General features: G+C 75.9%; 46 protein-coding genes, 1 tRNA gene, 1 other RNA gene and 1 pseudogene. 27 read left to right on the forward strand and 22 right to left on the reverse strand.

The window, feature by feature from the left end; genetic code table 11:
* Positions 1-43 precede the first annotated feature (43 nt).
* The 5 genes from ACRYM2_RS08630 to ACRYM2_RS08650 all read right to left on the reverse strand — a co-directional run bounded on the left by ACRYM2_RS08630 (position 44) and on the right by ACRYM2_RS08650 (position 5,260).
* The gene (locus tag ACRYM2_RS08630) at positions 44-1,306 is read right to left on the reverse strand and encodes a beta-ketoacyl-[acyl-carrier-protein] synthase family protein (protein ID WP_432521489.1); all 1,263 of its coding nucleotides are present in this window, start codon (positions 1,304-1,306) and stop codon (positions 44-46) included.
* A 103-nt stretch (positions 1,307-1,409) separates the two neighbouring features.
* Positions 1,410-1,655: an acyl carrier protein gene (locus ACRYM2_RS08635; protein ID WP_166611561.1), complete on the reverse strand. Its 246-nt coding sequence runs from the start codon at positions 1,653-1,655 to the stop codon at positions 1,410-1,412.
* Positions 1,656-1,744: 89 nt separating this feature from the next.
* Positions 1,745-2,827 (reverse strand): beta-ketoacyl-ACP synthase III, encoded by a 1,083-nt coding sequence (locus ACRYM2_RS08640; protein WP_432521490.1) that lies wholly within the window; start codon positions 2,825-2,827, stop codon positions 1,745-1,747.
* A complete protein-coding gene (locus ACRYM2_RS08645) occupies positions 2,824-3,840 on the reverse strand; it encodes an ACP S-malonyltransferase (RefSeq protein WP_432521491.1) in 1,017 nt (338 codons plus the stop codon). The genes ACRYM2_RS08640 and ACRYM2_RS08645 overlap by 4 nt, the downstream gene beginning before the upstream one ends.
* Positions 3,841-3,985: 145 nt before the next feature.
* Positions 3,986-5,260 carry a PucR family transcriptional regulator gene (locus tag ACRYM2_RS08650; protein ID WP_432521492.1) on the reverse strand — a complete coding sequence of 425 codons (1,275 nt, stop codon included), beginning with the start codon at positions 5,258-5,260 and terminating at the stop codon, positions 3,986-3,988.
* A gap of 137 nt (positions 5,261-5,397) precedes the next feature.
* Here ACRYM2_RS08650 and ACRYM2_RS08655 point away from each other — a divergent pair, with 137 nt between their 5' ends.
* Complete coding sequence (locus ACRYM2_RS08655) at positions 5,398-6,081, forward strand: hypothetical protein (protein WP_432521493.1); 684 nt, start codon at positions 5,398-5,400, stop codon at positions 6,079-6,081.
* Positions 6,082-6,239: 158 nt separating this feature from the next.
* Here ACRYM2_RS08655 and aceE read toward each other — a convergent pair whose 3' ends face one another.
* Positions 6,240-8,996, reverse strand: coding sequence for a pyruvate dehydrogenase (acetyl-transferring), homodimeric type (gene aceE / locus ACRYM2_RS08660; RefSeq protein WP_432521494.1), 2,757 nt, complete (start codon positions 8,994-8,996; stop codon positions 6,240-6,242).
* Positions 8,997-9,064: 68 nt separating this feature from the next.
* A complete protein-coding gene (gene fdhD, locus ACRYM2_RS08665) occupies positions 9,065-9,967 on the reverse strand; it encodes a formate dehydrogenase accessory sulfurtransferase FdhD (RefSeq protein ID WP_432521495.1) in 903 nt (300 codons plus the stop codon).
* 375 nt (positions 9,968-10,342) lie between these two features.
* Between fdhD and ACRYM2_RS08670 the strand changes: the two genes are divergently transcribed.
* Positions 10,343-10,723, forward strand: coding sequence for a DUF3052 domain-containing protein (locus ACRYM2_RS08670; RefSeq protein WP_432521496.1), 381 nt, complete (start codon positions 10,343-10,345; stop codon positions 10,721-10,723).
* Positions 10,669-11,169, forward strand: a complete 501-nt coding sequence (locus tag ACRYM2_RS08675; protein ID WP_432521497.1) for a redoxin domain-containing protein — start codon at positions 10,669-10,671, stop codon at positions 11,167-11,169. Before ACRYM2_RS08670 ends, ACRYM2_RS08675 begins: the two co-directional genes overlap by 55 nt.
* 20 nt (positions 11,170-11,189) lie before the next feature.
* Here ACRYM2_RS08675 and ACRYM2_RS08680 read toward each other — a convergent pair.
* Positions 11,190-11,262, reverse strand: a tRNA-Val gene (locus ACRYM2_RS08680).
* Between the two features lie 44 nt (positions 11,263-11,306).
* Between ACRYM2_RS08680 and ACRYM2_RS08685 the strand changes: the two genes are divergently transcribed.
* The 3 genes from ACRYM2_RS08685 to ACRYM2_RS08695 are packed head-to-tail and all read left to right on the forward strand — an operon-like array spanning position 11,307 to position 14,054.
* Positions 11,307-12,179, forward strand: coding sequence for a Nif3-like dinuclear metal center hexameric protein (locus tag ACRYM2_RS08685; RefSeq protein WP_432521499.1), 873 nt, complete (start codon positions 11,307-11,309; stop codon positions 12,177-12,179).
* An 8-nt stretch (positions 12,180-12,187) separates the two neighbouring features.
* The gene (locus ACRYM2_RS08690) at positions 12,188-12,931 is read left to right on the forward strand and encodes a zinc ribbon domain-containing protein (RefSeq protein WP_432521501.1); all 744 of its coding nucleotides are present in this window, start codon (positions 12,188-12,190) and stop codon (positions 12,929-12,931) included.
* A gap of 13 nt (positions 12,932-12,944) precedes the next feature.
* Positions 12,945-14,054, forward strand: coding sequence for a bifunctional RNase H/acid phosphatase (locus ACRYM2_RS08695; RefSeq protein ID WP_432521502.1), 1,110 nt, complete (start codon positions 12,945-12,947; stop codon positions 14,052-14,054).
* 33 nt (positions 14,055-14,087) lie between these two features.
* On the opposite strand, the gene ACRYM2_RS08700 is transcribed toward ACRYM2_RS08695, so the two are convergent.
* The gene (locus tag ACRYM2_RS08700; RefSeq protein ID WP_432521547.1) at positions 14,088-14,738 is read right to left on the reverse strand and encodes a response regulator transcription factor; all 651 of its coding nucleotides are present in this window, start codon (positions 14,736-14,738) and stop codon (positions 14,088-14,090) included.
* 8 nt (positions 14,739-14,746) lie between these two features.
* Complete coding sequence (locus ACRYM2_RS08705) at positions 14,747-15,964, reverse strand: sensor histidine kinase (protein WP_432521504.1); 1,218 nt, start codon at positions 15,962-15,964, stop codon at positions 14,747-14,749.
* Positions 15,965-16,146: 182 nt separating this feature from the next.
* Here ACRYM2_RS08705 and ACRYM2_RS08710 point away from each other — a divergent pair, with 182 nt between their 5' ends.
* Positions 16,147-17,130: an alpha/beta hydrolase gene (locus ACRYM2_RS08710; protein WP_432521505.1), complete on the forward strand. Its 984-nt coding sequence runs from the start codon at positions 16,147-16,149 to the stop codon at positions 17,128-17,130.
* Here the strand turns inward: ACRYM2_RS08710 and ACRYM2_RS08715 are convergent.
* Complete coding sequence (locus ACRYM2_RS08715; protein WP_432521507.1) at positions 17,120-18,268, reverse strand: SLC13 family permease; 1,149 nt, start codon at positions 18,266-18,268, stop codon at positions 17,120-17,122. The two genes, ACRYM2_RS08710 and ACRYM2_RS08715, sit on opposite strands and share 11 nt — an antisense overlap.
* 1 nt (position 18,269) lies before the next feature.
* Complete coding sequence (locus ACRYM2_RS08720; protein ID WP_432521509.1) at positions 18,270-19,013, reverse strand: YaaA family protein; 744 nt, start codon at positions 19,011-19,013, stop codon at positions 18,270-18,272.
* A 91-nt stretch (positions 19,014-19,104) separates the two neighbouring features.
* On the opposite strand from ACRYM2_RS08720, the gene rnpB reads away from it, so the two are divergent.
* Positions 19,105-19,486, forward strand: an RNA gene (rnpB, locus tag ACRYM2_RS08725) — RNase P RNA component class A.
* A 15-nt stretch (positions 19,487-19,501) separates the two neighbouring features.
* On the opposite strand, the gene ACRYM2_RS08730 is transcribed toward rnpB, so the two are convergent.
* A complete protein-coding gene (locus ACRYM2_RS08730) occupies positions 19,502-20,092 on the reverse strand; it encodes a DUF6083 domain-containing protein (protein WP_432521511.1) in 591 nt (196 codons plus the stop codon).
* Positions 20,093-20,260: 168 nt separating this feature from the next.
* Between ACRYM2_RS08730 and ACRYM2_RS08735 the strand changes: the two genes are divergently transcribed.
* On the forward strand, positions 20,261-21,064 hold the full coding sequence (locus ACRYM2_RS08735) for a DUF4328 domain-containing protein (protein WP_432521512.1): 804 nt from the start codon (positions 20,261-20,263) through the stop codon (positions 21,062-21,064).
* A 33-nt stretch (positions 21,065-21,097) separates the two neighbouring features.
* Here the strand turns inward: ACRYM2_RS08735 and ACRYM2_RS08740 are convergent, their stop codons facing one another.
* From ACRYM2_RS08740 to map, 4 genes are all read right to left on the reverse strand, one after another.
* On the reverse strand, positions 21,098-22,099 hold the full coding sequence (locus ACRYM2_RS08740) for an LLM class F420-dependent oxidoreductase (protein WP_432521549.1): 1,002 nt from the start codon (positions 22,097-22,099) through the stop codon (positions 21,098-21,100).
* A gap of 73 nt (positions 22,100-22,172) precedes the next feature.
* Positions 22,173-22,973 (reverse strand): polyphosphate--glucose phosphotransferase, encoded by an 801-nt coding sequence (ppgK, locus tag ACRYM2_RS08745; protein WP_432521550.1) that lies wholly within the window; start codon positions 22,971-22,973, stop codon positions 22,173-22,175.
* Positions 22,974-23,107: 134 nt separating this feature from the next.
* Positions 23,108-23,296, reverse strand: a complete 189-nt coding sequence (locus ACRYM2_RS08750; protein WP_432521514.1) for a PspC domain-containing protein — start codon at positions 23,294-23,296, stop codon at positions 23,108-23,110.
* Between the two features lie 107 nt (positions 23,297-23,403).
* The gene (map, locus tag ACRYM2_RS08755; RefSeq protein ID WP_432521515.1) at positions 23,404-24,276 is read right to left on the reverse strand and encodes a type I methionyl aminopeptidase; all 873 of its coding nucleotides are present in this window, start codon (positions 24,274-24,276) and stop codon (positions 23,404-23,406) included.
* Positions 24,277-24,330: 54 nt separating this feature from the next.
* Here map and ACRYM2_RS08760 point away from each other — a divergent pair, with 54 nt between their 5' ends.
* The 14 genes and pseudogenes from ACRYM2_RS08760 to ACRYM2_RS08825 all read left to right on the forward strand — a co-directional run bounded on the left by ACRYM2_RS08760 (position 24,331) and on the right by ACRYM2_RS08825 (position 39,169).
* A complete protein-coding gene (locus ACRYM2_RS08760) occupies positions 24,331-24,513 on the forward strand; it encodes a hypothetical protein (protein WP_432521516.1) in 183 nt (60 codons plus the stop codon).
* A 219-nt stretch (positions 24,514-24,732) separates the two neighbouring features.
* Positions 24,733-25,995: a toxic anion resistance protein gene (locus tag ACRYM2_RS08765; RefSeq protein ID WP_432521517.1), complete on the forward strand. Its 1,263-nt coding sequence runs from the start codon at positions 24,733-24,735 to the stop codon at positions 25,993-25,995.
* On the forward strand, positions 25,992-26,909 hold the full coding sequence (locus tag ACRYM2_RS08770; RefSeq protein ID WP_432521518.1) for a hypothetical protein: 918 nt from the start codon (positions 25,992-25,994) through the stop codon (positions 26,907-26,909). Before ACRYM2_RS08765 ends, ACRYM2_RS08770 begins: the two co-directional genes overlap by 4 nt.
* 9 nt (positions 26,910-26,918) lie before the next feature.
* Positions 26,919-27,887, forward strand: coding sequence for a hypothetical protein (locus ACRYM2_RS08775; RefSeq protein ID WP_432521519.1), 969 nt, complete (start codon positions 26,919-26,921; stop codon positions 27,885-27,887).
* Positions 27,888-27,896: 9 nt separating this feature from the next.
* Positions 27,897-28,802 (forward strand): hypothetical protein, encoded by a 906-nt coding sequence (locus ACRYM2_RS08780; RefSeq protein WP_432521520.1) that lies wholly within the window; start codon positions 27,897-27,899, stop codon positions 28,800-28,802.
* Positions 28,803-28,892: 90 nt separating this feature from the next.
* Positions 28,893-29,699, forward strand: coding sequence for an AIM24 family protein (locus ACRYM2_RS08785; RefSeq protein ID WP_432521522.1), 807 nt, complete (start codon positions 28,893-28,895; stop codon positions 29,697-29,699).
* A 94-nt stretch (positions 29,700-29,793) separates the two neighbouring features.
* Complete coding sequence (locus ACRYM2_RS08790; protein WP_432521523.1) at positions 29,794-30,369, forward strand: TerD family protein; 576 nt, start codon at positions 29,794-29,796, stop codon at positions 30,367-30,369.
* A 121-nt stretch (positions 30,370-30,490) separates the two neighbouring features.
* Positions 30,491-31,648 carry a DUF475 domain-containing protein gene (locus ACRYM2_RS08795; RefSeq protein WP_432521525.1) on the forward strand — a complete coding sequence of 386 codons (1,158 nt, stop codon included), beginning with the start codon at positions 30,491-30,493 and terminating at the stop codon, positions 31,646-31,648.
* 60 nt (positions 31,649-31,708) lie between these two features.
* Positions 31,709-32,599, forward strand: a complete 891-nt coding sequence (locus ACRYM2_RS08800; RefSeq protein ID WP_432521527.1) for a hypothetical protein — start codon at positions 31,709-31,711, stop codon at positions 32,597-32,599.
* Positions 32,600-32,711: 112 nt separating this feature from the next.
* Complete coding sequence (locus ACRYM2_RS08805) at positions 32,712-33,290, forward strand: TerD family protein (protein ID WP_432521529.1); 579 nt, start codon at positions 32,712-32,714, stop codon at positions 33,288-33,290.
* 54 nt (positions 33,291-33,344) lie between these two features.
* Entirely contained in the window at positions 33,345-34,562 is a 1,218-nt protein-coding gene (locus tag ACRYM2_RS08810) for an HpcH/HpaI aldolase/citrate lyase family protein (RefSeq protein WP_432521531.1), read from the forward strand.
* Positions 34,563-34,564: 2 nt separating this feature from the next.
* A pseudogene (locus ACRYM2_RS08815) lies at positions 34,565-37,176 on the forward strand (phosphoribosyltransferase).
* Complete coding sequence (locus ACRYM2_RS08820) at positions 37,176-38,015, forward strand: HAD family hydrolase (protein WP_432521532.1); 840 nt, start codon at positions 37,176-37,178, stop codon at positions 38,013-38,015. The pseudogene ACRYM2_RS08815 and the gene ACRYM2_RS08820 overlap by 1 nt, the downstream one beginning before the upstream one ends.
* Positions 38,016-38,077: 62 nt before the next feature.
* Entirely contained in the window at positions 38,078-39,169 is a 1,092-nt protein-coding gene (locus ACRYM2_RS08825) for a PLP-dependent cysteine synthase family protein (RefSeq protein ID WP_432521534.1), read from the forward strand.
* Between the two features lie 31 nt (positions 39,170-39,200).
* Here the strand turns inward: ACRYM2_RS08825 and panB are convergent, their stop codons facing one another.
* Together panB and ACRYM2_RS08835 are read right to left on the reverse strand one after the other, a co-directional pair.
* On the reverse strand, positions 39,201-40,022 hold the full coding sequence (gene panB / locus ACRYM2_RS08830) for a 3-methyl-2-oxobutanoate hydroxymethyltransferase (RefSeq protein WP_432521535.1): 822 nt from the start codon (positions 40,020-40,022) through the stop codon (positions 39,201-39,203).
* Positions 40,019-41,827, reverse strand: coding sequence for an NAD+ synthase (locus ACRYM2_RS08835; RefSeq protein ID WP_432521536.1), 1,809 nt, complete (start codon positions 41,825-41,827; stop codon positions 40,019-40,021). Before ACRYM2_RS08835 ends, panB begins: the two co-directional genes overlap by 4 nt.
* Before the next feature lie 150 nt (positions 41,828-41,977).
* Between ACRYM2_RS08835 and ACRYM2_RS08840 the strand changes: the two genes are divergently transcribed.
* Together ACRYM2_RS08840 and ACRYM2_RS08845 are read left to right on the forward strand one after the other, a co-directional pair.
* The gene (locus tag ACRYM2_RS08840) at positions 41,978-43,321 is read left to right on the forward strand and encodes a glutamine synthetase family protein (protein WP_432521538.1); all 1,344 of its coding nucleotides are present in this window, start codon (positions 41,978-41,980) and stop codon (positions 43,319-43,321) included.
* A 7-nt stretch (positions 43,322-43,328) separates the two neighbouring features.
* Entirely contained in the window at positions 43,329-46,454 is a 3,126-nt protein-coding gene (locus tag ACRYM2_RS08845) for a bifunctional [glutamine synthetase] adenylyltransferase/[glutamine synthetase]-adenylyl-L-tyrosine phosphorylase (RefSeq protein WP_432521539.1), read from the forward strand.
* Between the two features lie 14 nt (positions 46,455-46,468).
* Here the strand turns inward: ACRYM2_RS08845 and fgd are convergent, their stop codons facing one another.
* The gene (gene fgd / locus ACRYM2_RS08850; RefSeq protein ID WP_432521540.1) at positions 46,469-47,494 is read right to left on the reverse strand and encodes a glucose-6-phosphate dehydrogenase (coenzyme-F420); all 1,026 of its coding nucleotides are present in this window, start codon (positions 47,492-47,494) and stop codon (positions 46,469-46,471) included.
* A 132-nt stretch (positions 47,495-47,626) separates the two neighbouring features.
* Here fgd and ACRYM2_RS08855 point away from each other — a divergent pair, with 132 nt between their 5' ends.
* Both ACRYM2_RS08855 and ACRYM2_RS08860 read left to right on the forward strand, forming a co-directional pair.
* A complete protein-coding gene (locus tag ACRYM2_RS08855; protein ID WP_432521541.1) occupies positions 47,627-48,646 on the forward strand; it encodes an acetamidase/formamidase family protein in 1,020 nt (339 codons plus the stop codon).
* Between the two features lie 10 nt (positions 48,647-48,656).
* Positions 48,657-49,415 (forward strand): SDR family NAD(P)-dependent oxidoreductase, encoded by a 759-nt coding sequence (locus ACRYM2_RS08860; RefSeq protein ID WP_432521543.1) that lies wholly within the window; start codon positions 48,657-48,659, stop codon positions 49,413-49,415.
* A gap of 3 nt (positions 49,416-49,418) precedes the next feature.
* Here ACRYM2_RS08860 and ACRYM2_RS08865 read toward each other — a convergent pair whose 3' ends face one another.
* The gene (locus ACRYM2_RS08865) at positions 49,419-50,390 is read right to left on the reverse strand and encodes a discoidin domain-containing protein (protein ID WP_432521545.1); all 972 of its coding nucleotides are present in this window, start codon (positions 50,388-50,390) and stop codon (positions 49,419-49,421) included.
* Positions 50,391-50,520: 130 nt separating this feature from the next.
* Positions 50,521-51,945 carry a type I glutamate--ammonia ligase gene (gene glnA / locus ACRYM2_RS08870; RefSeq protein ID WP_432521546.1) on the reverse strand — a complete coding sequence of 475 codons (1,425 nt, stop codon included), beginning with the start codon at positions 51,943-51,945 and terminating at the stop codon, positions 50,521-50,523.
* Between the last annotated feature and the right edge of the window lie 233 nt (positions 51,946-52,178).

The raw sequence follows: 52,178 nt of genomic DNA on the forward strand, positions 1-52,178 counted from the left end.
CCGCACCGCGCGCGGTGCGGGGCCCTGCTGCGCGCGGTGCGCCTCAGGCCGAGGCGAAGACCACGCTGACGTTGTGGCCGCCGAAGCCGAACGCGTTGTTCAGCCCGACCAGACGGCCCTGACCCGGCAGCGGCCGCGGGTCCTTGCGGACCACGTCGAGGCTGACCTCGGGGTCGATGTCGTCGACGTTGATGGTCGGCGGGGCCATGCGGTCGCGCAGCGCCAGCATCGTGAAGATGCTCTCGACCGCGCCGGCCGCACCCAGCAGGTGCCCCGTCATGGACTTCGTGGCCGAGACCGCGATGCCGTCGACCGCGTCGCCCAGCGCCAGCCGCAGCCCCTTGTCCTCGGCGACGTCGCCGACCGGGGTCGACGTGGCGTGCGCGTTGACGTGGGTCAGGTCCGAGGGCTGCAGGCCGGCCTGCCGCAGCGCGTCGCCGATGGCCCGGGCGACCCCGGCGCCCTCCGGCTCCGGGGCGGCGACGTGGTGGGCGTCGGCCGACAGCCCGGCGGCCAGCAGCTCGGCGTGGACGCGGGCGCCGCGCGCGCGGGCGTGCTCCTCCGCCTCCAGGACGACGATGCCGGCGCCCTCGCCCAGGACGAAGCCGTCGCGGGCGGTGTCGAAGGGCCGCGAGGCGCGCTCGGGGTCCTCGTTGCGCCGCGACAGGGCGTGCATCGAGGCGAAGCTGGCGATGGGCAGCGGGTGGATGGCCGCCTCGGTGCCGCCGGCGATGACCATGTCGGCCCGCCCGCTGCGGATGAGGTCGAAGCCGTAGGCGAGGGCCTCCGCGCCGGAGGCGCACGCGCTGACCGGGGTGTGCGCCCCGGCGCGGGCGCCGAACTCCAGGCTGATGGACGCCGTCGGGCCGTTGGCCATGAGCATGGGCACGGTGAGCGGCAGGACGCGGCGGGCGCCCTTCTCGCGCAGCGTGTCGTAGGCGCTCATGAGGGTCCAGATCCCGCCGATGCCGGTGGCCACGACCGAGGCCAGGCGCAGCGGGTCGACCTCGGGGGTGCCCGCGTCGGCCCAGGCCTCGCGGGCCGCGATGACCGCGAACTGCTGCGAGGGGTCCAGCCGCTTGACCTCGCGCCGGTCCAGGACCGTGTCGGCCCGGACGGCGGCCTGCGCGGCGAAGGTCACCGGCAGCTCGTGCTCGTGGATCCAGTCGTCGGTGATGGGGCGCGCGCCGGAGCGCCCGGCGAGCGCGGCCTCCCAGGACGACCGGACGTCACCGCCGATCGGGGTCGTCGCTCCCATCCCGGTGACGACGACGCGGCGCGACGTTCCCGTCGTGGTCATGGTCATGGTCGGTCAGCTCCTTCTCGAGCTCTGACGGCGAACTGCGGGGTCGTGCGGTGGCGCTGGGTGCGGCCGGCCCGCGGGGAGCGGGCCGGCCGGTGGTGCGTCCTCAGCCCTGCGCCTGGGAGATGTAGGCGACGGCGTCGCCGACGGTGCGCAGGTTCTTGACGTCCTCGTCGGGGATGCGGACGCCGAACTTCTCCTCGGCGTTCACGACGATGGTCATCATCGACAGCGAGTCGATGTCCAGGTCGTCCGTGAAGGACTTGTCGGCCTGGACGCTGTCGGTGGGCAGGCCCGTCTCCTCGTTGACGATCTCCGCGAGACCGCTGAGGATCTCCTGCTCACTGGCCATGCGTTGCTCCTCCATCTGGTGGGTGACCGGGTCGGCCACCGCATGCGACCTGGGCGCGGCGTGCGACCCAGGGGATCCAAGGGCCCCGGTCAGGGCAGCCGCACGACCTGCGCGGCGTAGGACAGGCCGGCGCCGTAGCCGATGAGCAGCGCGAGACCGCCCGAGGGGGCGTGGCCGTCGGCCATCGCGCGCTCCATCGCCAGCGGCACGGAGGCGGCGGAGGTGTTGCCCATGTCGACGATGTCGCGGGCGACGTGGACCTTCTCGGGCAGGCCCAGCTGCTTGACCATCGCGTCGATGATGCGCGCGTTGGCCTGGTGCGGCACGAACACGTCGATGTCCTCGGCGGTGACGCCGGCCGCGTCGAGGGCGGCCTGGGCGACGGGGGCCATCTGCCAGACGGCCCAGCGGAAGACCGACTGGCCCTGCTGCTCCAGGTACGGCCAGCGCTCGCCGCCCTGCGCGGGCACCTGCGCGGCCTCGGGAGCGGCCTCGGGCGCCTCGGCGGCCATCGCCGCCTCCGCGGCCACGACCTGCCCGGTGCCGGCGCGCAGGTCCAGCCAGGAGAACTTGGACTTGATGGCGTCGGCCTGGCCGCCGTCCGAGCCCCACACGGTGGGGCCGATGCCGACCTCGTCGGAGGCGCCGACGACGGCCGCCCCCGCTCCGTCGGCGAACAGGAACGCGGTGGAGCGGTCGTGCTTGTCGGTGAAGTCCGACAGCTTGTCGACCCCCACGACGAGGACGTTGCGGGCGGTGCCGCCGCGCACGAGGTCCGCGGCCAGGGCGATGCCGTGGCAGAAGCCGGCGCAGCCGGCGGAGATGTCGAAGGCGGCGGCCGGGGTGGCGCCCAGGCGGTGCGCGAGCACCGCGGCGGCCGCCGGGGTCTGGTAGGGGTGCGACACGGTCGCCAGCACGACGGCGTCCACGTCCGAGCCGGTCAGCCCGGCCGCGGCGAGCGCCTTGGCGGCCGCGTCCTCGCTCATGTCGACGACCGACACCTCCGGCGCGGCCCAGCGGCGGGTCCTGATGCCGGTGCGCTGCTGGATCCACTCGTCGGAGGAGTCGATCCAGGTGCACACCTCCTCGTTGTCGATGACGCGCGGCGGCCGGTGGGCGCCGACGCCGAGGATGCGGGCCTCGCGGGTGGGGGCCGAGGTCAGTGCGGTCACAGGGCGGCCTCCGCGGGGGTCGTCGTCGAGGGGGTGGTGGTCGGGGTGGAGGCGGCGCCCGCGGGGCCGGCGGCCGGGGACGTCGCGCCCCCGTGCTCGGCGATCATCGTGCGCGCCCGCTCGAGGTCGTCCGGGGTCTTGAGGGCGAGGACCTCCACGCCCTTGAGCTGGCGCTTGGCCAGGTTCGTCAGCGTCCCGGCGGGCGGGACCTCGATGAGGGCGCTCACGCCCAGGCGGGCGAAGGTCTCGGTGACGAGGTCCCAGCGCACGGGGCGGGAGACCTGGGCGACCAGGCGCTGCAGGAACAGCGCGCCGTCGGTGACCAGCTCGCCGTCGGCGTTCGCCGCGATCGGCGCGGAGGCGGTGCCGGGCTCCAGGCCCGCCGCGAGCGCCCGCAGGGTGCCGACGGCCGGGGCCATGTGCTCGGTGTGGAAGGCGCCGGCGACCTGCAGCGGGACCACGCGGGCCTTGGCGGGCGGCTCGGCGGCCAGCGCGGCGAGGGCCTCCAGCGTGCCGGCGGCGACCACCTGACCGCCGCCGTTGGCGTTGGCCGGGGTGAGCCCGTGCCGGGCCAGCGCCGCGGCGACCTCCTCGGGGTCGCCGCCGAGGACGGCGCTCATGCCGGTGGGCAGGGCGGCGGCGGCCGCGGCCATGCCCCGGCCGCGCTCGCGCACGAGCACCAGGGCCTGCTCCGGGCTCAGCGCTCCCGTGGCGGCAGCGGCGGTGAGCTCACCGACCGAGTGCCCGGCGACCGCGCCGGCGGTGCGGCCCAGGTCGGCGGGGGAGGCGACGAGCTCGCGCAGGCCGAGCAGGCCGGCCGCCACGATGAGCGGCTGGGCGACGGCGGTGTCCCGCAGCGTCTCGGCGTCGGAGACGGTGCCGTGGGCGAGCAGGTCGTCCCCGACCACGGCCGAGGCCCAGCGCAGGCGGTCGGCGGCTCCGGGCAGTTCCAGCCACGGCGCGAGGAACCCCGGTGACTGCGAACCCTGGCCGGGGAAGACGAAGACGAGCACGCAGGTCAGCCTCTCCCGCGCGGGTGCCCGCAGGCGGTCACGACGCTCACCGACTTTGGCGGGCTGCCTTGTAGGGATCCTCCAAGTGACCGGCAGGTGAGCGTCCGGTACCACGAGCGCATCGTGACCAGTGCACGACGCAGCGTCAGACCGGTCCGCTGCCGCCACCGGCGCCGCCAGCGGCGCCCCCGCCGGTGCCCCCACCCGCGCGCGCACCGGCGCGCTGGTCGGGACGTCCCGCGGCGGGCACCTGCGCCAGGCGCCCCAGCGCCAGGGCCGTCTGCAGCACGAAGCGCTCGCGCGGCGCCGTGGGCGTCCACCCGCAGACCTCGGCCACCCGCCGCAGCCGGTAGCGCACGGTGTTGGCGTGCACGAAGAGCGAACGGGCGCAGGCCTCCAGCGAGCCGCCGTTCTCCAGGTAGGCGGTGAGGGTCTCCAGCAGCGACCCGCCCGCCTCGAGCAGGGGCGCGTAGGCGCGGTCGACCAGCGCCCGCCGGGCGGTGGCGTCGCCGGACAGCGCGCGCTCGGGCAGCAGGTCGTCGGCGAGCACCGGTCGCGGCGCCTCCGGCCACGCCCGGGCGGCCACCACCCCCGCCAGCGCCGCGCGCGCCGAGCGGGCGGCCACCGGCAGGCTGGCCACCGTGGGACCCACCACGACCGGCCCGGGACCGAACTCGCCGGCCGCCAGCCGCGCCGCGGTCGCCGCGACGTCGAGGTCGCCGGAGAGCACGACGACCAGCCGGTCGCCCTGCACCCCCACCAGCGCCTCGCCGCCGGCCTCGCGCGCCGTCGTGCGCACCCGGGCCACCACGCCCGCGGAGGTCTGCTCGCTGGAGGGGCCGATGACGACGGTGGTCGCCGCGTCGAGCGTCCAGCCCAGCGCCGCGGCCCGGGAGGCGATGGTGTCCTCGCCGTCGCCGCGCAGGACGGCGTCGACCACCAGGGCCTCCAGGCGCGCGTCCCACGCGCCGCGGGTCTCCGCCGCCCGCGCGTAGACGGCCGCCGCCGCGAAGGCCACCTCGCGCGAGTAGCGCAGCAGCGCCTCGCGCGCGATGACCTGCTCCTCGGGGTGCCCGTCGCCGACGACGGCGTCCAGGCCCTCCTCCACCACGGTGATGGCGATGCGGACCAGCTCCACCGTCTGCTGCAGGGTCACCGAGCGCATCAGCTCGCGCGGGGCCGTGCCGAAGACGGCCGTGCCCGCCAGGACGTCGGGGTCCGGCTCGCTCAGCCAGCGCAGGAAGTCGCCGAAGCCGGCCTGCGCGACGAGGTTGACCCAGGACCGCTCGTCGGCGGGCAGCCGCCCGTACCAGGGCAGCGCCGCGTCCATCCGCGCCACGATCGCCGAGGCGAAGGAGCCGGCCGCCGCCTCCAGGCGTCTCACCGTCTGCTCGGACAGCTCGGAGCGGACGCAGGGCACGGGTGCGAGCCTAGGGCGCGCACCGCGCGCGGCGGTGCGCGCCGGGCCCGCGAGCGGCGCGGAACGGGCCGCGTCCGCCCGCCTGGGCTAGGGTCGGCCGCGGGTGCCGAACCCCCGGACACCACGGAAGGGGACCCATGGGACTGCTCGACCGGTGGCGCAAGCCGTCCGCCGAAGCCCCCGCGACCCGGCCACCGGGACGTCGGCTGGCCCGCCGGACCCGGCGCCGCGAGACCCCCGCGGTCGGGGAGGCGCAGCTGCGCGAGCAGCTGCGCGAGGACCCCAACGACGAGGCGGCGTTCACCACCCTCGCCGAGCTGGTGCGCACGCGCGCCGCCGAGGCGCACGAGGAGCAGGTCGCCCCCGCGGGCCCGCCGGACCCCGAGGAGGTGCGCCGCGCCGCCGACAACGCGGTCTGGGCGCTGGCCGAGGAGCTGGCGCAGAGCCCGAGGGCCTGGCGGCCCCTGCTGGTGCTCGGCCAGCTGTCGCTGACCGACGACCGCGAGGCGGCGCTGCGCCGGCTGTCCATCGCCGCCGAGCGCGACCCCAGCGGCACCGCGCTGGCCCGCGCGCTGCACGTGCTGCGCGACGCGGGCATGAACGACGAGGCGCTGAGCCTGGGCGTGGGGCACTGGCGGCCCCGCGAGCACGACGTCGAGGCGGGCCGGCACCTGGTGGCCGCCGCCATCGACGCCGGCCGGCTGGCCGAGGCGCGCCGCCACCTGAAGGCGCTGGCCGACCACCCCGACACCGGGCGGGTCGCCCAGCTGCGCTCCGAGCTCGAGGACGCCATCGCCCGGGCGGACCGCAACCGGCGCTGAGGCCCGCGGCGGGCACCGCCCGCCGGGTCCGGGCGGTGCGTGCGCCCCCTGTCCACGACGCGCAGCGGCCGCTGCCCGGAGGACCTCCTCCGGGCAGCGGCCGCTCGCGCGTCTCAGGGGCGCTCGCGCGTCTCAGGGGCGCTCGCGCGCCCGGGCGGTCAGGACTCCCCGCCGGCGTTCCCGCTGCGGCCGGCGCGGACGTCGTGCAGCTGGTACTTCTCGATCGCCTGGCCCGGCGCCCGCCAGTCGACCTCGCCGCGGCGGGCGAGCATCTCCAGCGCGCGCACCACGACCGACGGGCCGTCGATGTGGAAGTACCGCCGCGCGGCGGCGCGGGTGTCGGAGATGCCGAACCCGTCGGCACCCAGCGAGGCGAACTCGCCCGGCACCCACGGCTGGATCTGGTCGGGGACCGCGCGCATCCAGTCGCTCACCGCGACCACGGGGCCCGGGGCCTCCTTGAGCTTCTGCGTCACGAACGGCACCCGCGACTCGTCGCCGGGGTTGAGGAAGGCGTGCTCGTCGCAGGCCAGCCCGTCGCGGCGCAGCTCGTTCCAGCTCGTGACCGACCACACGTCGGCGACGACGCCGAAGTCCTCCTTGAGCAGCGCCTGCGCCTCCAGCGCCCACGCCACCCCGACGCCCGAGGCGAGCAGCTGGGTGCGCGGGCCGTCGCCCTCGCCGACGGAGACGCGGTGCATGCCGCGCACGATCCCCTCGACGTCGACGTCCGCCGGCTCGGCCGGGTGGACCATCGGCTCGTTGTAGACCGTCAGGTAGTACATGACGTTCTCGGGGTCCTCGCCGTACATCCGGCGCAGGCCGTCCTTGACGATGTGCCCGATCTCGTAGGCGTACGCCGGGTCGTAGGAGACGACCGCGGGGTTGGTGGAGGCCAGCAGCAGCGAGTGCCCGTCGCCGTGCTGCAGCCCCTCGCCGGTCAGCGTGGTCCGCCCGGCGGTGGCGCCGATGAGGAAGCCGCGCGACATCGTGTCGGCCGCCGCCCACAGGTTGTCGCCCGTGCGCTGGAAGCCGAACATCGAGTAGAAGACGTAGACCGGCACCATCGGCTCGCCGTGCGTGGCGTAGGAGGAGCCGGCCGCGGTGAAGGCCGACAGGGCCCCGCCCTCGTTGATGCCCACGTGCAGGATCTGCCCCTGCTCGGACTCCTTGTAGGCCAGCATCAGCTCGCGGTCCACGGACGTGTACTGCTGCCCGTGCGGGTTGTAGATCTTGATCGTCGGGAACAGCGAGTCCATGCCGAACGTGCGGGCCTCGTCGGGGATGATCGGCACGACGCGCTTGCCGAACTCCTTGTCGCGCATGAGGTCCTTGAGCAGGCGGACGAACGCCATCGTCGTGGCGATCTCCTGCTTGCCCGACCCCTTCGCGGCGACCTTGTACGCGTCCTCGGCCGGCAGGTGCAGCGGCGCGTGCTGCACGCGGCGCTGCGGGACGGGCCCGCCGAGGTCGGCGCGGCGCTTGCGCAGGTACTGGATGGCCTCGTCGCCGTCACCGGGGTGGTAGTACGGCGGGCGGTAGGGGTCCGCCTCGAGCTGCTCGTCGCTGATCGGGATGCGCAGCGAGTCGCGCAGGAGCTTGAGGTCCTCCAGCGTCAGCTTCTTCATCTGGTGGGTCGCGTTGCGCCCGGCGAAGTGCGGCCCCAGGCCGTAGCCCTTGATCGTCTTGGCGAGGATCACCGTCGGCTGGCCGGTGTGGTTGACCGCCGCCTGGTAGGCCGCGAAGACCTTGCGGTAGTCGTGGCCGCCGCGCTTGAGGTTCCAGATGTCCTCGTCGCTCATGCTCTCGACGAGCTTGGCCGTGCGCGGGTCGCGGCCGAAGAAGTTCTCCCGGACGAAGCCGCCGTTCTCGGCCTTGAACGTCTGGTAGTCCCCGTCGGGGGTGGCGTTCATGAGGTTCACCAGGGCGCCCTGGGAGTCGGCGGCCAGCAGGGTGTCCCACTCGCGGCCCCACAGGACCTTGATGACGTTCCAGCCGGCGCCGCGGAAGAACGCCTCGAGCTCCTGGACGATCTTGCCGTTGCCGCGCACCGGGCCGTCGAGGCGCTGCAGGTTGCAGTTGACGACGAAGGTGAGGTTGTCGAGCTCCTCGTAGGCCGCCAGCTGCGCGAACCCGCGCGACTCCGGCTCGTCCATCTCGCCGTCGCCCAGGTAGGCCCAGACGTGCTGCTGCGAGGTGTCCTTGATGCCGCGGTTGTGCAGGTACTTGTTGAACTGCGCCTGGTAGATCGCGTTCGCCGGGCCCAGGCCCATCGAGACGGTCGGGAACTCCCAGAAGTCCGGCATCAGGCGCGGGTGCGGGTACGAGGACAGCCCGTCGGGCGCCGCGGAGACCTCCTGGCGGAAGCCGTCCAGCTGGTCGGCGCTCAGCCGGCCCTCGAGGAAGGCGCGCGCGTACACGCCGGGGGAGGCGTGGCCCTGGATGAAGACCTGGTCACCGCCGCCGGCGTGGTCCTTGCCGCGGAAGAAGTGGTTGAAGCCCACCTCGTACAGCGTCGCCGAGGAGGCGTAGGTGGAGATGTGGCCGCCGACGCCGATGCCGGGGCGCTGGGCGCGGTGCACCATGACCGCGGCGTTCCAGCGGATCCACGCGCGGTAGCGGCGCTCGACCTCCTCGTCGCCGGGGAACCACGGCTCGGCCTCCGGGCCGATCGTGTTGATGTAGTCGGTCGCGGTCAGGCTCGGGACGCCGACCTGCTGCTCGCGGGCGCGCTGCAGCAGCTGCAGCATCAGGTAGCGGGCACGCGTCTTGCCGCGCTCGTCGACCACGCCGTCCAGGGAGGCCAGCCACTCGGCCGTCTCCTCCGGGTCGATGTCGGGCAACTGCGAGGGCAGGCCGTTGAGGATGGGGCCCTTGCCGGCGGGGCCGTTCCCCGCGTCGTCGCGTCTGGCCACGGTGGTGGTCCTCCCGCTGTCGTCGAGGGCCCGCGGTCAGCGGGCCCCGCTCAGTGATGGCCTTCAGGTTAGGACCGCGCGCCGACAGGCACCCACCCCGGTGGGTCCGGAGCCTCCTGCAGGCCCCTCCCGCCGCCCTCCTCGAGCACGAGGCGGTGCTCGCCGGCGTAGGCGTTGGCGCGCGGGGGGCGCACGAACCCCAGCAGCGTCATGCCGCTGGCCCGCGCCAGCGACACCGCCAGCGAGGAGGGTGCGGAGACCGCGGCCAGGACGGGGACGCCGGCCATGGCCGCCTTCTGCACGAGCTCGAAGGAGGCGCGGCCGGAGACGACGAGCACGCTGCCGCGCAGCGGCAGCAGCCCCTCGCGCAGCCCCCAGCCGACGACCTTGTCGACGGCGTTGTGGCGCCCGACGTCCTCGCGCAGGCAGCGCAGCGTGCCGTCGGGGTCGAACAGCCCCGCGGCGTGCAGGCCGCCGGTGCGCTCGAAGGCGGCCTGGGCCGCGCGCAGGGCGTCGGGCATCCGGGCCAGCACCGCGGCGGGCAGCCGGACGTCGTCCTCGTGCAGCGGGGCGGGCACGCGGGCGAGGACGTCGTCCACGCTCGCCGAGCCGCACACCCCGCACGCGGAGGTCGTGGTGAACGGCCGGGCGACGCGCTCGCCGGCCAGCCGGCTGCCGGGGCGCGGGGCCACCTGCAGCAGGTTGTAGGTCGGCTCCCCGTCGGGGCCGACGTCGGTGCAGTGCCGCATCGCGACGACGTCGTCGGCGCTGGTCAGCAGCCCCTCGGCGTGCAGGAAGCCCAGGGCCAGCTCGACGTCGTCGCCGGGCGTGCGCATGGTGACCGTGAGCGGTTCGCCCGCCACCTCGATCTGCAGGGGCTCCTCCACCGCCAGGGTGTCCACCCGCGTGCCGGAGGTGCCGAGCTCGAGGTCGAGGCGGCTGGTGCGCGAGCGGATGGTGAGCCTTCCCACGCCCCCACCCTGCCACCGTCCGGCCGGCGGCGCAGCGGCGGGCGCCGGGTCCCGCCCGCGCCCGGGCCGGCCGCGCGCAGGGCCCCTGCGGAGCCCGTGCGGACCTCGTGCGGACCCCGTGCGCGGGTGCCGTGACCACCTCGTGATCCACTGCGGGTGGCCTCTCGTCTTGCGCCCGGGGTGGTGTCTCCGGTGCACTAGGGGGTCACGAGCCGACGCAGCTCCCCGCCGCACCCCGGCGGGAGGCCGCCAGCCGGCTCGGGATGCACGCGCGGACGGACAGGAGACCCCGCCACGGAGCGGGGCTGGAGGAAGGCAGGACAGCACGTGGGCGCGACCGCGGACCCTGCAGCCGATGTGGCTGCAGTGGCCAAGATGGGTTTCAAGCCCGGGCAACTCGTCCAGGAGTACGGCTGGGACGACCAGGTCGACGAGGCCTTCCGGGAGGCCGTCGAGGACCTGGTGGGCTCGGAGCTGCTCGACGAGGACGCCGACGACGTCCCCGACGTCGTGCTGTGCTGGTTCCGCGAGGACGACGGCGACCTCGTCGACGCCCTCGTCGACGCCATCACCAACCTCGCCGACGGCGGTGTGGTCTGGCTGCTGACGCCCAAGAAGGGCCGCCCCGGGCACGTGACGGCCGCCGAGATCGACGAGGCGGCACCGACCGCCGGCCTGCACGCCACGAGCAGCGTCAGCGCGTGCGCGAACTGGGCCGGCACCCGGATGACGACGCCGAAGAACGGCCGGCGCTGAGGCCCTTCCCGGTCCCCGACGCGGTCGTCGCCGACCAGCACGGGGACCGGCTGCCCCTGCAGGAGCTGTGGGGGCAGGGCCCGGCCCTGCTCGTGCTCGTGCCGGCGGCCTTCTCCACCCACTGCACCGCCGAGCTGGGCGCCCTCGCCTTCGACGTCGACCGCTTCGACGACGCGGGCGTCCAGCTCGCCGCGCTCTCCTGCGACCCGGTGCCCGCGCTGCGGGCCTGGGGCGAGGACCGCGGCTACCCGTTCCCGCTGCTCAGCGACTTCTGGCCGCACGGGCACGTGGCGCGATCCCTCGACGCCTTCGACGAGGACCTGGGCACGGCGCAGCGGCTGTCGCTGCTCGTGGTCGACGGCGCGGTCCGCTGGGAGCTGCGGGGCGAGCACGGGCGGGCGCGCTCGCTGCGGGCGCACCTGGAGGCGCTGCAGGCGCTGGGCTGAGCGCCCAGCGCCGCGCGGGGTGGGCCCGGCCGGGCTCGAACCGACGACACCCGCGGTGTAAGCGCGGTGCTCTACCCACTGAGCTACAGGCCCCGTCCGCCCACCGTAGCGGCGGCGGCGGCCACTAGTGTCGCCCCGTGACCCCCCCGGCAGCCGACGCCCCCGCCCTGCGCCAGGTGACCGCGGCCCTGGAGGCGATGCACCCGCTGGAGTGGGCGCAGCCCTGGGACGCGGTCGGGCTGGTCTGCGGCGACCCCGACGCCCCCGTGCGCCGCGTGCACCTCGCCGTCGACCCCGTCGAGGAGGTCGTCGAGGAGGCGCTCGCCGCGGGCGCCGACCTGCTCGTCACCCACCACCCGCTGTTCCTGCGCGGGGTGCACTCGGTGGCCGCCACGACGTTCAAGGGCCGCGTCGTGCACCGGCTGGTGCGTGCCGGGTGCGCGCTCTACGTGGCGCACACCAACGCCGACGCCGGCGGCCCGGGCGTGTCCGACGCCCTCGCGCGCGTGCTCGACCTCGACGACCTGCAGCCGCTGCAGCCGCTGGAGGCGCTGCCGGGCCGTCCCGACCTCGGGATCGGGCGCGTCGGGCGGCTCGCCGCGCCCGAGCGCCTCGCCGACTTCGCCGACCGGGTCGCCCAGGCGCTGCCCGGGACCGAGCAGGGCGTGCGGGTGGCGGGCGACCTCGACGCCCTCGTGCAGCGCGTCGCCGTCTGCGGCGGCTCCGGCGACAGCCTGTTCGAGCAGGTGCGCGCCAGCGGTGCCGACGTCTACGTCACCGCCGACCTGCGCCACCACCCGGCCTCGGAGGCGCGCGAGCGCGCCGGCCTGGAGGGCGGGCGCCCGCACCTGGTCGACGTGGCGCACTGGGCCAGCGAGTGGCCCTGGCTGGCCGGCTGCGCGGACCGCCTGGTGGCGGCGCTGGCCCGCGACGGCCGTACCGTGGACGCTCACGTGTCCACCAAGCGCACCGACCCGTGGTCGCTGCGCGTCCCCAGTCGAGGAGAGTGACCCGGCGGATGCCCAAGGCTCCGGCGATCGACCAGCAGCGGCTGCTGGACCTGCAGGCCGTCGACACCCGGCTGGCGCAGCTCGCGCACCGGCGCGCGACCCTGCCCGAGCTCAAGGAGCTCGCGGGCCTGGAGGCGGAGCGGCGGCGCACCGCCGACGTGCTCGTGGCCGCGCGCACGCTCGTCGGCGACGTCGAGCGCCAGGTCGCCAAGGCCGAGGCGGACGTCGCGCAGGTGCGCGACCGCGCGGCCCGCAACACCCAGCGCCTCGAGAAGGGCGTCGGCAGCGCCAAGGACCTGCAGGGCCTGCAGCACGAGCTGGAGTCGCTCGCGCGCCGCCAGGGCGTCCTGGAGGACGAGCAGCTGGCCGTCATGGAGCGCCTGGAGCAGGTGCAGTTCGCCGCGGCCGAGCTCGCCACCACGGACGGGGAGCTGGCCGAGCAGATCGCCGAGGTCACCGCGCGCCGCGACGCGGCGCTGGCCGAGGTCGCCGCCGAGGAGACGGCGGTGCTGGCCCGCCGCCAGGCCATCGCGATGGGCGTCGACGACGCCCTCGTGGCCCTCTACGAGAAGGTCCGCGCCCCCCGCGGCGGGGTCGGCGCGGCGGCGCTGCGCGCCCGCCGCTGCGAGGGCTGCCGCCTGGAGCTGAACGCCTCGGACATCGCCGCCCTGCGTGCCGCGGCCTCCGACGAGGTCCTCTTCTGCGAGGAGTGCGGGCGCATCCTGGTCCGCACCGACGAGTCCGGGCTGTGAGCGGGAGCGGGCGGTGAGCGCGGCGGAGCGCGTCCTGCGGGTCGAGGCGGACGGCGGCTCGCGCGGCAACCCCGGGCCCGCCGGCTTCGGCGCGGTCGTCAAGGACGCCGCGACGGGGGAGGTCCTCGCCGAGGTCGCCGAGTCGATCGGGCGCGCCACGAACAACGTCGCCGAGTACCGGGGCCTGCTGGCCGGGCTGCAGGCGGCGGCCGCCGTCGACCCGCAGGCGCGGGTGGAGGTCCGGATGGACTCCAAGCTCGTCGTCGAGCAGATGTCCGGCCGCTGGCAGGTCAAGCACGCCGACATGCGCAGGCTCGCCCAGGAGGCGCGCGCCGCGTGGCCGGCCGGCCGGGTCGACTACGGGTGGATCCCGCGCGCGCAGAACTCCCACGCGGACCGGCTGGCGAACGAGGCGATGGACGCCGCGGCCGCCGGCCGGCAGTGGCAGCGCGCCACCACCGCCGCCAGCACCGCCCCGGCCGCACCCGCCGCCCCGGCGGCGCCGCAGGGCCCGGACGGCCCGCCGACCCTGCTCGTGCTCGTGCGGGCCGCCTCCACCGAGCTCACCGAGCAGGACCGGCTCAGCGGCCGGCACGGCGAGGACCCGCCGCTGTCCGAGCACGGGCTCGCCGAGGCCGCCGCCCTCGCCGCCGCGCCGGAGGTCCGCGGCGCCGACGTCGTGCTCACCTCGACGATGCGCGACGCCCGCCAGACCGCGCGGGCCCTCGCCGACGCGCTCGGCGTCGAGGTCCTCGCCGACCCCCAGTGGGACGAGGTCGACCTCGGCGAGTGGGCGGGGCTGCCGGCCGAGCAGGTGCGCGAGCTGTGGCCCCGCGAGGCCGCCGCCTTCGGCGCGGTGCCCGACGCCGCCCCGCCCGGCGGGGAGTCCCTGCGCGCCTTGGAGCGCCGGGTGCTGACCGCCCGACGGGCGCTGCTGCAGCGCTGGGCGGGCCGGCACGTCGTGCTCGTCAGCCACGCCGACCCGCTGCGGGTGCTGCTGCGCGCCGGCCTGGGGCTGGGCGCGCCGCTGCACCGGCGCCTGCACCTGGACCCCGCCTCGCGCACCGTGCTGCGCTGCGCCGCCGACGGCGGCGTCGACGTGCTGGCCGTCAACCGCGTCTGAGCCGCCCCGCCGGCCCGCGCCGCCCGGAGGTCCTCAGGCGCTCCCGGCGTGGCGCAGCCAGCGCAGCACCGCGACGACGCGACGGTTCTCGTCCTCGCTGGGCGGCAGGTCCAGCGCGGTGAAGATGCCGGCGACGTGCTTCTCCACCGAGCGCTCGCCGACACCCAGCCGCCCCGCGATCGCGGCGTTGGACAGCCCCTCGGCCATCGCGGCCAGCACCTGCCGCTCGCGGGGGGTCAGCTCGGCGAGCGCGTCGCGCCCCCGCCGCAGCAGCTGCGCGACGACCTCCGCGTCCAGCGCGGTGCCCCCCGCCGCCACCCGCTCGACACCGTCGAGGAACTCCGCGGAGTCGGCGACCCGGTCCTTGAGCAGGTAGCCCACGCCCGCCGCGGGGCCCGCGAGCAGCTCCCGCGCGATGCGGGTCTCCACGTACTGGCTGAAGACCAGCACGGGCAGCCCGGGAGCGCGGCGGCGGCACTCCAGCGCAGCGCGCAACCCCTCGTCGGTGTGCCCGGGGGGCATCCGCACGTCGGTGACGACCACGTCGGGCCGGTGCGCGTCGACCGCCGCGACGAGCTGCTCGCCGTCGCCGACGGCGGCCAGCACCTGGTGCCCGCGCAGCTCCACCAGCCGCACCATGCCCTCGCGCAGGACCGCGGAGTCCTCGGCGAGCACGACCCCCAGCCGCCGGTTCACGCGCGCACCGGCAGCTCGACGCGCACGCTCGTGCCGGTCCCCGGTGCGCTGCGCACCCGCACGGTGCCGTCGACGGTGGCCACCCGGTCGGCCAGGCCGCGGAGCCCGCTGCCGCGGGCCGGGTCCGCCCCGCCGCGGCCGTCGTCGCGCACGAGGATCCGCAGCCGGCGGCGGCCGGCGGCCACCCGCACGAGGACCTCGCCCGCCTCGGCGTGGCGGGTGGCGTTGGCGACGAGCTCGGTGACGCAGAAGTAGGCCATCGTCTCGATCGCGGGGGACAACCGTGCCCCGACGAGGTGCAGCTCGGTGCGCACGGGCAGCGCCGACTGCTCGGCGAGCGCGGTGAGCGCGGGACCCAGGCCGTCGTCGAGGGCGGGCGGGTGGATGCGCCGGACGATGGTGCGCAGCTCGGTGATGGCCTGGACGGTCGTCGTGTGCGCGACGTCCAGCAGCTCGACGGCGCGCCCGGGCGCGTCCGGGCCGCGCAGCTGCGAGCGGGCCATGTCCACGTGCAGCGCGATCGCGGTCAGCCTGGCCTGGGTGCCGTCGTGCAGGTCGCGCTCGATGGCCCGCACCTCCGCCGCCGAGCCCTCCAGCGCGGCCGAGCGGCTGCGGCGCAGGCGCGCCGCGTCCGTGGCCAGCGGGTCCGGCCCGATCATCACCCGCACCAGCACCCCGTCCAGCAGCGCCACGGCGCGCAGCAGCCACGGGCCGAGGAAGGCGGCGAGCACGAGGAGCGGCAGCAGGCCCGGGGCGCTGTCGTCGCGGCCGGTGGACCACCGCTGCACGGTCTCGGCGAGCACCGCCACGAGCAGCCCGGGGGCGTAGAGGCCCACGAAGGCCAGCGGGGCCTGCACCAGCACGAAGCCCACGCTGCGCCAGGCCGTGGCGTCGCTGAGCGCTGCACCGAGACCGCGCAGCGGCGAGGTGCTGCGCGGGCGGGGCTGCGGCTCCTCGACGGCCACCCCGAGCAGGCGGCGGGCGAGGGCGCGGTGCACCCGGGCCAGGCGGCGGGCGCAGCCGAGGGCGAGCGCGACGAGCGGCAGCCCGAGCAGCGTCACCGACAGCGCGGCACCGGCCAGCAGCAGCAGCACGCACGCCACCCCCGGCACCGCCAGCAGCAGGGCGAGCACGTGGTGCAGCAGGTCCGCCCACGTGCGGCGCGCGACCGGCGCGCGCAGCAGGCGGCCGGCCACGGCCCTCGTCCCGTCCACCTGGTGGACGGTAGCGGCGCGCCGCCGTCCCGTCCCTCGTGCTGGCACGAGCTCCGCGCCGGCGGTCGCCACGCAGCCGGACCCGGCGGTCAGCGCGCTGGGAGCGGGCCGCCTCCGCCGGGAGCGTGGAGCCGTCGCGCCGCGCAGTCCAGCGGCACCCGTCGGCTCCTCCGGAGGTCCTCGTGGACGACCTGTCGACCGCCTGCCGCAGCGGGCTGGTGCCCGTGCTCGCACTGGTCTGCACGCTGCTGGGCACCACCGCCCTGGGCCTGGCGCAGGCCGGGGCTCCCGCCCGCCCGGCCCCGGTGGCGGTGGTGGGGGCGCAGGACGAGCTGCCCGCCCGCTACGCGGCCACCCGGCGGGCCGTGCTGGCCGCCCAGCGCGCCGAGGAGCGCTCCGGTGCGGGGGAGGGCGGGCGGACCCGGCGCGCGCGGGCGCTGGCGGCGCTGGCCGCCCCCGGCCGCCAGCTGCTCGCCTTCGACGCCCGAGGTCGCGGACTGGTCAGCGAGGTGCTCGGCGACCTGGCCACCGCCCGCTCGGTGGCCGTGGTCGTCGGCGGGGTCGGCACCGACCTCGACAGCTTCGAGGACGGCACCCTGCTCGCCGCGGCGCGGGCGCTGGCGACCGACGCGGGCCCGGCCGCGGCGGTCGTGGCGTGGGCGGACTACGTCAGCCCCGCCTCGCTGGGGCCGCAGGCGCTGCGCGACGAGGCCGCCCGCGTCGGCGGGGACCGGCTGCGGCGCTTCCTGGGCTCGCTGGCCTCCGCGCAGCGGCCGGTGGTGCTGGTGTGCCACAGCTACGGCAGCCCCGTCTGCGCCCGCGCGCTCGCCGACGGGCGGGCGCACGGCGTCAGCGACGTCGTCGACCTCGCCAGCCCCGGGGTGGGTGACGGCCGGCTGCCGGCGGGGGTGCGCCGCTGGGCGGCGCTGGGCGAGGCGGACCCGGTCCGCCTCGTGCCCCGCACCTCCCGCGAGGTCCTGGGGCTGCGCCTGGGGCTGGGGCGCGACCCGCTCTCGCTGCCCGGCACCCGCGCGCTGCCGGTGCCCGCGCGCTGCGACCACGACGACTACGTGGCCGCGGGCAGCCCCACCCGGCGGGCCCTGGCCGCGCTGCTGGCCGCCGCCCCGTCGTCCTCCGCCCCGCCCTCCCGCACGCTCACGCGGTGAGCTGCAGCGCGGCGACGGCCGCGGTGACGCAGACGGCCGCGCCCACCAGCCCGAGCAGCGCGAAGCGGGGCAGCGGGACGTGCACGCCGCGGGCGCGGCAGCGGTCCAGCCACAGCAGCGTCGCCAGCGAGGCCCAGGGCGTCACCAGCGGGCCCAGGTTGACGCCGACGAGGACGGCCACGAGCCGGGCGGCGCTGCCCGCGAGCGGTTCCACGGCCAGGTAGGCCGGCAGGTTGTCGGCGACGTTGGCGCTCACCGCGGCCGTGGCCGCCAGCCGCAGGTGCGCCCGGAAGCCCTCCCCGCCGCCCGCCACGGGCCGCAGCAGGTCGGTCAGCCCGTGCGCCTGCGCGGCCTCGACGACGAGGAAGAGGCCGCTGACCAGGACCACCGTGCGCCACGGCAGCAGCGCGGGGCGCAGCGCACCGGGCCGGCGCAGCGCGAAGACGACGACCAGGACGAGCGCCGCGACCGCGGCCGGGACGGCCGGCTCCACCCCGCTGACGAACGCCGGCGCCAGCAGGCAGCAGACGACCGCGGCGGTGCCGAAGAGCACCGGGTCGCGCCGCGGCGCGTCCCCGGGCAGCGCGTAGCCGCCGCGCAGGTCCCGCCGGTGCGCCAGCCCCAGGACGGCGACGGCACCGGCGAGCCCGGCCAGGAACGGCGCCCACGTCAGGGCCGTGAAGCCGGCGGTGCCCTCGACGCCGAGGGAGCGCAGGGTGTCCAGCGCGATGAGGTTGGTGAGGTTGGACACCGGCAGCAGCAGCGAGGTGGTGTTGGCCAGCCACACCGTCGTCAGCGCGAACGGCAGCGGGGCCAGCCGCAGCTGCGCCGCCATCGCCAGGACGACCGGCGTCAGCAGCACCGCGGTGGTGTCCAGCGACAGCACGACCGTCGCCGCGGTGCCGAGGGCGACGACGAGCAGCCACAGGCGCCAGGTGCGCCCGCGCCCGGCCCGCGCCGCCAGCCGGGCGGCCGCGTCGAACACGCCCGCCGCGTCGGCGAGCTCGGCGACGACCGTGACGGCCACCAGGAACGCCAGCACCGGACCGGCGCGCCCGGCCACCCGCGCCACGTCCTCCCCGCCCAGCAGGCCACCGGCGAGCACGGCGAGCCCGGCCAGGCCGCAGGTCCACCACACCTCAGCGGGCCTCGACGTCCAGGGTCCACGACCCGCCGTGCCGGACGGGCTCGCGCAGCCGCACCTCGAACGCCTCGGCCGAGGCGTCGGCGAGCGCGGCGGGGGTGCGCGGGGCGCGGCCGCCGCGGGTCAGCAGGTGACGCGCGAGCAGCCCGCGGGTGTGCTTGGCCGCGTGCGAGACGACCCTGCCGCCCGCGAGGACGCGCACCGCGACGGTGCGGGCCGCGGTGTCGGCGTCGGGCACCCAGGCCGCCGCGTACGCCGCCGACCGGCAGTCCACGACCAGCCCCTGCGGGCGCAGGACCTCCGCCAGCCGGGGCCGCCACCACGCGGCGAGCGGGCCGGTGCCCGGCAGGTCGGTGCCCATGGACAACCGGTAGCCGGGCACCCGGTCGCGCGGGGACAGCACCCCCCACAGCGCCGAGACGACGAGCACCCGCCGTGCGGCCGCCGCGGGCAGCGACGGCAGGCCGAGGGCGTCGAACAGGACCCCGGTGTAGACCTGCGCGGCGCGGGCGGCGGGCCGCTCGCGCAGGGAGGTGTTGGCGGCGACCACGTCGGCCAGGCTCGCGCCGGCGCCGAGCAGCTCCAGCGCGTCGGCGCGCGCGGAGGCGGCCACGAGCGCGTCGAGCACCTGCTCGCGGGCGGCGGTCAGCGCGGGGGCGGTCAGAGTGTCGAGGCGCACCGGGGTGCCGCGCCGCGGCCCCGCCCACTTCGACTCCGACGGGGGGAGCAGCACGAGCACGAGGCGGAAGGCTAGCCCTCGCGCCCGGCGCCGCCGCGGGGCCTGCGGCGTGGACGGGCCGGGTGCGCGCGGGCGCTAGGGTGGCGGAGGACGAGTCGGCCGGGCGGCCGCGTCGGCCGGGCCTGCTCGCAGGGCCGGCCGCCGAGGAAAGTCCGGACTCCACAGGGCAGGGTGGTGGGTAACGCCCACCCGGGGTGACCCGCGGGACAGTGCCACAGAGAGAAGACCGCCTCCCCGAGCGATCGGGGCGGTAAGGGTGAAACGGTGGTGCAAGAGACCACCAGCGCACCGGGTGACCGGTGCGGCTCGGCAAACCCCACCCGGAGCAAGACCAGACAGGCAGCGTTCGAGGGCGGCCCGCCCGAGCTGCCGGGTAGGTCGCTGGAGGCGTGCGGCAACGCACGTCCTAGAGGGATGGTCGCCGCCGCTCCTCGGAGCGGGCACAGGATCCGGCTTACAGGCCGGCTCGTCCACCCACCCGCACCGCGTCAGCGCGTCCCGGGGTCGGCTCCCGCGAGGTTCGCGTGCCACATCCGCGCCAGCCGGGGGTTGTCCGGCACCGGGTGCGCGGGGCAGACCGCCTCGTGCAGGACGCGGGCCCCCACCTGCTCGGGGTCGTCGTGGCCGACGCGCTCGGCGTGCCCGCCGCGCACCTGCCAGCGGTCGGCGACGGGGACGCTGGTGGCCAGCACCGCGTCCTTGGCCAGCCGCACCGGCTCGCCCGCGGCGTCGGGGTGCACGTGCACGGGAGCCCCGCACCGCGCGCAGTCCTCCTCCCGCCAGGTGCGCCCGGCGACGACGCGCGCCATCCGCTGCACGTGGGCGACGACCGCGGACGTCTGCTGGCCGAGCGTGGGCGGCAGGTCCGGGCCGGTGCCCGGCGGCGGGTCCGCGGGAGCGGCGGGTGCGGTGCCGGCCGCGAAGCGCTCGCGGCAGCGGCCGCAGACGTGCACGACGACGCCGAGCCGCTCGGCGGCCTCGACGGCCGCGTCCTCGCCCTGTGCGCCGCAGAAGGCGCACGCGCCCTGCCCGCCGCTCTCGGGTCCGCTCTCGCGCCCGGTCTCGTCCGTCCCGCTCACGGGGCCAGCATGCCGCCTGGCGGAGCGGACCGCGGCAGGCCCGCGCGGTCCCCGCCGCTGCGCCGTCCGGGTGGATCACCGACACGAGATCACCGTCTGCGTCCAGTGCTGACTCACAGTGTTCTCAGGTGTCCCGGGAGCCGGGGCGGCGGAACGGGGGACGGGCACGTGACGGGACAGCAGTGGCGATCCGGCGAGCAGCCGGCGGGCGGGCGGCCGGTCACCGAGGTGCCCTTCTTCGCCCCGCCGCGCGGGGAGTTCTCCGCCGCGCCCCTCGGCGCCGGGTCCGCGGCCCCCGGTGCCCCGTCCGCCCGCTTCGGCGCACCCGCCCCGGCGCCCTGGACGGCGGCCGGGGCCTCCGGCGGGGGAGCTGCGGCCTGGTCCCCCGCTGCGACCGGCGCTCCGGTGCCCGTGACCGGGCTGCGGCCGCTGGCGGGCCTGGCCACCGGCGTCGTCGTGCTGTCCTGCCTCCTGGCGGCCGGGACGGTCCTCGACGTGGCCGGCTGGGTGCTGGCGCAGCAGTCGCTGGCCGGTGCGGTGGCCGGTCTCGTCGTGACCGCCGGGCTGACGGGCGTGCAGCTGGCGGCGCTGGTCGTGACGGCCGTCTGGCTGGTGCGCGCCCGCGCCAACGCCGCCCGCATCAGCCCGGCCGCGCGGCCGCGGCGGGGCGGGGTGTGGACCTGGCTCGGCTGGTTCCTGCCGATCGCCTGCGTCTTCGTGCCCCACCAGCTCGTCAGCGACGTCTGGACGGCCTCCGCGCCCCGCGCCCGCCGCGGTGGCGCACCCGCGCTGGGGACCTGGTGGGCGGCCTGGCTGGTGGCCGTCGGCAGCGCCACCGCCGCCCACCGCGTCGCCGACGGCTCCGCCGGGGCGGTCACCGCGCTGCTGGTGCTCAGCGCGGTGGCCCACCTCGTGGCGCTGCCGCTGTGGATCGGCGTCGTGCGTGCGGTGACGGACGCGCAGCGCCCCTGACCCGCCGGCGCGGGCGGGGTGGGCGCTGCGGGCTCAGAGCGCCCGCAGCGCCGGGGCGACCTCGCGCTCGAACAGCTCGATGCCGCTGGTGTCGGTGGCGGCCTCGGCGAAGTAGAAGTTCGCGTGCCCGAGCCCGGCGCGCACGAGCGGCGTCAGCTTCTCGACGATCTGCTCGGGCGTGCCCACCCCGGCGGCCTGCGCGGGGTCCAGCGGGGCCAGCTCGCGCTCGACGGCCTCGGCGCTGACGTGCTGCTCCAGCACCGCCCGGCGGGCCGCGAGGCGCTCGCGCACCTCGGCCTCGTCGCGCCCGACGGCCACGGTGTAGTCCGCCGTGCGCGTGATGGCGGCGAAGTCGCGGCCCACGTCGCGGCAGTGCCCGGCGAGCACCTCGGACTTGTGCGTGAAGCCCTCCAGCGTGCCGTCGAAGTTGGTGAAGTCGGCGTACTTGGCGGCCGTGCGCAGCGTCTTGCGCTCACCGCCGCCGGCGATCCACAGCGGGATGCCGCCCTCCTGCAGCGGCAGCGGCCGGCAGATCGCGCCGTCGGTGGTGTAGTGCTTGCCCGCGAAGGTCGACACGCCCTCGCGCCACAGCTGGGCCATGATCTGCACGCCCTCGTCGAGGCGGGCCAGGCGCTCGCCGGCCGAGGGGAAGCCGTAGCCGTAGGCGCGCCACTCGTGCTCGTACCAGCCGGCGCCGATGCCCATCTCGACGCGGCCGCCGGAGACGACGTCGACGGTGGCGGCCACCTTGGCCAGGTAGGCCGGGTTGCGGTAGCTCGTGCAGGTGCACATCTGGCCCAGCCGGATGCGGGAGGTGACGGCCGCGAACGCCGCCACCAGCGTCCACGCCTCGTGGGTGGCCTGGTCGGTGGGCTCGGGCACGGTGTGGAAGTGGTCGTAGACCCACACCGAGTCCCACACGTCGCCGGCGTCGGCGCGCTGCACGAGCGAGCGCATCACCGGCCACTGCTCGGCGGGGTCCACCCCGACGAGGTCGTGCTTCCAGCCCTGCGGGACGAAGAGGCCGAGGCCCAGGCGCGGCGTCGCGTCAGTCATGGCGCGGACACTAGTACGCCTGGGCCACCTGTCGGCAGGTCCCGCGCCGGGTTCAGACCTCGCGCGGGTCGCGGCCGGCGGCCGCGGCGGCCAGCGAGGCCGCGCCGATGATCCCGGCGTCGTTGCGCAGCTGCGCGGGGACGATGGGCGTGCGCAGGTCCAGCAGCGGCAGGAACTTCTCGTGCTTCTTGCTGACGCCGCCGCCGACGACGATGAGGTCCGGCCACAGCAGGTCCTCCACGTGGGAGTAGTAGCGCTGCAGGCGCTTGGCCCACTGCGACCACGACAGGTCGTGGCGCTCGCGGGCGGCGTCGGCGGCCTTCTTCTCCGCGTCGTGGCCGTCGATCTCCAGGTGGCCCAGCTCGGTGTTCGGCACGAGCTTGCCGTCGACGATGAGCGCGCTGCCGATGCCGGTGCCCAGGGTCGTCACGAGCACGACGCCGTGCACGCCCTTGGCCGCGCCGAACACCGTCTCGGCGTAGCCGGCCGCGTCCGCGTCGTTGACGACGAGGACGTCGCGCCCGAGGGCGTCGGCGAACAGCGCCTCGGCGTCGGTGCCGATCCAGGAGTCGTCCACGTTGGCCGCGCTGCGGGCGATGCCGTGCTGGATGACCGCGGGGAAGGTGATGCCCACGGGGGTGTCGTCGGCGACCTCGAACGAGGCGAGCACCTGGGCCACCACGGGCGCCACGGCCGCCGGCGTCGCCGGCTGGGGGGTGACCTCGCGCACGCGCTCGGCGGCGAAGTGCCCGGCGGCCAGGTCGACGGGGGCGGCCTTGATGCCCGAGCCGCCGATGTCCACGCCCAGGCCCAGCCGCGCGCCGCGCGCGCCCGCCGGGGTGGAGGTCGACACGGCCGTGCCGGCCGTCCCCGCCGCGCTCGCGGCCGCTCCGGTGCCGCTCCTGCTCGTCGTGCTCGTCCGCCTGGTCGTGGTCACGCGGTCAGCTTAGGGCGCGGGCGGCGGGCACGGCCGGGAACCGGCTCCGCTCAGCGGCCGGCGTCCTTGGGCACGACGACCCACAGCGCCGCGTACACGAGCACCTGCGGGCCGGGCAGCACGCAGCTGAGCACGAACAGCAGGCGCACGACGGTGGGGCTCAGGCCGAACCGGCGGGCGAGCCCGGCGCAGACGCCGGCGACGACCTTGCCGCGGACCGGGCGGGACAGCGTGTTCACTCTCGTCCTCCTCGAGCGGGTGGCCGCCCGCGGTGGGCGACGTCCCGTCCAACGCGGCGGCCCGTCCCCGGGTGCCCCGGGACGGCTGACGGCGCGGGGAGGGCGCGTCAGGGGAGGGTGAGGACCTCGGCGCCGGTGTCGGTGACGACGATCGTGTGCTCGAACTGGGCGGTGCGCCTGCGGTCGCGGGTCACGACCGTCCAGCCGTCCTCCCACATGTCCCACTCGTGGGTGCCGAGCGTGAGCATCGGCTCGACGGTGAAGACCATGCCGGGTTCCATGACGGTGTCGTGGGCGGGCGCGGCGTCGTAGTGCGGCACGACGAGGCCGGAGTGGAAGGCCGGGCCCACCCCGTGGCCGGTGAAGTCGCGCACGACGCCGTAGCCGAAGCGCTGGGCGTACTTCTCGATGACGCGCCCGACGACGTTGATCGCCCGGCCCGGCGCCACGGCCTTGATGCCGCGCGCCGTCGCCTCGCGGGTGCGCTCGACGAGCAGCCGCGACTCCTCGTCCACCTCGCCGCACAGGTAGGTGGCGTTGGTGTCGCCGTGCATGCCGTCCAGGTAGGCGGTGACGTCGAGGTTGACGATGTCGCCCTCCTGCAGCACCGTCGAGTCCGGGATGCCGTGGCAGATCACCTCGTTGACGCTGCTGCACAGCGACTTGGGGAAGCCGCGGTAGCCCAGCGTCGAGGGGTAGGCGCCGTGGTCGCAGAGGAACTCGTGGCCGATGCGGTCCAGCTCGTCGGTGCTCGTGCCCGGCACGACGTGCTGCCCCACGAGCTCCAGCGCCTGCGCGGCCAGCCTGCCGGCGCGGCGGATCCGCTCGATCCCCTCGGGGTCGACGACGTGCGAGCCGGTGTAGGGCGCCGGCGCCGGCTGGTCCACGTACTCCGGCCGCGGGATCGACGCGGGGACCGGGCGTCGCGGGGAGAGGGTGCCGGGCACGAGCGTGCCCACGGGTGCCGTCGCCGTGCTCATGGTCCCGAGTCTAGGTCGGGTGCGCGCACCGCCCGGACGGGCCAGGATGCGGTCATGGCGACGCAGTACTACTACGACGTGTCCACCGGCGAGGTGCAGGAGCTCGAGCGCAAGGGCCAGGCCAAGGACCTCATGGGGCCCTACGCCACGCGCGAGGAGGCCGCGCACGCGCTGGAGTCCGCCCGCCGGCGCACCGAGGAGAACGACCGCCGCGACCGCGAGGAGGAGGAGTGGTGAGCCGCGGCCGGTGGGCCGCCGGGCCGGGCACCTCGCGCGGGGGGTGCGCGTTGCCCCCCTCGTGAGGACGACGCGCGGCGCCGGGGTCTCCACCGTGGGGTGGATGACCGCGCTGCGCGCGCCCGGTGATGATCGGACGACCGCGCGCGGCGCACCTAGGATGGACCGCACGCCGGGTGGCGCGGGCGGCACGCTGTCGAGCACGAGGGGAACCACCTGATGTCGGAGTCGCTGGACCTGAGCAAGCCGCTGGAGCCGCCGGCGGCCCCGGCCGCGCCCCCCGCCACGGACCTGCAGCTGACGCCGCCCGCCCCGGTGCCGGTCGTCGCCGACGACCAGGCCGAGGGGATGATCCCCCTCGACGAGGCGACGAGGGCCGAGCTGCACCGCAAGGCGCAGGCCTTCGTCGCCGACCTCGCCGCGCAGGACCCGCGCAGCCCGGCCTTCCAGAAGAAGGTCGACGACATCACGCGCATGGGCGAGCAGGAGATCCGCTCCAGCGCGCAGGTGTCCAACCGGATGCTGGAGCGCCCCGCCTCCAGCCTCGCGGGCGCCAAGGGCCAGAAGGCGACGGGCCCCGGTGCCGACGCGCAGGTGAAGGTGGCCAACACCCTGCTGCAGCTGCGCCAGACGGTCACCGACCTCGACCCGGGCCGCGCCGACCTCAAGGGCGCGAAGAAGCTGCTGGGCATCCTGCCCTTCGGCAGCAAGGTGCAGCGCTACTTCGAGCGCTACCAGGACGCGCAGTCCCAGCTCGACGCGATCATCAAGGCCCTCGCCAGCGGCCAGGACGAGCTGCGCAAGGACAACGCCTCCATCGAGTCCGAGAAGCAGAACCTCTGGACGACGATGGGCAAGCTCACCGAGTACTCCACCCTGGCCAAGGCGCTGGACGCGGCGACGGTCGCGAAGATCGACGAGCTGCGCGTCAGCAACCCCCAGGCCGCCGACGCCCTGACGGCCGACGCGCTGTTCCCCATCCGCCAGCGCCACCAGGACCTCATGACCCAGCTCGCGGTCAGCGTGCAGGGCTACCTCGCGCTGGACCTGGTGCGCAAGAACAACATCGAGCTCATCAAGGGTGTCGACCGGGCGCAGACGACGACGGTGGCGGCCCTGCGCACGGCCGTCATCGTGGCGCAGGCGCTGGCCAACCAGAAGCTCGTCCTGGACCAGATCAACGCGCTCAACACGACGACGAACCAGATGATCCTGTCGACCTCGGAGATGCTCAAGCAGCAGACCGCGCAGATCCACGAGCAGGCCTCCACGGCCATGGTCGACGTGGGCACGCTGCAGAAGGCCTTCGACAACGTCTTCGCCACGATGGACGCCATCGACGTCTTCAAGCAGCAGGCGGTCGTCAGCATGGCCACCACCGTCGACGCCCTCGAGGGGCAGGTGCAGCGCTCGCGCTCCTACCTGGAGCGGGCCCGCAACGGGGAGCAGGGTGGTGGTCCCGCCCTCGAAGGTCCACGGTGAGCGCCGTGGGCGGTCCGGGGACGGGGGAGCGCCCGTCGCGGGCGCTGCGCCGCGCCGGCACCCGACCGGCGGGTTCGGCTCCGGTGCGCCGCGGGCCGGCGCAGGCGCCGGCGGAGCTGGTCTCCCGGCGGCTGCGCAGCCGCACCTGGCGGGTCGCGAACTCCTGGTGGCTGGCGATCCCCGCGGTGGGCCTGCCGTGGCTGGCCTTCCTCTACATGGGCCTGCGCGGTCGCCGGCCCACCTGGGTGCTGGCGGCCCTGGGGTACCTGCTCGCCGCGGGCGGCGCGGCGACGCTCATCACGATGGACGGACTGCTGCTCGGCGTGCTGGGCTGGCTCCTGGCCACGGGCACGTGGGGACTGGGGCTGGTGCACTCGATCATGGCGAACTCGACGTGGCTGCGGATCAAGGCGGCGTTCACGGGGGCGGAGCACGCGCTGCCGCAGCCCGAGCGGCCGTCCCCCGTGCAGGCCGCACCCGGACCGGCCGACCCGGCGACCCGGTTGCAGGAGCGGCTGCACGACGTCGTGCGCACCGCCAACCGCAACGGCGGCCGGCTGCCCGACGGCGCGGTCCCCGCGGTGCGCGAGATCGAGGACGTCCTGCGCCCGCTGCTCGCGCACGTCGCCAAGCGCGGCGCCGAGGTCGAGGCGCTGCACGACCTCGAGGCGATCGTCACCGAGTACCTGCCCGGGGCGCTGGAGAACTACCTCGACCTGCCCGAGGACTACGCCCTCACCAGCCGCGGCCCCTCCGGCAGCACGCCCGCCGAGGAGCTCGTCGCGCAGCTGCGGCTGCTCGCCGACGGCGCCCGCGAGCTGCAGCGCGCCGTCTACGACCACGACGCGCAGCGGCTGAGCGTGCAGGGCCGCTTCCTCGACGCCAAGTTCCGCCGCTCCGACCTGGACCTGTAGGAGACCGCCGTGGGAGTCGACCTGGGCAAGGGCAGCGCCGCCGGCGGCGAGGACCCCGGGGCGCGCGCGGTCGGGCACGCCCCCGAGGACGTGTCCGTGCACCGGCAGCCGCCCGGCGCGGCGGGCCCCGCGGAGCCGGCGGGACCGACCGGGCCGACGGGGGCGACCGTCGCGGCGAGGCCGACGGGGTCGGCGGTGGCCCGCACGACCCCGCCGCCCGCGCCGTACCGGCCGCGCGAGCCCGCACCCGCGCCGCAGGAGCAGGCCGGCGGGGGCGGCTGGTCGGCGCAGTCGGTGGGGCTGCTCGGGGCGGCGTGGACGACCGGCTGGATCATCGCCTTCGCCAACGGCGTGTGGTGGCTCGGGCTCGCCATGCTCATGCTCGGCGGCCCGCTGTTCGGCTACCTGCGCCAGGCCGGCGGCGGGCACCGCGAGGGCATCCGCGCCCGCCGCCGCCAGCGCCACCGGGAGCTGCGCGGGCGCCGCGAGCAGGTGCTCGAGGCCGCACCCGCCACCGCTCCGGCCGGCCCCGCCGCCCTGCCGCCCGAGCAGGCCTCGGTCGCCGCCGCCGAGCGCAGCCTGGCCGCCACCCTGGTGCGCGTGGAGACCTCCGCCGACCGCTTCGACGCCGAGGCCGTCGAGCTGGTGCGCGAGGTCGACCGGCTGCTGCGGCCCCTGCTGGCGCACCTGCGCACCCGCGGCGCCGACGCGCAGGTGCGCCACGACCTGGAGACCCTGGCCAGCGAGCACCTGCCGCGCACCGTCGAGGACTACCTCGTCCTGCCCGACGACTACGCCCGCGAGCACCGCACCGCGGCCGGCACCACCCCGGCCGACGAGCTGCGTTCCCAGCTGCTGCTGCTCGTGGAGGGCTGCAAGCAGCTGCGCGACGCCGTGCACGACGCCGACCTGGACCGCCAGCAGCAGCAGAGCCGCTTCCTGGAGGCGAAGTTCCGCCGCTCCGACCTGGACCTGTAGGAGACCGCCGTGGGCATCGACCTGAGCCGGGGAGCCGACGACCGCCACGAGGTCCAGCACGAGGTCCAGCACGAGGTCCAGCACGGTGTCCACCACGAGCAGCCCTCGCAGGTGGTGCCCCGCTCCGCGCCGCTGCCCCTGGCGGTGCCGGAGGAGGAGCTGGAACCGCCGCCGGGCGTGCAGCTGCCGGTGCTGGGCCACGTGTCGGACCCGACCTTCCAGCTCGTGCGCTACGTCGGCCTGGGGGCCTGGATCCTGCTCTACGTCCTGTGGTGGCCCCTGGGCTTCATGGGCATGTGGGCCTGGGTCGCGGTCAACGCGGTCTGGGAGAACGAGCAGCGCCGCCGCCGCCGGCTGCGCCGGCTGCGCAAGCGCGCGATGCGCCAGGGGCTGCTCACCCTCGCGCCGACCCGGCCCGCCGCGACGGTCCCGGCCGCGCCCGCCGCCTCCCCGCTCCCGCCGCACCCCGGCCCGCCGGCGGCCGCGGCGGCGCAGGAGGAGGACCCGGCGCAGCGGGCGCTGGCGGCGGCGGTGCACCGGGTCGACACCTCCGGCCGCTTCGAGGCGGCCGACGTCGCGCTCGTCCACGAGGTCGCCGACCTGCTCGGCCCGCTGCTGGCCCGCACCGGCGAGCGCGACGGCGACGCCCAGGTGCGCCACGACCTGCGGGCCCTGGCCGGTGAGCACCTGCCGCGCACGGTGGAGGACCACCTCGCGCTGCCCGACGACTACGCGCGCGAGCACCGCACCCCGCGGGGCACCACCCCCGCGCAGGAGCTGCGCAGCCAGCTCGTGCTGCTCGTGGAGGGCTGCAAGCAGCTGCGCGACGCCGTGCACGACGCCGACGTCGAGCGCCAGCAGCGGCAGAGCCGCTTCCTGGAGGCGAAGTTCCGCCGCGGCGACCTCGACCTGTGAGCCCGGTGGACCCCCGTCCCGCCCCCGCCCCCGCGGGCCCCGTCGCGCACGGGCCCGGCCCCCGGCCCCCGCGTGCGGTAGGAAGGGCCCATGACCCTGGACGTGCAGCTCGTGGGCTCCACGACGCAGATGGCGGTCGTCACGCTGCGCCCCGGCCAGACCCTGTACTGCGAGGCGGGCAAGTTCCTCTTCTGCTCCGGCGACGTCGTCATGGAGACGAAGCTGACGGCCCCGCGCGACCCGCACGGCAAGGAGGGCGGCGCCGCCGGCCTGGGCGGTCTGCTGCGCGGGGCGGCCGCGGCGGGCAAGCGCGTGCTGGCGGGGGAGTCCTTCGCCTTCCAGCACTTCCACACCCCCGGCGGCGACGGCCTGCTGGGGCTGGCCGGCGTCCTGCCGGGCGAGATGCGCCACCTGGAGCTGGACGGCTCGACGACGTGGTTCGCCGAGAAGGACGCCTTCGTGGCCGCCGAGGCCGGGGTGCACTTCGACATCGCCTTCTCCGGCCTCGGGCAGGGCGTCCTGGGCGGTGAGGGCTTCATCCTCGAGCGGTTCACCGGCCGCGGCTCGCTGCTCATCGCGGGGGCCGGCGACTTCATCGACATCAACCCCGCCGACTACGGCGGCACCGTGCGCGTCGACACCGGCTGCATCGTGGCCTGGGACGACCGCATCAGCTACGGGGTGGAGACGGTCGGCCGGCTCAACCGGCAGGGGATCATGAGCGCCGTCTTCGGCGGGGAGGGCCTGACGCTGGCCACCCTGCGCGGCAACGGCCGGGTCATCCTGCAGTCGGTGACCATCGAGGCCTTCGCCAAGGCGCTGGTGAAGAACAGCGCCAAGCCCGACCAGCACGGCCTCGGCGCGCTGGGCGGCATGTTCTCCGGCGGTCGAGACTGACCCCGGCGCCGCCGGGCACTCCGGCGGGACGGTGATCGTTGGGCCGTCTGCAAGCACCCGACCACGTACGAGCACGGACGAAGGAGCACACACCATGGGCGTCAGCCTCAGCAAGGGCGGCAACGTCTCCCTCACCAAGGAAGCGCCGGGGATGACCAAGGCCGTCATCGGCCTGGGCTGGGACGCGAACTCGTTCACCGGTTCGGAGTTCGACCTCGACGCGCAGGCCATCATGGTCGGCGCCGACGGCAAGGTCCCCAACGACGGCTTCTTCGTCTTCTTCAACCAGCTGAAGTCCCCCGAGGGCTCGGTCGAGCACACCGGTGACAACCGCACCGGTGAGGGCGACGGCGACGACGAGAAGATTAACGTCGACCTCAGCCTCGTGCCCGCGGAGATCGAGAAGGTCGTCTTCACCGTCGCCATCTACGACGCGGACACCCGCAAGCAGTCCTTCGGCCAGGTCCGCAACGCCTTCATCCGCGTCGTGAACGCCGAGGGCGGCACCGAGGTGGCCCGCTACGACCTGTCCGAGGACGCCTCGACCGAGACCGCGATGGTCTTCGGCGAGCTGTACCGCAACGGCAGCGACTGGAAGTTCCGCGCCGTCGGCCAGGGCTACGCCAACGGCCTGCGGGGCATCGCCACCGACTTCGGCGTCAGCGTCTGACCCACCCGGCTGCGCGCCGTCCCCGCCCGGGGACGGCGCGCGCCCGCGCGTCCCCCGTCGGGCCGTGAGTAGGGTTCGGAGTCCGGCCCGCACGGGCTCCGCATGAACAGGAAGCTGACAGGTGATCCTCAAGACCTACCGCTGGTCCTTCATCGTGACCGCACTGGGCCTGGTGCTCGCCGCCTGGTACGGGCTCTCCGCCCACCTGGGGCTGTTCCAGGCGATCTTCCTCGTCCTGATCCTCTCGGTGCTGGAGATCAGCCTCTCGTTCGACAACGCCGTGGTGAACGCCACCATCCTCGAGCGGATGAGCGACTTCTGGCGGAAGATCTTCCTGTCCGTCGGCATCATCATCGCCGTCTTCGGCATGCGGCTCGTCTTCCCCATCGTGCTGGTCAGCGTCACCGCCGGCCTGGGGCCGGTGGAGGTCGTCCGGCTCGCCCTGGAGGGCGGGGACCCGGAGACCCCCGGCACCTACGGCTACCAGCTGAACCAGGCGCACCCCACCATCGCGGCCTTCGGCGGCATGTTCCTGCTGATGCTCTTCCTGAACTTCATCTTCGGGGAGAAGGAGCACCACTGGATCGGGCCGCTCGAGCGCGCCCTGGAGAAGGTCGGCAAGCTCGAGTACGTGCAGGTCATCGTGGCCGGCGCCGTGCTGCTCGTCACCGCGGAGACGTTCGCCACCGACCACGGCCGCACCGTCCTGGCCGCCGGCCTGGCGGGCATCGTGACCTACCTGCTCGTCAACGGCCTCGGTGAGCTGTTCAACGTCGAGGACCACGTCGAGCACTCCGAGCACCCCGAGGGCGCCGAGCACCGCGACGGGGCCGGCGCGACCGCCGCGACCCGTCCCAGCGGCCCCAGCGGGGCGGCCAGGGCCACCGGCAAGGCGGCGTTCTTCCTCTTCCTGTACCTGGAGGTCCTGGACGCCTCGTTCTCCTTCGACGGGGTCATCGGCGCCTTCGCCATCACCTCCGACCCGGTCATCATCGCGATCGGCCTCGGCGTCGGGGCGATGTACATCCGGTCCATGACGGTGCACCTGGTCGACGAGGGCACCCTCGCCCAGTACCCGTACCTGGAGAACGGCGCCCTGTGGGCCATCGGCGCCCTCGCGACCATCCTGCTGCTGAGCATCGAAATCCACATCCCCGAGGTCGTCACCGGCCTCATCGGCCTGGCCTTCATCGTGGCCTCGCTCATCAGCTCCATCCGCTACAACCGGGCGCACCCGGAGGAGGCCCACGTCGAGACGCACCCCGCGCGCGCGGGCTGACCCCGCGCCGGGAGCGGTGGGCGCAGGGTCCGGGGACGAGTCGAAGGTGGGGGAGACGTGGTGAGCGAGGGGGGACGCCCGGCCGAGGAGGTGCACAACTTCCTCGGCCGGCCGGGCCCGCGCCGCAGCACCCGCACCCTCGGCGACCACCTGCGCCCACCCCGTGCCGCGCCCGCGGCACCACCCGCCGCGGTGCACAGCCCCGTGGGGGCGCCCGCACCCGGACCCGTGCGCACGCCCGCCCCGGCACCCGTGCGGGCGCCGGGGCTCGTACGGGCGCCGGTCCCCGCTGCGCCGGGTGCACCGCCACCGCCACCGCCCGTCGCCGTCGTCGGGCAGGCGCGCGCCGGCGAGCGGCGGGTCGTCCTCGACGAGGACGACCCGGTGCGCACCATCCCGGCGGCCGAGCGCTCCAGCGGGACGCTGCGGGTCCTGCTGCAGTGGGAGCAGCTGGTCACCGCGGCCGGTCTGCGCCGTTCGTCCGACGTCCACCTGGGGTGCCTGTGGGAGACGCGCGATCGTCACGCGGGTGCGCTGCAGTCCCTGGGTGAGCTGCTCGCCGCGCCGGGGTTCGGTGCCCGCCAGGTGCTGCGCCTGGGGGCGCGCAGCGAGGAGGCCGGCGAGGAGGTCCTCGCCGACGCGCGCCACCTGGACCTGCTGCGCCGGATGGTGTTCTACGCGTACGCGGTGGGGCCGCGGCCCCCGGACCTCACCCGGCTGGCGCCGCACCTGACGATCGCCCGCCGCGGCGGCGGCGCGCTGCAGCTGTGGGCGGGCCCGGCGCCCCCGGGAGCGCGCACCTGCGCGCTCGCCTCGGTCCACGACGTCGGCGGCGACCTCGTCGTGCGCCGCGAGGCGGAGTTCTTCGACGGGCCGGTGCGCGAGGTGGCGCTGGCCTACGGCTTCGACCTGGACTGGAACGCGGACGGCACCGTGCCGCGCCCGTCCTGACCCCGCACCGCGGGGTCGGCACCCGTCGCCGCTGCACTACCCGCTCCGGCCCCGCTCCAACCCCGTCCCACCCGATCCCGCTCCACCCGATCCCGAACCCGAGGAGATCCCCGTGGCCGTCAGCCTGAACAAGGGCCAGAAGCTGTCGCTGACCAAGAGCGGAGGTGGCACCCTCACCCGCGTCTTCATGGGGCTGGGCTGGGACGCGGTCGCCAAGGGCCTGTTCCGCAAGAAGGCGGTCGAGGTCGACCTCGACGCGAGCGTCCTGCTCTTCGACGCGGCCGGCAAGCTCGTCGACCAGGTCTGGTTCCAGCAGTTGCGCAGCAAGGACGGCTCGGTCACCCACACCGGCGACAACCTCACCGGCGAGGGCGAGGGCGACGACGAGACGATCTACGTCGACCTGCCCGCGGTGCCGCCGGCCGTCAGCACGCTGGTGTTCACCGTCAGCAGCTTCACCGGCCAGGACTTCTCCTCGGTCCAGAACGCCTTCTGCCGCCTCGTGGACGCCGCCCAGCCGCAGCAGGTGGAGCTCGCCCGCTACGCCCTGTCGCAGGCCGGCCCGCACACCGCGCAGATCATGGCCAAGCTCACCCGCGAGGGCTCCGGCTGGGCCATGACGGCCATCGGCGAACCCGCCAGCGGGCGGACCATCCGCGACCTGCTGCCCGCGGTCAAGCCCCACCTGTGAGCGGTCGGCCCGGCCTGCGAGGCGCTCCCGACCCGATCAGCTGACGAGGACGCCGTGCGCCACTTCTCCGCACTCGACGACGAGCAGACCCGCCGGTTGTTCCTGCAGCCGCCGCGCCCCGTCGACGTCACCGCCGGTCGCGACGCGCTCGCCGTCGCGCTGGGCGCCACGATCTACTGCCCCGCGACCCGGCAGCGGCTGGCGGGCGACCTGCTGCGGCTGGTCCGCCGCGGGGTGCGCTCGGCGGTGGTCTGCCTGGAGGACTCGGTGCCCGACCACCGGGTCGCCGAGGCCGAGGAGACCCTCGTGCGCGAGCTGGCGGGCCTGGCCCGCACCGCGGAGTGGGCCGACGGCGCTCCGCTGATGCTCTTCGTGCGCACGCGCAGCCCCGAGCAGCTCATCGACCTCGTCCAGCGCAGCGGGGTCGGCCTGGACTGCCTGCTGGGCTTCGTCGTGCCCAAGTTCGGCGGTGCGGGCCAGCCGCCGCCGGAGCGGTGGATGGAGGCGGTGCGGGAGGCCTCCGAGCGGGCCGGGCGGCGGCTGTGGGCGATGCCCGTGCTGGAGAGCCGGGACATCGCCCACCTGGACACCCGGCACGCGGCGCTGGCCGGGATCCGGGAGGTCCTCGACGCCCACCGCGACCTCGTGCTGGCGGTGCGCACCGGCGCCACCGACCTGTCCGCCGCGTACGGCCTGCGCCGCCCGCGCGGGTCCACGGTGTGGGACGTGCGCGTCGTCGCCGACGTCCTCGGCGACGTCATCAACGTGCTGGGCCGCTCCGACGGCAGCGGGTACCCCATCACCGCCCCGGTCTGGGAGCACTTCACCTCCGGCGAGCGGGTCTTCCGCACGCCGCTGGCCGCCGGCCCCTTCACCGGTTCCGGCGCCGAGCAGCTGCGCGAGCAGCTCATCGCCGACGACCTCGACGGCCTCGTGCGCGAGCTCGTCCTCGACCAGGTCAACGGCCTGCAGGGCAAGACGGTCATCCACCCCTCGCACGTCGCCGTCGTGCACGCGATGTCGGTGGTGACCCACGAGGACTTCTGCGACGCCTCCGACGTCGTGGGCCAGAGCGGCGGCGGCGCCATGGCGTCGGCGTACCGCAACAAGATGAACGAGGCGGGTCCGCACCGCGCCTGGGCCGAGCGCGTCCTCGCGCGCGCCGACGCGTTCGGCGTCGCCCGCGAGGACGTCTCCTACGCCCACCTGCTGAAGGCGCAGGACGACGCGTGGCAGGCGTTCGCCGCCGCCGGGGAAGGGGTGCGGGCGTGAGCGTGCAGGACGGGCTGGCGCAGGACGGGCTGGCGCAGGGCGGGCTGGCGCAGGGCGCCGGCTGGGCCGGCGGGTGGGTGGCCGACCGCCTCGGCGTGCGGCTGTCCGGGCCGCCCGGTGCCGACGGGCTGACCCTGCCCGACCTGCTGGGCCTGGCGCTGCGGCGCAACCCCCGGCGGGCGCACCTGCTGGTCAGCCGGGTCCTCGGCAAGCACGTGCCGACCGACCCGCGCCTGGTGCGCGCCGCGGGGCTGCGGCTGGGGGAGCGGGTCGCCGGTGTCCTCGGCGTGCCCGACGCCCCCGGGGCGCGGACCGCCGACTGGCGCGCCGCCCTCGCCGGGGACGCGGCGGCCACGGCCGCGGTGCACGCGGGGGCGCTGCGCCCGGCGGCGCGCCCGGACGCGCTCGTCGTCGGCTACGCCGAGACCGCCACCGGCCTCGGGCAGACCGTCGCCGACGCGCTCGGCTGCGCGGGGCTGCACTCCACGCGCCGCGCCGCGCCGGGCGCGCGCGGCTACGCCGGGTTCGAGGAGGAGCACTCCCACGCCACCGGCCACCGGCTGCTGCCGGCGGACCCCGCCGTCCTGGCCGCCCTCGCCGACCCGGGCGCACCCCTGGTGCTCGTCGACGACGAGCTGTCCACCGGGCGCACCGTCGCCAACACGGTGCGCGAGCTGCACGCCCGCACCGCGCGCGAGCGCTACGTCGTGGCCGGGCTGGTCGACGTCCGCTCCGCCGCCGACCGCGAGCGCCTGGCGGCGCTGGCCGCCGAGCTCGGCACCCGCATCGACGTCGTCAGCCTCGTCAGCGGCGGCGTGGACCTGCCCGCCGACGTGCTCGAGCGCGGCCGGCGGCTGGTGGAGGCCGTCGCCCCCGTCGTGCCGGTGCCCCGGCCGGGCCCGGTCGACGTCACCCCCGTGCGCGTGGACTGGCCGAGCGGGGTGGCGACGACGGCGCGCTTCGGCACCCCGCCCGCCGCCGCCGAGCTGCTCGCCGGGGCCGACCTCGCCCGGCACCTGCTCGCCGAGCTGCGCGGTGCGCAGGAGGTCCTCGTGCTCGGCAGCGAGGAGCTCATGCACGCGCCGCTGGCCGTGGCCGTCCAGCTGGCCGCCCGCCACCCCGGCCGGGTGCGCTTCTCCTCCACCACCCGCTCACCCGTGCTGGCCGTCGACGCCGGCGACTACGCCGTCCGCAGCTCGGTGGCCTTCACCAGCCACGACCCGGCCCTCGACGGCCCCGGTCCCCGCTACGCGCACAACGTGCGCCGCGCGGTGCCCTGGGACGCCCTCGTCCTCGTCGTCGACAGCGCCTCCGACCCCGCCCGGCTGCACGCCGACGACGGGGTGGTCGCCGCCCTCGCGCCGCTCACCGACCGGCTCCTGCTGGTCACCCTGCCCGCGGACTCCTGGAAGGACCCCACGTGAGCCTCGCGCCGCCCACGCCCACCACCGGCGCCGCCACCGCCCCGCTGCCGCGACCGCTGTCGGGACCGGGCTTCTCCTCCTACCTGCCCGAGGAGGTCAGCTGGCTGCTCACCGACCTGTCGGGCCTGGAGCTGGAGGCGCCCGCGGAGGAGCGCGAGGAGGCCGTGCAGAGCGGGGGTGCGCACTACGCCGAGTCGCTGCCGGTGGAGTACCAGCCCGACGAGCAGTACCAGCGGCTGTTCACCGAGGCGCTGCAGCGCACCGCCCGCCGCGTCGCGCTCGGGGTGGGCGTCGTCGCCGAGCTGCTGCGCGCCGAGCGGGGCGAGGGCCTGCTGCTGGCCTCGCTGGCCCGCGCCGGCACGCCGGTGGGGATCCTGCTGCGCCGCTGGGCGCTGCGCTCGGGGCTGCGCTGGCCGCACGTGGCCGTCTCCATCGTCCGCGGCCGCGGCATCGACGAGGTGGCGCTGCGCTGGATCGCCGCCCACCACGACCCCGCCGACGTCGTCTTCGTCGACGGCTGGACGGGCAAGGGCGCCATCGCGCGGGAGCTGTCCGCGGCGCTGGCGGCCGGCGGGGTGCGCGGCTTCAGCGACGACCTGGCGGTGCTGGCCGACCCCGGCCGGTGCGTGCGCACCTTCGGCACCCGCGAGGACTACCTGATCCCCTCGGCCTGCCTGAACTCCACGGTCTCCGGGCTCGTCAGCCGCACCGTGCTCAACGACCGGCTGCTGCGGCCCGGGCAGTTCCACGGCGCGAAGTTCTACGCCGACCTGGCCGGCTCCGACGTGTCCGGGGTCTTCCTGGACGCCGTCAGCGGCTGCTTCGACGACGTCGCCGCCGAGGTCCCCGCCGCGCTGGAGGCCGTGCGCGGCGGCGAGCGCGCGGCGAGCTTCGCCGGCTGGGCGCAGGTGGAGCGGATCAGCGAGCACTACGGCATCGGCGACGTCAACCTCGTCAAGCCCGGGGTGGGGGAGACGACGCGGGTGCTGCTGCGGCGGGTGCCGTGGCGGGTGCTGGTGCGCCCCGAGGCGGAGCTGACCGACCCCGGCGACCTGGCGCACGTGCGCCTGCTCGCCGCCCAGCGCGGCGTCCCCGTCGAGGAGGTCCCCGGCCTGGCCTACGCCGCCGTCGGGCTGGTCCACCCCCGCTTCACCCGCGGCGCCACCGGCGCCGACGGCCGGGCGGTCTGATGGGGCGCCTGCTCGCGGCCAGCGACCTCGACCAGACGCTGGTGTTCTCCGCCCGCTCCGCGCAGGCCGACGTCGAGCAGCTGGTGGCGGTGGAGGAGTACGAGGGCCGCACGATCTCCTGGGTCACCCCGCCGGCCTGGCGGGTGCTCGGCGACCTCGTCGCCTCGGGGTGGTTCGTGCCGGTGACCACCCGCACCCCCGAGCAGTACCGGCGCATCCGCTGGCCGCAGCGCCCCCCGCGGCACGCGGTGTGCGCCAACGGCGGGGTGCTGCTCGTCGACGGCGCCGCCGACGCGGGCTGGGCGGCCCGGGTGCGCTCGCGCCTGGCGGGCTGCGCGCCGCTGGCCGAGGTCCACGCCCGGTTGCGGCAGCTGGCCGCCGAGCTGCTCGCCGCCGCGCCCGGCTCGCAGGAGCCCGCGGTCCGGCTGGTGCCGGACCTGTTCGGCTACGTCGTGCTGCGCGAGGGCCAGCGCCCGCAGCTGGAGGGGCCGCGCCTGGGGGAGCTGGTGGAGCTGCTGGACGGCTGGGGCTACGCGGTCTCCCTGCAGGGCCGCAAGCTGTACGCGGTGCCGCGGCCGCTGACGAAGTCCGCGGCCGTCGCCGAGGTCGTCGAGCGCCGCGGTGCGGACGGCTTCGTGGCCGCGGGGGACTCGCTGCTCGACGTCGACCTGCTCGTGGCCGCCGAGCGGGCCCGCCGCCCGCGGCACGGCGAGCTGCTGCGCACCGGCTGGGAGCACCCGGGCGCCGAGCTGACCGCCGCGGCCGGAGCCGCCGCCGGCGAGGAGATCGCCCGCTGGCTGCTGGCGTCGGTCGGCTCGGCGACGGCGGTGGAGCACTAGCCTCGAGCACCACGAGGACGACCAGCCCGACGAGGCCCCGACGCAGACCGAGGAGGAACCCGGTGGATCCCGCACGCCGGTGGGCGGACGAGGCCGTGCGCGAGCTGGTGGCCGACGCCACCCGCAGCGCCGACACCCACCTGCTGCGCTTCCCGCTGCCGAGCTCGTGGGGCGTGGACCTGTACGTCAAGGACGAGTCCTCGCACCCGACCGGCTCGCTGAAGCACCGGCTGGCGCGCTCGCTGTTCCTCTACGGCCTCGTCGGCGGGCGCATCCGGGAGGGCGGCACGGTCGTGGAGGCCTCCAGCGGGTCCACGGCCGTCTCCGAGGCGTACTTCGCGCGGCTGCTGGGCCTGGACTTCGTCGCGGTCGTGCCCTCCTCCACCAGCAGGCGCAAGGTCGAGCTCATCGAGGCCTCCGGCGGGCGCTGCGAGCTCGTCGACGCGGCGGCCGGGATCGGCGCGGCGGCGCGCGAGCTGGCCGCGCGCAGCGGCGGCTACTACCTCGACCAGTTCGGCCTGGCCTCGATCGCCACCGACTGGCGCGGCAACAACAACATCGCCTGCTCGATCTTCGAGCAGCTCGCCGACGAGCGCCACCCCGTGCCGGCGTGGGTGGTCGTGGGCGCCGGCACCGGCGGCACCAGCGCCACCATCGCGCGCTACTGCCGCTACACCCGCCGCCCGACCCGCATCGCGGTGGGCGACCCGGAGGGCTCGGTGTACGCGCAGGCGTGGCGCACCGGCCGCCGCGACCTGGTCGGCCCGGGCTCGCGCATCGAGGGCATCGGGCGCCCGGCCGTGGAGGACTCCTTCCTGCCCGAGGTCGTCGACGAGGTGCTCGCCGTGCGCGACGGCGCGTCCGTGGCGGCGATGCACGCGGTCTCCGCGGTGCTGGGCATCGCCCCCGGCCCCTCGACGGGCACCAACCTCGTCGCCGCGCTGCACGTCGTGGAGCGCATGCGGGCCGCCGGCGAGCGCGGCAGCGTCGTGACGCTGCTGTGCGACCGCGGCGACCGCTACCGCGACAGCTACTACGACCAGGAGTGGGTGCGGGCGCGGGGGATCGCGCCGGAGCCCTACCGCGACGCCGTCGAGGAGGCCCTGGCGACGGGGCGCTGCGCGGGGCTGCTCGTGGGCGGGGAGCCCGCCTGAGCGGGTGGGGCGCCCGGGCGGGCCCGCCGGCTCAGAAGGAGTGCTCGGGCCCGGGGAAGGAGCCCTCGCGCACCTCGTCGGCGTAGCCGCGGGCCGCCTCGGCCAGGGCGCCGCGCACGTCGGCGTACCGCTTCACGAAGCGGCCGGTGCGCTCGCTGAGACCGGCGAAGTCCTGCCAGACCAGCACCTGCGCGTCGCAGCCCGGCCCGGCGCCGATGCCGACGGTGGGGATGGCCAGGGTGTTCGTGACCTGCTCGGCGACGTCGGCGGGCACCATCTCCAGCACCACGCTGAAGGCACCCGCCTCGGCGACGGCGCGCGCGTCGGCCACCAGGCGCGCGGCGTCCTCGCCGCGGCCCTGCACCCGGTAGCCGCCCAGGGCGTGCTCGCTCTGCGGGGTGAAGCCCACGTGCGCCATGACGGGGATGCCCGCGTCGACGACGGCGCGCACCCGGGAGGCGCTGCGCACGCCGCCCTCCAGCTTCACCGCGTGCGCGCCGCCCTCCTTCATCAGCCGCACCGCGGAGGCCACCGCCAGCTCGTCGGAGGCCTCGTAGGAGCCGAACGGCAGGTCGGCCACGACGAGGGCGTGCGGGGCGCCGGCCACGACGGCGCGCACCAGCGGCAGCAGGTGCTCCAGGGTCAGCGGCAGCGTCGTCGGCATCCCGAACACCGTGTTGGCCGCGGAGTCGCCCACGAGCAGCACGGGGATGCCGGCCTCGTCGAAGACCGCGGCCGTCAGCGCGTCGTAGCTGGTGAGCATCGCCCACCGGGTGCCCGCGTCCTTCCACTGCTGCAGGTGGTGCACGCGGGTGCGCCGGCGCGGCGCGGGCGCCTCGGTGGCGTAGCTCACCGGTCGACCTCGTCGGCCGGCCCGGCGTTGTGCTCGGGCAGCGGCGGCGCCAGCGGCTCGCTGGCCGCGGGCTCGCGCCAGCGGCTGGTGATGGGCAGGCGGCGGTCGCGGCCGAAGGCCTTGAAGGTGATCTTCGGGCCCGGCGCGAACTGGCGGCGCTTCCACTCCGCGCGGTCGACGAGGGTGACCACGGAGTCGACCAGGGTGCCGTCGAAGCCCTCGGCGAGCATCTCGGCGCGGCCCTTGTCGCCCTCGACGTAGTCCTCCAGGATCGCGTCGAGCACCTCGTAGGGCGGCAGCGAGTCCTGGTCGGTCTGGCCCGGGCGCAGCTCCGCCGACGGCGGCTTGGTGATGGTGCTCTCCGGGATCGGCGGCTGCTCCCCGCGCGCGGCGGCCTCGGCGTTGCGCCAGCGCGACAGCTCCCACACCAGCGTCTTGGGCACGTCCTTGAGCGGGGCGTACCCGCCGACGGAGTCGCCGTATAGCGTGGAGTAGCCCACGGCCAGCTCGCTCTTGTTGCTCGTGGCCAGGGTCAGGTGCCCCTCCTGGTTGGCCAGGCCCATGATCGTCGTACCGCGCACCCGCGCCTGCAGGTTCTCCTCGGCCACCCCCTGCAGGGGCACGGTGGCCAGGAAGGCGTCGACCATCGGGGCGATGGCGTACTGGCGGTACTCGAAGCCGCAGCGGCGCGCGAGCTCCTCGGCGTCGTCCTTGGAGTGCTGCGAGGAGTACCCCGACGGCAGCGAGATGCCGACGACGTTCTCGGCGCCGATCGCGTCGCAGGCCAGCGAGGCCACCAGCGCGGAGTCGATGCCGCCGGAGACGGCGACGACCACCGAGCGGAAGCCGTTCTTGCGCACGTAGTCGCGCAGCCCCAGCACGATCGCGGCGTGCACGTCGGCGACGTCGGGCAGCGGTTCGTGCACCTGGCCCGCGCGCGCGGGGTAGGCCGGCACCGGCTCCTCGGTGACGCCCACCCGGTGCACGCGGTCCTCCCAGCCGGGGGTCGTCACCCCCGCCGGCAGGTCCAGGTCGGTGACGACGAGGGACTCGCGGAACTGCGGGCCGCGGGCCAGCACCCGCCCGTCGGCGGCCACCACGAGGGAGTCGCCGTCGAAGACGAGCTCGTCCTGGCCGCCGACGGCGTTGACGTAGGCGATGGGGCAGCCGGCCTCGGCGGCCCGGCGGGCCACCAGCTCCAGGCGCACGTCGTCCTTGTTGCGCTCGTAGGGGGAGGCGTTGAGCACCGCCAGCAGCCCGGCGCCGGCGTCGCCGGCCATCTGCACCGGCCCGCCGTCCTGCCACAGGTCCTCGCAGATCGCCACGGCCACGTCGACGCCGTGCACCCGCACCACGAGCAGGTCGTCGCCGGGCACGAAGATGCGGTACTCGTCGAAGACGCCGTAGTTGGGCAGGTGGTGCTTGGCGTAGCGGCCCACGACGCGCCCGCGGTGCAGCACGGCGGCGCAGTTCTGCGGCAGCCCGCGCGGGCGCCCGACGGCGGCCGGCCGGGAATCCTCCGCGGCCCGGTCCACGTAGCCGACGACCACGACGAGCTCGCCGTGCCCGTCGTCGGCGATCTCGGCCGCCAGCCGGCCCAGCGCCCGCTTGGAGGCGTCGACGAAGGACGTGCGCAGCGCCAGGTCCTCCACCGGGTAGCCGGTGACGGCGGTCTCGGGGAACAGGACGAGGTGCGCGCCGTCCTCGGCGGCGCGGCGCGTCCACTCCCGCACCGCGCGCACGTTGCCGTCGAGGTCGCCGACCGTCGTGTCGATCTGCGCCATGGCCACCCGGAGCTGAGGCATGCACCCACCCTAGTGAGCCGGTGCCCCGCGCCCCGCCCGCGCCCCGCCCGCGGTCCGCCCGCCGGGGCGGCCGCCGCGTGCGCGATGATGCACCCCGGGGCCGGGCGAGCACCGCCGACGGCCCGGCGAGCGAGCGACGGGAAGGCTGCCATGGACCGCCAGCAGGAGTTCGTGCTGCGGACGCTGGAGGAGCGGGACATCCGCTTCGTCCGGCTCTGGTTCACCGACGTCATCGGCACGTTGAAGTCGGTGGCGATCGCGCCCGCCGAGCTGGAGGGGGCCTTCGGCGAGGGCATCGGCTTCGACGGCTCCGCCATCGAGGGCCTCTCGCGCGTGTCGGAGTCCGACATGCTGCTCAAGCCGGAGCCGTCGACCTTCCAGGTGCTGCCCTGGCGCACCAGCGACGAGCACCAGGGCACCGCCCGCATCTTCTGCGACATCCTCACCCCGGACGGTCAGCCGGCCCGCTCGGACCCGCGCCACGTCCTCAAGCGGGCCCTGGACCGGGCCGCGCAGCACGGCTACACCTTCTACACGCACCCCGAGATCGAGTTCTACCTCTTCAAGGGCCCGCTGCAGCGCGGCGCCGTGCCCGAGCCGGTCGACTACGTCGGCTACTTCGACAACCACCCCGGCGGCACGACGACCGACTTCCGCCGCGAGGCGATCTCGGTGCTGGAGAGCATGGGCATCTCGGTGGAGTTCAGCCACCACGAGGGCGGCCCGGGGCAGAACGAGATCGACCTGCGCTACGCCGACGCGCTGACGACGGCCGACAACATCATGACCTTCCGCACCGTGCTCAAGGAGGTCGCCGGCGAGCAGGGGCTGTACGCCAGCTTCATGCCCAAGCCGCTGGCGGGCGAGCCCGGCTCGGGCATGCACACCCACCTGTCGCTGTTCGACGGCGACGCCAACGCCTTCTGGGAGGCCGGTGCGGAGTACCAGCTCTCGCGCACCGGCCGGCAGTTCATCGCCGGCATCCTGCGCCACGCCGCGGAGATCACCGCCGTCACCAACCAGTTCGTCAACTCCTACAAGCGGTTGTGGTCCGGCGGCGAGGCCCCCAGCTACATCTGCTGGGGCCACAACAACCGCTCCGCCCTGGTGCGCATCCCGATGTACAAGCCCAGCAAGGGCCAGTCGGTGCGCATCGAGTACCGCGCGCTGGACTCCGCGGCCAACCCCTACCTGGCGTTCGCGCTGCTGCTGACCGCCGGGCTCAAGGGCATCGAGGAGGGCTACGACCTGCCCGACGGCGCCGAGGACGACGTGTGGTCGCTGACCGACGCCGAGCGCCGCGCGATGGGCATCGAGCCGCTGCCGCAGAGCCTGGAGCACGCCGTCAGCATCATGGAGCGCTCGGAGCTGGTGGCCGAGGCCCTCGGCGAGGGGGTGTTCGACTTCTTCCTGCGCAACAAGCGCCAGGAGTGGAGCGACTACCGCGCCCAGGTGACGCCGTTCGAGCTGCAGCGGTACCTGCCGCTGCTGTGAGGCACCCGTGAGCCCGGGACCGGCGGCGGGCCGCCGCGCCAGCGCCGCCGCGCAGCTGGTGCGGGCGGGTTCCGCCGACCCCGACCGCGCCCTGCGCCTGCTGCGGGACCCGGCGCTGGCGGGGGTCGTGCGCGGCGACGGCGAGCACGAGTTCACCGACGCCACGGCCGCCCTCGTGCGCGCGCTGGGGCGCACCGCCGACCCGGACCAGGCCCTGCTCGGCCTGGTCCGGTGGGCGGAGTCCCTCACCGCGGGCCTGGACCGCGACACCGGCCCCGCCGAGGCGCAGGCCGCCGCGGTGGCCCTGGACCTGCTGCGCGCCGGCGACGTCGGGCAGGTGGTGGGCACCCGCGCCCGCCTGCTGGCCGTCCTCGGCGGCTCGCTGGCGCTGTCCGACCACCTGGTCCGCCACCCGCGGCACTGGACGGTGCTCGCCGCGGCGGTCCCGCCCGACCCCGGCGAGCTGCGCGCCGAGCTGCTGGCCGCCGTGGGCGCCGACCCCGCCGACCCCGTCCCGGTGGCCACCACCGGGCGCGGCGGGCTCAGCCCCGCCGACGCGCTGCGGGTGGCCTACCGCCGCCGCCTGCTCGGCCTCGCCGGCCGGGACCTGGCCGCCGCCGACCCCACCACGCTGCTGCACGTCACCTCCGCCGAGCTGGCAGACCTGGCCGCGGCCGCCCTCGAGGCGGCCCTGGCCGTCGCCCGCTCGGAGCTGCCCGAGCACGGACCCGGCTCCTGGCGCAGCTGCCGGCTGGCGGTCATCGGCATGGGCAAGACCGGCGGGCGGGAGCTGAACTACCTCTCCGACGTCGACGTCGTCTACGTCGCCGAGCCCGCCGACGGCGCCGACGAGGCGGAGGCCGTCGCCGCCGCCACCCGGCTCGCCGCGGGCCTGCAGCGCGTCTGCTCCACGCCGACGGCCGAGGGGTCGCTGTGGGAGGTCGACGCCGCGCTGCGCCCCGAGGGCAAGGCCGGCCCGCTGGTGCGCACGCTCGCCAGCCACGTGGAGTACTACCGGCGCTGGGCCAAGACGTGGGAGTTCCAGGCGCTGCTGAAGGCGCGGCCGGTGGCCGGCGACCTCGCGCTGGGCCGCGCCTACGTCGAGGCCATCGCCCCGATGGTCTGGAGCGCCAGCGAGCGCGAGCACTTCGTGGCCGACGTGCAGGCCATGCGCCGGCGCGTGGAGTCCCTCGTCCCCAGCCGCGAGGCCGACCGCCAGCTCAAGCTCGGCGCCGGGGGCCTGCGCGACGTGGAGTTCAGCATCCAGCTGCTGCAGATGGTCCACGGCCGCAGCGACGAGCGGCTGCGGCACAGCGCCAACACCCTGGAGGCCCTCGACGGGCTGGCCGCCTACGGCTACGTCGGGCGCCACGACGCGGGCGAGCTGGACCACGACTACCGGCTGCTGCGCTCCCTGGAGCACCGCATCCAGGTGCAGCGGCTGCGGCGCACCCACGTGCTGCCCACCGGCGAGGCCGACCTGCGCCGGCTCGGCCGGGGCCTGGGCCTGCGCGGCGACCCGGTCGCCGCCCTGGAGGAGGTCTGGCGCGGCACCCGCCGGGACGTGCGCCGCCTGCACGAGAAGCTCTTCTACCGCCCGCTGCTGACCGCCGTCTCGCAGCTGTCGGCCGCCGACGCCCGCATCGACGCGCAGCTGAGCCCGGCGGCCGCCCGCGAGCGGCTGGCCGCCCTGGGCTACCGCGACCCCGCGGGCGCGTTGCGCCACCTGGCCTCGCTGACCTCCGGGGTCAGCCGCCGCGCGAGCATCCAGCGCACCCTGCTGCCGGTGATGCTCGGCTGGTTCGCCGACGGCGCCGACCCCGATGCCGGGCTGCTGGCCTTCCGGCAGGTCTCCGAGGCGCTCGCGGGCACCCAGTGGTTCCTGACGATGCTGCGCGACGCCGGTGCCGCCGCCGAGCGGCTGGCCTACGTCCTGTCCGCCGCCCGGCTGCCGGTGGAGCTGCTGCGCCGCTCCCCGGAGGCGGTGGCCGTCTTCGCCGACGACGAGCGCCTGGCCCCCTACGACGTCGCCGAGGTCATGGCCGACGCGGAGGCCGCCGCCCGCCGCCGCGACGACGTCGCCTCGGCCGTCATGGCCGCCCGCGGGGTCCGCCGCCGCGAGCTGTTCCGCACCGTCGTCGCCGACCTCGTCGGCGTGCGCGACCTGGCCGGCGTCGGGCGCGCGCTGGCCGACGCCGACCAGGCGCTGCTGGAGGTGGCGCTGGCGGCGAGCGCGCGCGAGGTCGAGCGCCGCCGCGGCGCCGCGCTGCCCACCCGCCTGCTCGTCGTCGGCATGGGCCGCCTGGGCGGGCAGGAGACCGGCTACGGCAGCGACGCGGACGTGCTGCTCGTGCACGACCCGCTGCCGGGGGCGGGGGAGGCGCAGGCGCAGCAGGCGGCCACCGAGGTGGTGGCCGAGCTGCGCCGCCAGCTGTCCGCCGCGGGTCCCGAGCCGGGGCTGGAGGTGGACGCCGACCTGCGCCCGGAGGGCCGCAACGGCCCGCTGGTGCGCTCGCTGGCCGGCTACCGCGCCTACTACGAGCGCTGGGCGCAGCCGTGGGAGGCGCAGGCGCTGCTGCGCGCGCGCCCGGTCGCCGGCGACGCCGACCTCGGCGAGGCCTTCCTGCACCTGGTGGACCCGCTGCGCTGGCCCGCGCAGGGGCTGGCCGAGGCCGACGTGCGCGAGGTGCGGCGCATCAAGGCGCGCGTGGAGGCCGAGCGGTTGCCGCGCGGGGCGGACCCGCTGCGCCACCTCAAGCTGGGGCGCGGCGGCACCTCCGACGTGGAGTGGACCGTGCAGCTGCTGCAGCTGCAGCACGCCGGCGAGCACGAGGGGCTGCGCACCACCTCCACGCCGGCGGCGCTGGCGGCGGCCGTGCGCGCCGGCCTGCTCGGCGAGGAGGACGCCGAGGTGCTGCGCCAGGCCTGGGACCTGGCCTCGCGCGCGCGCAACGCCGTCACCCTGTGGCGGGGCAAGCCGGGGGACTCGCTGCCGACCCAGGTGCGCGACCTCGACGGGGTGGCCCGCTTGTTCGGCTTCGAGCCCGGCAGCTCGCAGGAGTTCGAGGAGCTGTACCTGCGCACCACCCGCCGCTGCCGGGCCGTCGTCGAGCGCGTCTTCTACGGCCGCTGAGCCCCCGCCCGGCCTCAGCCGGCGCGCAGCAGCGGGACGACGTCGGCGCTGAACTGGGTCAGGAAGCGCGACTGGTCCTGCCCGGGGGCGTGGAAGACCAGGTGGGTGAACCCCGCGTCGACGTACTCCTGCACCCTGGCGGCGACCTCGGCGGGGTCGGAGGCCACGATCCAGCGCTTGGCGACCTGCTCGATGGGCAGCTCGTCGGCCAGCCGCGCCATCTCCACCGGGTCGTGCACCTGCGCCTTCTGCTCCGGCGTCAGCGACAGCGGCGCCCAGAAGCGGGTGTTCTCCAGCGCCTTCGCGGGGTCCTCGTCGAAGGACAGCTTGATCTCGATGGTCCGGTCGATCTGCGACTCGCTGCGCCCGGAGGCCTGAAGGCCCTCGCGCAGCGCCGGCAGCAGGGTCTCGGAGTACAGCTCCATGCCCTTGCCGGAGGTGCAGATGTAGCCGTCCCCGGCGCGGCCGGCGTACTTGGTGACCCCCGGGCCGCCACCGGCCACGTAGATCGGGACCGGCTGCGCGGGGCGGTCGTACACGGTCGCGTCGTGCAGGCGGTAGAACTCGCCCTCGAAGGTGACGCGCTCCTCGCTCCACAACCTCCTGATGAGGCGCACGGCCTCGCGCAGCCGGGCGAAGCGCTCCTTGACCTCGGGGAAGTCCACGCCCACGGCGGTCTCGTTGAGCGCCTCGCCGGTGCCGATGCCCAGGATCGCGCGGCCGGGCGCCAGGCAGCCCAGGGTGGCGAACGCCTGGGCGACCACCGCCGGGTTGTAGCGCAGGGTGGGGGTCAGCACGCTCGTGCCCAGCTGCACGCGCGAGGTCTTCGCCGCCACCCACGGCAGCCACACCAGCGCCGAGGGGGCGTGGCCGTCGACGTGGCGCCAGGGCTGGAAGTGGTCGGAGATCCACACCGAGTCCAGACCCGCCTCCTCGGCCTGCACCGCGAAGTCGGCCAGCTCGCCGGGGGCGAACTGCTCCGCCGACGCCTTGTAGCCCAGCTTCAGCGGCTGCCCGTGGGTGTCCACGCTCTCGCTCACCGTGTCCTGCCTCTCCTCGTGCCTCGGAGGCTCAACCTAACCGCCGCCGGGGCGCCCTTCCCGCGGGGACCCGGGTGCGGTAGAAGAGCGGCACCCCCGAGCCGCCCGGCCCGGCCGACCCCGTGGAGCACCGTGGACCCCTCCGTCGAGATCGTCGAGTTCACCCCGACGCCCGAGCAGTACGCCTGGACGTTCGGCGGTGCCGCGCCCGTGATGAGGGTGCGGCCGGGCACCGCGCTGCGGCTGTGGAGCGACGACGCGTTCTGCGGCCGGCTGCGCAGCACCGCCGACCTTCCGAGCGCCTCGCTGCGGATGCCGTTCGTCAACCCGCAGACGGGACCGTTCTACGTGGAGGGGGCGCAGCCGGGGGACACCCTCGTGCTGCACCTGGCGGAGCTGACGCCCGCCCGCGACTGGGGGGCCTCCTCGCTCATCCCGTTCTTCGGCGGGCTCACGAGCACCGACCGCACGGCGACCCTGCAGCCGCCGCTGCCGGAGCGCACCTGGATCTACGCCCTGGACCGGGCGGCCGGCACGGTGGCCTTCGAGAGCTCCGACGGCGGCTTCACCCACCCGCTGCCGCTGGAGCCCATGCTGGGCACGGTCGGCGTGGCCCCCGCGGCCGGCGAGGTGCGCGCGGCCCTGGTGCCGGACGTCTTCGGCGGCAACATGGACACCCCCGAGATGAAGGCGGGCACCACCGTCTACCTGCGCGTCAACGTCGAGGGGGCGCTGTTCTCCCTCGGGGACGGGCACTACCGCCAGGGCGAGGGGGAGTCCTGCGGCACGGCCGTCGAGGGCGCGATGACCACCCTCGTGCTCGTCGACCTGCTCAAGGGTTCCGCCTCCGGCGGCGGACCGGCGTGGCCGCGGCTGGAGAGCGACGAGCACTGGACCGTCGTGGGCTCGGCCCGCCCGCTGGAGGACGCCTGGCGCGCCGGGCAGGTCGACGCGGTCCGCTGGCTGCAGGAGCTGCACCGGCTCGACGAGCTCGACGCCTACCAGCTGCTCTCGCAGGTCAGCGAGGTGCCGCTGGCGAACGCGGTGGACGTCAACTACAGCGTGACCACGAAGCTGCCCAAGCGGCTGCTGCCGGCCGCCAGCGCCTACCAGGGCACGCACGAGCGCCTGCGCGCGCTGGCGCGCGGCTGAGGCGGGCGCGGTGGACCTGCAGCTGGAGGGCGCGAAGGTCCTCGTCAGCGGGGGGACGCGCGGCATCGGCGCGGCCGTCGTCGCGGAGTTCCTCGCCGAGGGCGCGGACGTGTCGCTGTGCGCGCGCACCGCCTCCGACGTGGAGGCCGCGGTGGCGGCGGCGCACGGACCGGGCACGCTCAGCGGCCGTGCGCTCGACGTCTCCGACCGCGAGGCGGTCACCGCCTGGGTCGACGGCGCCGCCGCCGAGATGGGCGGCCTGGACGCCGTGGTCGCCAACGTCAGCGCCATCGCCGCGGCCCCCGACCTGGAGTCGTGGCGGTTGTCGCTGGACGTCGACCTCATGGGCACGGTCGCGCTGGTCGACGCCGCGCTGCCGCACCTGCGCCGCAGCGGCGGCGGGTCGATCGTCACCATCGGCAGCGTCTCCGGGCGCGAGGTCGACGCCTTCGCCGGCCCGTACGGCACGGTGAAGGCGGCGCTCGTGGCCTACACGCAGGGGCTGGCGCACCAGCTGGCGGCCGAGGGGATCCGCGCGAACACCGTCTCCCCGGGCAACACGTGGTTCCCCGGCGGCGTGTGGGACCTCACCGAGCGCAACGACCCGGAGTTCTTCGCCGAGGCCCTCGCGCTCAACCCCACGGGCCGGATGGCCACCCCCGAGGAGGTCGCCCGCCCGGTGGTGTTCCTGTCGAGCCCGGCCGCGAGCTTCGTCTCCGGCACCAACCTCCTCGTCGACGGTGCGCTGACCCGCGGGGTGCAGCTGTGAGGCTCAGGCGCCCGTGAAGCGGACCTCGCCGATGGCCGTGCGGTCGAAGGCGCGCCCGGCGCCGGGCGCGCTGACGCCGGTGACCGTGAGGTCGACCCGGCTCGCCTCGGCGGGTGCCACCGCCAGGGCCTGCAGCTCGCGCACGCCGTCGGCGAGGTCCTGGTGCACCGTCGTGGTGCCCGCCGGCCCGGTGAACGCCCACGTCACCGCGAGCACGCGACGCCCCTGCGGGTAGCGGTCGGTGCCGTCGTGCGGGTCGACCTTGGCCAGGCCGTTGACCAGCCCCACCTCGCTGATGCGCACCGGCTGGGCGAAGGTGAACGTCAGCGTCAGGCCGCTGGCGTCGCCCTCGGTGCGCCACGCCGTCGCCGGGTCCCCGTCGAGCAGGTTGGCGGCCGCGTAGGAGGTGCTCCGCCCTCCTGCGTCGGTGCTGTCGGGGGAGGTGGCCGGGGCCTGCACCGCGGCGGGCACGAGCACGCCGGTCGGGCGCGCGACGGCGGGGACGGGGGTGGCGACCGGCGGCGCGGGCGCGGCGGGGGAGGGCGGCTGCACGGCGGGTGCGGAGGTGCGCGGCGGTGCGGCGGCCACCGTCGTCACCGGCTCCGGGCGCAGCAGCCACCACGTCGAGGTGGCCACCGCGGCCACGAGCGCCACCCCGAACGCGCCCAGGACCACCCCGGACTGCACCCGCGAGGGGGTGGCCGCGACGACGGGCCGGGCCGGGCGGGTGGTGCGGGCGGGGGAGGGCTGCGGGGGCGTGGGCCGTCCCGCGCGCCGGCGCACGTGGCGGGCGGCGGGTGCCGGCGGCGCGGCGGGGGCCGGCGGCGCGAGGGGCGCCGGGCGGGCACCGCCGTCGGCGGCCGGCGCGGTGCGCCGGTTCCCGCAGGTCCAGCAGAAGGTGTCCGCCTCGCGCATCCCGCAGCCGCAGGCGTGGCACGTCGTCGTCACGATGTCGATCCAGTCCGTGGGAGCCACCCGGACGCGGTCCGGCCCGCGACGTCCTGTCGGCGAGGAGGCGCACGATACTGCGCACGACGCGACGAGCCCAGCACCCGTGGTGAGGTGCTGGGCTCGTCGTGCTCCGTGGCGTCGGGACGCCGCGGGATCAGATGTCGTAGTAGAGCTCGAACTCGTGCGGGTGCGGGCGCAACCGGATCGGGTCGACCTCGTTGGTGCGCTTGTAGTCGATCCAGGTCTCGATGAGGTCCGAGGTGAACACGCCACCCTCGAGGAGGTAGTCGTGGTCCTTCTCGAGCTCGTCGAGGACGGCCGGCAGCGAGTACGGGACCGTCTTGATGTTCGCGTGCTCCTCGGGCGGGAGCTCGTAGAGGTCCTTGTCGACCGGGTCGGCCGGCTCGATGCGGTTCTTGATGCCGTCCAGGCCGGCCATGAGCTGCGCGGCGAACGCCAGGTACGGGTTGGCCGACGGGTCCGGCACGCGGAACTCCAGGCGCTTGGCCTTGGGGGAGTTGCCGGTGATCGGGATGCGGATGCAGGCGGAGCGGTTGCGCGCCGAGTACACGAGGTTGACCGGAGCCTCGAAGCCCGGGACCAGGCGGTGGTAGGAGTTCACCGTCGGGTTGGTGAACGCCAGCAGCGACGGCGCGTGGTGCAGCAGGCCGCCGATGTACCAGCGGGCGAGGTCGGACAGGCCGCCGTAGCCCTTCTCGTCGTAGAAGAGCGGCTCGCCGTCCTTCCACAGCGACTGGTGGCAGTGCATGCCCGAACCGTTGTCGCCGAACAGCGGCTTCGGCATGAACGTCACCGTGTGGCCGTTGCGCAGCGCGACGTTCTTGATGATGTACTTGAAGAGCAGCAGCTGGTCGCCGGCGTTCTTCAGCGTGTCGAACCGGTAGTTGATCTCGGCCTGGCCGGCGGTGCCCACCTCGTGGTGCGCGCGCTCGACCTTCAGGCCCGCCTTCTCCAGCTCCACGACCATCTCGTCGCGCAGGTCGGCGAAGTGGTCGATCGGCGGCACGGGGAAGTACCCGCCCTTGTAGCGGGTCTTGTACCCGAGGTTGCCACCCTCCTCCTTGCGGCCGGTGTTCCACGCGGCCTCGATGGAGTCGATGTGGTAGTACGACTCGCGCTCGTTCGTCTCGAACCGCACGTCGTCGAAGATGTAGAACTCCGCCTCGGGGCCGAAGAAGACGGTGTCGGCGATGCCGGTCGTCTTCAGGTAGGCCTCGGCCTTCATCGCGACGTTGCGCGGGTCGCGGCTGTAGGGCTCGTCGGTGAAGGGGTCCACGATGGAGTGGTTGATGACCAGCGTCTTCTCGGCCCGGAAGGGGTCGAGGTACGCCGACGTCGGGTCCGCGATGAGCTTCATGTCGGACTCGTGGATGGCCTGGAAGCCGCGGATCGAGGACCCGTCGAACATCTGGCCCTCGGTGAGGGCGTCGGCGTCCAGCGACTTCGCCGGGACGGTGAAGTGCTGCATGACACCCGGCAGGTCGCAGAAGCGGATGTCGACGAACTTCACGTCCTGTTCGTCGATGTACTTCAGGACCTCTTCGGAGTTGCTGAACATCCAACCTCCAGGAACGGAACCGGCTCGGCGCTCGAGCCGCCGTGGACGCGCTGACCGTAGGCGCACGATGTTTCGGCCTTGTTACACCCGCGTTTCCGCAACCTTACCGACGTCCCGCCGCCCGCGGCGGGCGCCCCCCCGGGCGGGGTGGGGCGGCCGGGCGGCGGGGCCCGGCGCCGGGGCGGGGGCGCGGCGGCGGCGCCGAAACCAGGTCGGGTGGCACAGCACGCCAG

Origin of the sequence: Kineococcus aridisoli, from assembly GCF_050871885.1 — a bacterium.
Lineage (GTDB): Bacteria > Actinomycetota > Actinomycetes > Actinomycetales > Kineococcaceae > Kineococcus.

What these genes read in the sequence shown, in the direction of transcription:
- ACRYM2_RS08840 (WP_432521538.1), top strand. Translation starts at nt 41,978, where the DNA reads ATGGACCGCCAGCAGGAGTTCGTGCTGCGGACGCTGGAGGAGCGGGAC.
- ACRYM2_RS08760 (WP_432521516.1), top strand. Translation starts at nt 24,331, where the DNA reads ATGGCGACGCAGTACTACTACGACGTGTCCACCGGCGAGGTGCAGGAG.
- ACRYM2_RS08635 (WP_166611561.1), bottom strand. Translation starts at nt 1,655, where the DNA reads ATGGCCAGTGAGCAGGAGATCCTCAGCGGTCTCGCGGAGATCGTCAAC.
- ACRYM2_RS08790 (WP_432521523.1), top strand. Translation starts at nt 29,794, where the DNA reads ATGGGCGTCAGCCTCAGCAAGGGCGGCAACGTCTCCCTCACCAAGGAA.
- ACRYM2_RS08630 (WP_432521489.1), bottom strand. Translation starts at nt 1,306, where the DNA reads ATGACCATGACCACGACGGGAACGTCGCGCCGCGTCGTCGTCACCGGG.
- map (WP_432521515.1), bottom strand. Translation starts at nt 24,276, where the DNA reads ATGAGCACGGCGACGGCACCCGTGGGCACGCTCGTGCCCGGCACCCTC.
- ACRYM2_RS08820 (WP_432521532.1), top strand. Translation starts at nt 37,176, where the DNA reads ATGGGGCGCCTGCTCGCGGCCAGCGACCTCGACCAGACGCTGGTGTTC.
- ACRYM2_RS08670 (WP_432521496.1), top strand. Translation starts at nt 10,343, where the DNA reads ATGGGTTTCAAGCCCGGGCAACTCGTCCAGGAGTACGGCTGGGACGAC.
- ACRYM2_RS08655 (WP_432521493.1), top strand. Translation starts at nt 5,398, where the DNA reads ATGGGACTGCTCGACCGGTGGCGCAAGCCGTCCGCCGAAGCCCCCGCG.
- ACRYM2_RS08785 (WP_432521522.1), top strand. Translation starts at nt 28,893, where the DNA reads ATGACCCTGGACGTGCAGCTCGTGGGCTCCACGACGCAGATGGCGGTC.
- ACRYM2_RS08765 (WP_432521517.1), top strand. Translation starts at nt 24,733, where the DNA reads ATGTCGGAGTCGCTGGACCTGAGCAAGCCGCTGGAGCCGCCGGCGGCC.
- ACRYM2_RS08835 (WP_432521536.1), bottom strand. Translation starts at nt 41,827, where the DNA reads ATGCCTCAGCTCCGGGTGGCCATGGCGCAGATCGACACGACGGTCGGC.
- ACRYM2_RS08690 (WP_432521501.1), top strand. Translation starts at nt 12,188, where the DNA reads ATGCCCAAGGCTCCGGCGATCGACCAGCAGCGGCTGCTGGACCTGCAG.
- glnA (WP_432521546.1), bottom strand. Translation starts at nt 51,945, where the DNA reads ATGTTCAGCAACTCCGAAGAGGTCCTGAAGTACATCGACGAACAGGAC.